Genomic DNA, 57,671 nt, shown 5'->3' with positions numbered 1-57,671 from the left:
AGGCCCCCGACCGGATCGCCGTGACCTGCGGCGCCGAGGAGATCACCTACGGAGACCTGGACGCCCGCGCCGACCGGCTGGCCTGCCTGCTCCAGGCCGCCGGGACCGGCCCCGGCGTGCTCGTGGGGCTGTGCGCGGACCGCGGCATCGACCTGGTGGCCGGGCTGCTCGCGATACTCAAGGCGGGCGGCGCGTACGTGCCGATCGACCCCGGCTACCCGGCGGGGCGGATCGCGTACCTGCTGGAGGACAGCGGGGTCCGGACGGTCGTCACGACGTCCGGGGTGGCCGGCCGGCTCGGCGGCGTCCTGCCCGGCGAGGTCGTGCTCGCCGACGCCGAGCCGCCCGAGGGACGCCCCGCGGCCACGGCCCGCGACGAGGACCTGGCCTACGTCATCTACACCTCGGGCTCGACCGGCGCGCCCAAGGGGGTGCTGGTCGAGCACCGCAACGTCGTGCGCCTGCTGGAGCGGACCGAGCAGTGGTTCGGCTTCGGCGACGACGACGTCTGGACGCTCTTCCACTCCGTCAGCTTCGACTTCTCGGTGTGGGAGCTCTGGGGCGCGCTGCTGTACGGCGGCCGGCTGGTGATCGTCCCGGCGGACGTGGCCAGGTCGCCCGAGTCGCTGCGCCGGCTGCTGGTGGCGGAGGGCGTCACCGTGCTGAACCAGACGCCCTCGGCGTTCCGGCACCTGGTGGCGGCCGACGCCCGGCAGGAGGAGCCGTCGCCGTACCGGCTGCGCCGGATCGTCCTCGGCGGCGAGCGGCTGGACGTCGAGCTGCTGGCCCCCTGGATCGACCGCTACGGCGACGAGCACCCGCAGCTCGTCAACATGTACGGCATCACCGAGACCACCGTCCACGTGACCTACCGCCGCGTCCGCGCGGCCGACCTCGGCCACCCCGAGCTGAGCCCGATCGGCGTGCCCATCCCGGACCTGCGCCTCGACGTGCTCGACGAGCACGGACGCCCGGCGACCACGGGGAACCTGCACGTCTCGGGCCCCGGGCTCGCCCGCGGCTACCTCGACCGGCCCGAGCTGACCGCCGAACGGTTCAGGGTCACGCCGGACGGCCGCCGCTACGACTCCGGCGACGTCGTCACCCGCCTGCCCGGCGGCGAGTACGCCTACCTCGGGCGGTCCGACGACCAGATCAAGGTCCGCGGGTTCCGCCTGGAGCCCAGGGAGATCGAGCTGTGCCTGCTCGGCCATCCGGGGGTCGCCCACGCGGTGGTGGCCCACCGCGACTACGGCGAGGGCGACGTCCGGCTGCTGGCCTTCGTCGTGCCGGACGGCGATCCGCGGCCGGACCTGATCGACCAGCTCACCGAGCGCGCCGCGAGCCGGCTGCCGGCGCACGCCCGCCCGTCCACCTACCACATCGTGTCGGAGATCCCCATGACGCCGCAGGGAAAGGCGGACCGCGCCGCTCTGGCCAGGTCCGCGCAGGCATCGTCGGCCGCCAAGGTCGTGCAGCGCATCGCCGAGGACGTGCTCGAACGCGACGAGGTGCCACCCCGGGTGGACCTGTTCGACCTGGGCGCGACCTCGCTGGCGATGACCCGCATCATCGCCCAGGTGAACGAGCGTTTCGGGCTGGAGCTGACGGGACGCGAGCTGGAGGAGGAGGCGTCGGTCGCCGCCCTGGCCTCCTGCGTCGAGGAACGACTGACCGTGAGGGGATAGACCATGCACGAGACCACCGTCCGGGGCGAGTACTCGATGACCCCCGAGGAGCTGAAGAGCTTCCACACCCAGGGCTACTTCGGCCCGTTCAAGGTCTACGAGATCGACGAGATGCGCCGGAACTGGCGGCGCGAGCGCATGCGTCTCATGGACCGCAGCAACGCCGTCTACCGCGACGACGCCGCCGCCTCCGGCAACACCAACATCTCCAACTACGACCGGCACCTGGACTCGGCCTTCCTGGCCGACCACATCAGCCGGCCGCAGATCGTGGACCGCGTGGTCAGCGTGCTCGGCCCGGACGTGCTCTGCTGGCGCACCGAGTTCTTCCCCAAGTACCCCGGGGACGAGGGCACCGACTGGCACCAGGCCGACACCTTCGCCAACGCCTCCGGCAAGCCGCAGATCGTCTGGCCGCAGGCGGAGGAGTTCGGCGGCACCATCACCGTCTGGACCGCCTTCACCGAGGCGAACGAGGACACCGGGTGCCTGCAGTTCATCCCCGGCACCCACGAGACGATGTTCTACGACGAGACCAAGCGCATGCACTACGACCCCAACAAGATCAACCAGGAGGACAAGGACGGCGTCCGGCGCGGCTTCTTCGGCTACGACTACCGCGACCTGCAGATCGACCCCGACTGGAAGCCCGACGAGTCCCAGGCCGTCTCCATGGTGATGCGGCCGGGTGAGGCCATCCTGTTCTGGTCGACGCTCATGCACGCCTCGCTGCCGCACCGGGGCCTGACCGACGAGATGCGCCTGGGGTTCGCCGCCCGGTATGTCCCGACCAAGGTGGACGTCTACCCGGACACCGACGAGATCGAGGAGTACGGCGGCCGGGTCAGCCTGGACCGGTACGGCGCCGTCCTGGTCGCCGGGCAGAACACCAACCCGCACAACCGGATCGCCACGGCCACCACCACCGGGCACCCCTTCACCACCCGATGAGCCCCGCCGTGACCTCCCGAAGCCCACGGCGCGCGGCGACCCGGTCGCCCGCCCGCCACCCGACCCCTGCCCGCCACCCGACCCCTGCCCGCCCCCGGCGCGCGGCGACCCGCGTGCCTTCCGACGATCCACGGAATGCGGTGATCATCTCGTGGCCGCCGAACTGAGACGTCTGACCCGGGCCGTGCAGGACGCGCGGCCGCTGGTGGACGTCCTGCGGCATCCGGTGCGCCTGGCCGGCCCGCCCGGCCTCGCCTCCCTCCTGGGCCGTGTGACCCGACGGCTGGGCGCACCGGACTTCGCCCTGGCCGACCACGACTCGCTCGACACCTTCGAACGCCTGGTCAGCGACCATCTCGCGCTCCGCGACGGCATGGGCGAGGACCTGCCGCCGGCCGTCGTCGACGAGGTCGTGGACGGCGCGGCGCGGGACGGCTTCGAAGGGTTGTGCACGCGCGAGGAGGTCGTGCCGGCGGACGGCGGCCCGCCGCTGCCCGCCTACGCGGCCGGCGACCCGCAGGCCCCGGCCGTCGTGATCGTGGCTGCCTGCGGCATGCCGGCCCGCCTGTGCGAGCAGTGGATGCGGTTCCTGTCCCGCACCCATCGCGTCCTCACCTGGGAGACCCGCGCGTTGTTCGGGCCGGACCCCTCGGCGGGGCCGCCGGACGCGGGGGTGCCGGCGCAGGCCGGCGACCTCTTCGCGGTCATGGACCATTTCGGCGTCCGGCAGGCGCACCTGATGTGCCTGTGCGGCGGAGCCGTCATCGGCCTGGCCGCCGCGCACCTCGATCCCGGCCGCGTCGGTTCGCTCAGCCTGTGGCACGGCGACTTCGCCGCCGTGAAGGGCGCCGACCGGACCCACCACCAGCAGAACCTGGTGGGGCTCATGGAGATGGCCGCGGCCGGTCCCGACCGGGCCGCCGCCATCCATCCCGTGCTCTGCCAGACGATGCTCTCCTCGGTGCCGCCCGACCTGGCGCACCTGGTGGTCTACCCGTACGCGACGCCCGAGCTGCTGCACCGCTACTGCCGCCTGAACGGCGAGATCATGACGACGAACGTGAGTCCCTGGCTGGCCGGGATCGACCGGCCCGTCCTGGTGGTCTCCAGTCACGACGACGAGACCGCCCACCCGGCGGGGTCGAAGGCGGTGGCGGCGGCGCTGCCGGACGCCGTCCTGCATCTGCGGGCGCACGGCGACCACATATCGCTGTTCAAAGGTGACCCGGAGTTGATGGATATGGCCCGGGACTTTATCGACGCCGCAGCGGCCCGATAACAGCCGAAATCCGCTTCCAGTCAATTCTCCGGACATATCAGAGAATTATGGGGCGACTTGTTAATCAGTCGATTGATGGGTAGGGGCAACAATGCCATGAAATGAACTCCGAGGGGCGGGGTAAATGAAGTCATCGGACGCTGCGCAACTGAGAGCCGGGCTCCGCTCCTTCATCTCCCGGGAAACGTCGGGCGCCTGCTCGATCCGGGTGCCGAAGCGCGCCAACATCTACAACTGCGGCCAGCGCGACAGCAACATCTACGTGATCGAGAGCGGCCAGGTCAAGACCCAGATGTACGCGCGCTGCGGCAAGGAATGCCTGCTCTCGATCTTCACCGCCGGTGACATCTTCGGTGAGTCCTCCCTGCTCGGGGCCGAGCGCAGCGAGACGGCCACCGCCATGCGGACCACCTGGGTCCGCCGCATCCCGGCCGCCCGCTTCCGCGCCGCCATGGCCGAGAACGAACTCATGGACGGATTCATCGACTATCTCGCGCTACGCCTGCGGGAACAGCAGGAAGTGATCGCGACAATGGTCACGATGGACAGCGAGCAGCGCCTGGCCTCCGTTCTCCTGCGCTTATCCAGAAAGATCGGTAAGCGCCGTGCCCCGAATGTGCGGGCCATCGAGGAACGCATCACCCAGGAAGAACTCTCCGGCATGGTCGGCACCACCCGCTCGCGCGTCGGATTCTTCCTCAAACGATTCAAGGACGCCGGCCTGGTCCTGCCCACCTCCGACCCGTTCCTGGTCGTGGACGAAGAGCGCCTGGCCGAGTACGTCGACGAGGTCAACTGACGGTCGGCGAGGTCGGCTGACGGCCGGCGAGCCGCCCCCGGCCCGGTCCGCGCGCGGCGGGCCGGGCCGGGCGGCGTTCAGCAGGAGATCAGCTCGAACGGCACCGCCGGACGGCCGCCGAACCGCTGCCCCGCGGCGTTCACGAACCCCTCCAGCGGCACCCGGGCCCCGCCCGGCGGCACCCCCAGCGCCGACAGGTACGCCGCGTGCGCCTCGACCGAGGCCAGCGCCGCGTCCAGGTGCCCGGTCACGTCCACCGCGTGCGTCGGCCGGACGGAACCGGCGATCGCCACGTACTTGACGCCGCCCCACGGCTCGGCCCCCGCGTCGGGCAGGATCCAGCGGTTGCCCGCGTCGAGGACCGCGTCCAGCACGGCCCGGCCGGTGACGCGGTGGTCGGGGCTGTTCCACTTGCCGGTGAAGGTGAAGTCGTGGTGGTTGAAGGTGATCACCAGCTCGGGCCGGTGCCGGCGCAGCGCCGCCACCAGGTCGTGCCGGAGCCGGGGGGAGTGCTCGATCCCGCCGTCGGGATGGTCGAGGAACTCCACCGACGAGACGCCGACGATGGCGGCGCTCGCCCGCTGCTCCTCCTCCCGCACCTTGCGCGCCTGGTCCGGCGGCATCGAGTCGATGCCCGCCTCGCCGCGGGTGAGCAGGAGGTAGCCGACCTGCTTGCCGGCCCCGGTCCAGGCGGCCACGGCGCCGGCGCTGCCGAACTCCATGTCGTCGGGGTGGGCCACGACGGCCAGTGCTCTCGTCCAGTCATCGGGCATGGGCTGTAAGTCGTCCGTCATGTCGTTTCCCCTGACATGACGGAAGATCGCTAAACCTGATCGTCCGGCCCGTAGCGGCGGGCGATGTCCTGAGAGGAGGGCCAGTGGCTGTAGGCCGGTGAGCGCGGCCAGCCGTCGGGGGAGTCCTGCCACTCCTCCTGCCGCCCGTACGGCAGCAGGTCGATCAGCGCGAAGGTGTGCGTGAGCTGCTCGGTGCCGCGGCCGTCGGTGTGCCAGGTGCGGTACACCGCCTCGCCATCGCGCAGGAACACGTTCACGGCGAAGCCCGCGCCGGGCGGCGCGCCGACGTCGGCCCCGAACGGGCTGCCGGCCGTCGAGTACCAGGGCATCCGGTTGCCGACCCGCCGCCGGTAGGCCAGGGCCTCCTCGATCGGGCCCTGGGTGACGACGACGAACCGCGCGTCGTAGTCGTCCAGGAACTCCAGGCGGGTGAACTGCGCGGTGAATCCCGTGCACCCCGGGCACTGCCACTTCTTGCCGGGGAACCACATGTGGTTGTAGACGATCAGCTGCCGCCTGCCTTCGAAGACGTCCGCCAGCCGGACCGGCCCGTCCTCGCCCTCCAGGACGTAGTCGGGCATCCGCACCATCGGCAGGCGACGGCGCTGGGCGGCGATGGCGTCGAGCTCACGGGTGGCGGCCTTCTCCCTGGCCCGCAGCTCGTCGAGCCGGAGCCGCCAGGTCTCGGCGTCGACGACGGGCGGTAGTGCGTTCGCGCTCATGGTCCCTCACTGATCGGTCGCGGCCTGCGATGCACAGGGACAGACCCGCCGCGGTCGCGAAACTCATCGGCGGGCCCCGCATCCGGCCGAACCCGTCCGCACGGATTCCTGAGCACGTCCGGGCGGTAGCCTTCTACCTCGGGTAGAACCCGGGAGGGGGCGCGGATGCAACTCGGCAATCTCGAACGGTCGGTCATGGAAGCCCTGTGGCGGCATCCTCAGGGCATGTTCGCCCACGACCTCGCGGCCGGCCTGCCCTCCCGGCCCGCCGTCACGACGGTGCTGACCGTGCTGATGCGCCTGGCGAACAAGGGCATGGTCGCCCGCGAGCGCGTCGGCCGGGCCCACCTCTACAAGGCCACCGCGGGCAAGGACGCCTTCGTCGCCGAGGCCATGCGCGCGGCGCTGGCGGAGGCCGGCGACATGGCGGCGGCCGTGCAGCGGTTCGTCGGCACGGTGACCCCCGAGGTGGCCGCGGCGCTGCGCGAGGCGCTGGAGGAGCAGGACGGACCGGCGCGGTGATCGCCTGGTTCCTCTCACGCCCACCGTCGACGGCTGGCCCCGCGCCCTACCGGCCGGGCTCGTCGCCGCCGGGCCGCACGTGCCCGGTGTGCCCGCCGCCCGCCTCGGCCGCGTAGCGCAGCAGGTGGCGGGCGGACGCCTCCAGATCGGCGGCGGCGGTCACGCACGCCGCCAGATGGGCGGTCACCGCCGAGCGCAACCAGGCGGGCGTCCCGTCGCCCGCCTTCAGCCCCGCCTCGACGGCGCGCAGCCGCTCGGCGCAGGCGGCGAGGGCGCGGGCGTCCGCGCGCAGGACTTCGGCGTGCGCGACGATCGCGGCGATCCAGGCGGACATGGCTCCTCCGTCAGCCCGTCGGCACCGGGACGGCGGCGTCCCGGAGCGTCCGGCGGGTGGTGGCCGACAGGCACAGCAGCGGGCGGGCACCGTCGAGGCCCAGCTCGCGCAGCCGGCCGGCCAGCGGGTGGGCCGAGCGCGGCTCGACGGCCAGCCGCAACGACGGCGCCGCGTGCAGCCGGGCCCGCCCGCGGGCGCGTACGTGGGACCGCAGCACCGCGCCGGCCTCCCGGGCGTAGCCGACCAGGCCGGGATCGTTCAGCGGCAGGCCGGGCCCGAGCCGCCCGCGCAGGGTGAGGACCCGGTCGGCGGCGAGCTGCGCGGACCGCGCGCCGAGCCGCAGCTCCAGAGCCGTCAGGTACGTCTCGCCGCCCCACAGCCGCGCGCCCAGGGCCTGGACGGCCGCGCTGTCGACCGCGGAGCCGACGAGGAAGGCTCCGCAGCGGCGCACGTCTGCGGCCCGCAGCAGGTCGGGAGGACGGAGGCGCCACCCCGGCGGGCCGGACCCCGGCGACCGGAACGGCCCCGGCACGACGACGCCGACCTGCAACTCGGCGTAGTCGCCCACGCCGGTGCGCCGGTTCCGGGCGGCGTGCACGACGACCAGCGCCCGCCCCGCCACCCGTACGACGGGACCGAGCCCCGTGCCCTCCAGCAGCCCCGCCACCGCCGCCGGGCTGACGGCGAAGCAGGCCGTGAGCGCCTCGCCGTCGAGGCACCTGATCGGCAGCTCGACGCCCCCCGCGGGCCCGTCGACCGGCACGGCACGGAAGGGCGACCGCTCCGGCGCGGGCGGACGGTCGAACAGCAGGTACGCCTGGGAGCGCACGACCCGCCCCCGGTACGGGGCGAGCCGCCGCTCGATGACGTCGCGGGCCTCGGGCAGGTCGTCGGTGAGGTTGGCGAGGTAGCGCTCGATGCTGTGGCACTGCGGGAACATGTGGGTGGAATCGCTGTAGTCCACCACGTACCAGTCGGGGTGCAGGTCGAAGCAGGTGCCGGCGCCCTGCCCGTCGAGGGTGGGGATGATGTCGTGCTGGTTGGTGACGCTGGCCACCCAGGTGCGCGGGTCGGCGGGGCGCTTGAAGTCGACGGGCGAGCCGACGGCGACGGCGTGCGTGACCGTGTGCCGGGCGCAGAAGGCGGGGTCCTGGGCCAGGTTCATGATCGCCGCCCCGCCCGCGCTGTGCCCGACGAGCGCCAGTTCGGCGCCCGGCGGCGGCCCGTAGTCGGCGACGGCGAGGGCCAGGGCGCGGCTGTAGGGGCTGGCCGCCAGGACGGCGCTGCTGAACGCGCCGAGCAGATCCTGGGGCGACTCGCCGTCGGGACGCCCGAGGCGCATACCCGGCGCGTGCAGGACGTGCCGGATCACGCCGTCCGGCCCCTCGACGCTCTGGAGGAGGGCCCGCCCGGTGGTGCCGATCGTGCTGATGTTGGACAGGAAGCCGAGCAGCGACCCGCGCGCGCACAGCCGGGCCGACTCGGCCGCGCTCAGCTCGACCCGGCGCGCGGCGCCGTCCCCGACGTCGAGGACGGCGATCGCCCTGTTGCTCAGCCCGAGGAGCGGATCGGCGGTGGCGAAGCCTCTTCCGGTCGCGATGAGCCAGGCGGCGGCGTCGTTGAGCGGGTTCTCGTCCAGCAGCGCGCGCAGCGCCAGGACCTCGCCGAAGACCGGGGCGAGCTGGCTCAGCGCGCGCACCGCGCCACGGTCCTTGAGCAGGGCGCGCAGGGCCCGGACGGCCTCCACGTCGCGGTCGGCGGCGGCCGCCTCGATGAGCCGGGCGAGCATGGGGTCCTCGGTCAGCTCGGGATGGGCGACCGCCACCGCCGCCACGCGCAACCGCAACGACGTGGCCAGCACCCGTACGGCCAGGCTCTCGGCCCCCAGCATCGCGCCGGCCTTGGCGGCCGCGGTCGCCAGCCGGCCCCCGGCGAACGAGTAACCGAGGCCGCGGCCGTTCGTCGTGGCCCGCAGCAGCGCGCGGTAGGCGGGCCGGGCCGCCGAGGGGGCACGCGGCACGGCGCGCAGCAGCGCGTCGTCGGTCAGCGCGGCCGTGGCGTGCGACGCCGCGCCGTGGATGGTGACCGCGACGTCCACCAGCTCCCGGGCCAGGGCGCGCAGGGGCCCGGCGGCCGGATCGTCGTCGCCGGTCACGGCCGGGCCCGCCGGGACATGCTGACGAAACGGGGGGCCGGGTCCTCGGGCGTGTTGCGGCGCAGCACGTCCGAGAGCGTGCGCGTGGCCGCGATGACCCGCAGGCCCTGGGGGGAGAACGTGGCGGCGTTGAAGATCCGCGGCGCCAGCAGCGGGTTGGTGAGCGCCTGGGAGAAGGCGTCGATGGCGATGATCTTGGTCAGCAGCGGCGGCAGGATCGCGTCGGGGGAGCCGGGCTCCTCGGCGAACAGCCCGACGTACAGGTCGACGTCGTCGACGTCGCGGTAGAGGTCGCGCAGCGCGCCGCTGACCCGCCGGTCGCCGGTGATCTGCTCGAAGGCGCGCACCCGGGGGAAGCGGCAGTGCTCGCGGTAGCCGTTGTACGGGGCCAGGCCGAGCACCCGGGAGTCGGCGAGGCTGGCCACGTCGATCTCGCGCAGCACCGGGTCGGTGTTGAACAGGCCGATGCGCCCGGCGCGCTGGCGGGAGGCGTCCTCGAACAGCCGCCCGAGGCCGGGCCCGGGGAGCAGCGAGCCGGCGAAGAACGTCTCGGCCATCGGCAGCTCCCGCCCGGCCACCGACAGGCGGGACGGCACCAGGCTGTGCCAGCGGTAGACGAGGTTGAACTCCACGGAGGCCCAGTTCTGCCGGTGCCAGGCCGCGCGGTCGAGCCGCGTGGACAGCCACGGGTCGAGGGCGAACCGGAAGTGGTAGGGGGTGATGTGGTTGATGTACTCCTCGACCACCAGTTTGATCAGCAGCACGATGAGGACGTTGCGGGCGGTCTGGAACAGCCGTTCGTCGTCCCAGCGCGGATTCTCCCGGGCCAGCAGCCGCGCCACCCTGTTGTGCTCGCGCAGGAACAGCACCGTGAGCATGGTGAAGCCGATCTGGCCGTTGCCCCGGTCGCTGCCGGTGGCGAACAGCGTGTCGCGCCGGGCGTCGGAGAGCTGGTCGAAGCGGATGACGCGCAGCGGGGCGAACTCCGGCTTGATCTTGCCGTTCGCGCACAGGTAGGGCGGGAACTCGCCGCCGCCGAGCGACTGGCTCTTGAGCAGCCCGCCGTCGAAGGCGCGCAGCGCGGCCGTCGCCGCCTCGTCGAGGCCGTACACCTGGTTGAGGTCGATGTGGTGGTTGGAGCTGTTCTTGCGCGGGTCGCGCGGGACGTTGACGTCGCCGCGCAGGAAGCCGTCGGTGAACCACTGGGCGAAGTACGCGAAGAGCACCGTGGACCGCGGGCACGGGATCATGGACTCGCCGCGGGCGAACAGGTCGGCCGCCCGCTCCGGCGTGGGCAGCCGATCGTCGGGGACGGCGACCGGAGGCAGGTGCCTGCCGCTGTAGGTGCGGTCGGTCAGGGAGGCCCACGAGGTGTAGTCGGCCATGGTGCTCAGCGGCTCGGGGCGCGGCGGCATCTCGCGGATCGCGTGGTCGATCAGCGAGGCGTTGATTCGGCGCCGCACCGGGCGGCTGCTCTGTAGCAGGTCCCAGAGGGGCCGGCCGTGGGTCAGGGCCAGGAACCTGAGCCGGTTGGACAGGCCGTCCGTGGCGATGCTGCGTGCTCGGCTCGCCATCGTCAGCCTTCCCGCGCGCCGGTGCCGAGCCCGAGCGCGAAGGCGTCGGGGAAGATCCCGAGTGACCGCTCCACCCGGCCCTCCGGCGGCGGCAGCAGCCGCACGCCCGGACGCAGCAGCAGCCGGCGCACGGTCTCGGCGATCACCACTTCGGCCACGTGCACGCCGAGGCAGGCGTGATGGCCCGAGCCGAAGAACAGCCGATGGTGACGGGGACGGTCGAGGCGGAACTCGCCGGGCTCCGGCACCACGGCCGCGTCGAACATGGCCGAGGCCGGCGCCGCGAGCACGAACGTGCCCGCCGGGATCACCGTGCTGCGCGGCGTGCCGGCGGCCAGCACGTGGTCGCGCTCGCACAGCCGGGGAAGCAGCTTGAAGAACGGGCTGAACCGCAGCGCCTCCCAGACGTACGGGTCGAACCGCTCGGGATCGCCGGCGACGGCCGCCGCCTCGGCCAGCACCCGCGGGCGCAGCAGGAGCTGCTCGACCGCCTCGGCCATGGCCCCCGGCGCGCTCTCCACGAAGCCCAGCGGCAGCCCGGCCATGTTGATCACGATGCGGTCGTCGGAGACGGCGGGCAGGGACGCCCGGACCAGGCGGGCGAAGACGTCGTCGGGCAGGTCGCGGCCGGCCCGCAGCGTGGCCCGGTGCTCGGCGAGCAGGTCACGCAGGTACCCGACCAGCTCGGCGCCCGCCTGGACGGACGCCGCCCGGAGCTGCGGGTCGCCGAGGAAGTTGGCGAAGCCGTCGGCGACGATGGCCCGCGTCCAGTGACCCAGGGTCCGCGGGCCGGGGCCGGGAACGCCGAAATACCGCGCGCACACGCCGAGGGCGACCGGGCGGAACAGCCCTTCGACCGCCTCCAGGCGCCCGCCCGGCTCGGCGGCGTCGAGCAGCTCGTCGGCCAGGCGGCCGGTCAGCTCGCGCACGCCGGCCGCGTCCTCCGGGGCGAGCATGAGCTGCATCAGGCCCTTCTCCCGCCAGTTCATCGGCGTGGCGTCCCGGCCCAGCATGAACGGGGCGCCCAGCGCGGCGTCGAGGCGGGGAGCGAAGGCGCGTACGGAGAAGACCTGCTCGTGGGCGAGCACCTCGGTCACGTCGGCGAAGCGGGTCACGACCGTGAAGGCGGGGGTGACGAAGACCGGACGCCGCTCGCGCAGCTCGGCGAACAGGCTCCGCCAGTCGGTCCGCAGCCACTCCCGGACCAGGCCGAACGCCGCTATCGGGTCTTTGGCCAGCGCCTGGTCGTACCTGTCCAGATAGCCGCCCGTGGTCGCCTGATCGACAGCACCCATTCCGTGGACCTTCCGCCTGATATCGGAGCGCACAAGGATGATCACTTTGCGCAATCACAATCTAGGGAGGCGTCACACCCTTTCTTCATGACAAGCGAGTGCATTGTTTTGGTGCCTCACGGTAACTACTCCGTCACTGTCCGGACATTGCCGCAGTCCATGGGCCTGGTCATTGAATAAGGAGCCTGATCGACCTGTACCGCTCATGGGAGGAAACGTGACGTCACCCCTGCCGCAGCCGGGCACGGCGGAGACGGTGACGGTCACCACCGGCCGCCGCACCGCCTACCTGGTCGTCCTGGTCGTCCTGCCCGTGCTGCTGCTGGCCCTCGCGGTGCCGGCGGCCTGGGGCTGGGGCATCGGCCCGCGCGACCTGGCCATCGCGGTCGTGATGTACCTGGTGAGCATCTTCGGCATCGCCATCGGCTACCACCGCCTGTTCACCCACCGCGCCTTCAGGGCCAACCGGGCGCTGCGGATCGCGCTCATGCTGGCCGGCGGCATGGCCGTCGAAGGCCCCCTCACCCTGTGGGCCGCCGAGCACCGCCGCCACCACAAGTACGCCGACCGCGAGGGCGACCCGCACTCGCCGTGGCGCTACGGCGACAGCGGCCCGGCCCTGCTGCGCGGCATGCTGCACGCCCACATCGGCTGGTTCTACACGGCCCGCCGGCGCTCCAGCCGCCGCCACTGGGTGCCCGACCTGCTGGCCGACGCGGACGTGCGCCGCTTCGACGCCGCCTACCCGGCGGTCGTGCTGCTGTCGTTCGCGCTTCCGGCCGCCGCCGGCGGGCTCTGGTCGATGTCGTGGGCGGGCGCGTGGAGCGGGCTCCTGTGGGGCGGCCTGGTCCGCTACGCCGTCGTGCACCACGTCACCTGGTCGGTGAACTCGATCGCCCACACCTTCGGCGACCGCCCGTTCCGCACCAGGGACCGGTCGTCCAACGTGTGGTGGGTGGCGCTGCTGACGCTCGGCGAGGGCTGGCACAACTGGCACCACGTCGACCCCACCTGCGCCCGGCACGGCGTGCTCAAGGGCCAGCTCGACCCCAGCGCGCGGCTGATCCGCTGGTTCGAGCGGGCGGGCTGGGCCCACGCCGTGCGCTGGCCGGCCCCCGACCGCCTCACGTCCCGCCGCGCCGAGCGCGTCCCCGACTCCTCACGCTGACACGAGGGCCGGGATACCGCCACGCGCCACCCCCTTGTGGGACGATGGGGTCAGTCAGGTCGCTTCAGCCTTCCTCCCACGAGCACCACGTCGGAGAGGACGGTCATGGAGATCACGCCGCAGGCGGTCGTCATCCCGAAGGAGACCGGCCACCTGGAGCAGGGCAAGTACGGCCCCGTCTTCCCGCGCAGCCCCGCCTGTTACGGCTTCACCGTCATCGCCCGGGTCAAGCCCGGCCGGGCCGACGCCATCCGCGGCTACGGCGACACGCTCGCCGAGGCGCTGCGGGACGACCCCGGCCTGCTGGCCCCCCTGAAACTGCACTACCTGCGCTGGGTGCTGTTCGACGACGACACCCGCTTCATGTACCAGGGGATCTTCGACACCGACTTCGACAAGTACACCGAGGACGCCATCGCGCTGTTCGCCAGGGCGGGGGTGAACACGGTCTTCGAGAACCTCGAAGGTTTCCCCGAGGACTGGAAGACCAACCCCGAGGCGTTCGTCCGGTTCGTCCGCGAGCATCACTGCCCCAGCTTCATCGAGTACGGCGAGTACCCGTACGTCACCGCCGACGAGATCAAGAAGGCTCTGCGGATCAAGAGCGCTCTGTCGGACATGCTCGACCAGCTGCAGTGACGGCCCCGGACGGCGCAGGAGATCAGATGAGTGAGCCGAAGACGGCGCGCACCTACAACCAGGACCACGTGCCGCGCCCGTACGCCGCCGGCCGGCGGCGGGTGAGCATCTACGTCGCGTGGAGCTATCCGGCCGAGGCGGGCCGGGACGTCACCGGGCTGGACAACCGGTTCTCCACGATGACCGAGGTCCGCCGCGTCCAGTGGCCGGCCTACGAGGACCCGCAGTGGTCCGACCCGCTGCGCTTCCAGCAGGGCATCGCGGGCGGCCTGGAACTGTTCTTCTGGGGCTGGCTGCCCTTCCAGCGGTTCGTCCGCGAGGCCACCGGGTACCCGGTGCCGGTGTACCAGCGCGTCGACCAGGCCGGCTTCCACACCCCGCTGGACGAGCGGGTGCTGGCCGACACCGACACCCTGTTCGTGTGGGGGCTGGACCACATGATCACGGGGCAGGAGGCCACGGCCGCCGAGATCGAGGCGGTGCGCGACTTCCTCACCCGCGAGGGGACCTGCCTGGCCCTCGGGCCGCACCATGACGTCGGCGCGACCGGCGACCTGGCCGTACGCGACGTCGAGTACCACCATCACGGCGACGCGCTCGTGCCCCGCCAGCAGCGGTTCGGCCGGTACACCCGGTCACTGATGGCGGGCCTGGGGGTGCCGGTGGAGAACCGGTACGGGCTGCGTCCCGCGGTGATGGGAACGGGGCAGAACGCCCCGCTGACCATCGCCAGGGACCTGGACACCAGGGGATGGCTGGAAGGGGTGTCCCACTTCAACTTCCACATGCACCTGCCCCACTACGCCGTGACCACCGACGACCCGGACGCCGTCCGGGTGCTGGGCCGGCAGCCGATCGACCTGACCCGGCCGACGCACCCGTTCGTCGAGGCCGGGAACACCGAATTCAACATGTTCCTGTGGCTGCCCCCGCGCGGCGACCGGGCCGGGGACGTGATCCTCGCCGACTCCACCATCTTCAGCTCGCTGTTCGGCGTGGACGAGAGCCTGCGCGCGTTCTGGAACAACCTGGTCAGAGCCACGTGAGCGACGTCCGGTGACCGAACACACTCCGGCCACGCTCGACCTGGAGGACATCCAGCGCGGGGTGCTCAGCGCGCGGCCGACCCCGTACGCGGCGACGTACCTGCTGTTCCGCATCGACGACCGCGCGCACGGCCGGGAGCTGATGCGGCGGATCAGCGCCGTGGTCACCTCCGCCGCCGACCCGGTGAGCCCGCTGGGGGAGACGTGGGTCAGCGTCGCGCTCACCTACCAGGGGCTGAAGGCCCTCGGCGTGCCCCGGCAGTCGCTGGACACGTTCGCGTGGGAGTTCCGGCAGGGCATGGCCGCCCGCGCCGCCGCCCTGGGGGACACCGGGGACAGCGGGCCCGACCGCTGGGAGCGCCCGCTCGGCACACCGGACGTCCACGTGGTGCTGACGGCGCTCGCGCCCGACAACGCGCGCCTGCAGGCCGCGATCGAACGCGCCCGCCCCGCCTACGACGCACTTCCGGGCGTGACGGCCGTCTGGCGGCAGAACTGCCACGCCCTGCCCACCGAGACCGAGCCCTTCGGCTACCGCGACGGCGTCAGCCATCCCGCCGTCGAGGGCAGCGGCATCGCCGGGTCCAACCCGCTGGAGACGCCGCTCAAGGCGGGGGAGTTCGTGCTCGGCCACCCCGACGAGCTGGGCGGCGTCCAGGCCCCCCAGCCCGACGAGCTGGGGCGCAACGGCACCTACGTGGCCATCCGCAAGCTGCACCAGCGGGTCGCGCTGTTCCGGCGCTACCTCAGGGACAACGCCACCGGCCCCCAGGACGAGGAGCTGCTGGCCGCGAAGATCATGGGTCGCTGGCGCAGCGGCGCGCCGCTGGCGCTCAGCCCGCTGCACGACGACCCCGCCCTCGGCGCCGACGCCGCCCGCCGCAACGCCTTCCTGTACCGGCAGGACGACCCCGCCGGCTTCACCACGCCCGGCGGCTGCCACATCCGGCGGGCCAACCCCCGGGACGCGGCGGTGGCCGGCGTCCCGAGGCTGCACCGCATGATCAGGCGCGGCACCGTCTACGGGCCGCCGCTGCCCGACGGCGTCCTGGACGACGACGGCGCCGACCGGGGGCTGATGTTCGCCTTCGTCGGAGCCCATCTCGGGCGGCAGTTCGAGTTCGTGCAGACCGAATGGCTGAACGACGGCGTCTTCTTCGGCGGGGGCCCGGCCAGGGATCCCGTGACCGGCTCCGCCGACGGCTCCGGCGACTTCATCGTCCCCCGGCGTCCCGTGCGGCGGCGCCTGGAGTCCCTGCCCCGGTTCGTCGTCACGCGCGGCGGCGAGTACGGCTTCATGCCGAGCCTGACCGCCCTGCGCTGGCTCGGCGACCTGGCCGGCTGACGTTCACCGGCCCAGGTCGTCCCACTCCTGGAGCAGGTGGGACGTGGCGGCGGCGGGGGCCGTGAAGGACCAGCGGCCCGGCGGCAGGTCGAGGGCGCAGCCGCCGTCGGCCAGCCTGGTGGTCGGCAGTTGCTCGTTCAGGCCCATGAGGAAGGTGCCGTTGACGGTCATCCCGTCCCAGGCGCCGCGTACGGGCAGCACCGCGCGGGCGGTCACGCCCTCCGGGACGGCGAAGGTGAACTGCACCCCGTCGGGCCCGGCCCGCCAGCCCGACTCGACGGCCCCCGACGCGCTCGCGTAGCGGGCGTGCGCCTGCCGCAGCAGCGGGACGGGGCCCGGACGCAGCAGCAGCTCGCCGAACCCGCCGCCGGTCCCGCGCGGGTCGTCGCCCAGGCCGGCCACGTGCCGGAACAGCCAGTCGCCCACGCAGCCGTAGGCGTAGTGGTTGAAGGAGTTCATGGACGGCGTCTGCAGGCCGTACCGGTGGTGCCAGGCGTCCCAGCGTTCCCACATGGTGGTCGCCCCGGCGCGGAGCTGGTAGCGCCACGACGGGTAACCCTCCTGGTTGAAGATCCGGCACGCCAGGTCGTGGTGGCCGTTCTCCGACAGCACGGGCAGCAGCAGGGGGGTGCCGACGAAGCCCGTCATGAGCCGGTGCCCGTCGGCGCGGACCAGGTCGGCCAGCGCCCGCGCCGCCGCGGCGCGGTCCTCCGGCCGGACGAGATCCCAGGCCAGGGCGACGGCGTAGCCGGTCTGCGTCTGCGTGCGCAGCCTCGGGCCGTCGAGGAAGGCCCGGCGGAAGGCGTCCGAGACGCGGGCGGCGGCCTCGTCGTACTCGGGGGCGTGCGGCTCGCCGAGCACGGCGGCCGTGTGCGCGATCAGGCGGAGGCTGCGGGCCAGCGCGGCGGTGGCGATGAGGCTCCTGGGCGTCTCCACCGTGCCGGGGGCCAGCCAGTCGCCCAGCGCCCGGCCCGGCCTGAGGCCGTCGTCGGACTGCGCCAGGCAGTAGGCGGCCCACCGCCGCATCGGGTCGTACGCGCGGCGCAACGTGCGGTCGTCGCCGTAGCGCCGCCACAGCAGCCACGGCACCTCGACCAGCGCGTCGGACCAGACGGGGGAGTCGTAGCCGTACTCGGGCAGCACCGGCGCGACGTGCGGGACGGCGCCGTCGGCCCGCTGCCCGTCGATCAGCGTCGTCACCCAGCCGGACAGGAACGCCTGCGTGTGCCGCAGGAAGCTGAGCGTCGAGCCGAACACCGAGATGTCGGCCGTCCAGCCGGTCCGCTCGTCGCGCTGCGGGCAGTCGGTCGGCACGCTCACCACGTTGCCGTCCGCCGACGCGCCGATGTTGGCGACGAGCTGCCGCACGGCGGGATCGCTCACGGTCAGCGAGCCGGTGACGGCGAGCGCGGACGACAGCAGCACCGCCTCCAGGTCGTCCGGCGTCAGCGCGCCCGGCCAGCCGGTGAGCTCCGCGTAGCGGAACCCGTGCAGGGTGAAGGCGGGCTCCACGACGTGTGATCCGGCGTCGAGGACGAACTCGTCGCGCTGGTCGGCGGTGCGCAGATTGTCGGTGTAGAGCCGCCCGGTCGCGGTCAGCTCCTCCCCGTGCCGGACGACGATCCGCACGGGCCCCGGCGCGTCCACCCGCAGCCGGACGCGCCCGACGACGTTCCGCCCGAAGTCGGCCACCTGCACGCCGGGCGCGGGCTCGGTCACCGACACGGCAGGCACCGTGCCGATCACCCGGACCGGGGGAGCGGGGTCGGCCTCCACCAGGATCTCCGGCGCGGACGTCGTCCCGGCCGGTCCGGTCCCCTCGGCGGGCGGCTGGACGGTCTCGCCCATCACCAGGTCGGCGCGCGGGCGGCCGAGGTCCCGCCGGGTCCAGGCCGCGTCCGTGGCGAACACGCGGCGCGGGCCGTCGTCGTCCCGCACGAGCACCTGGGCGCTGACGGCGGGCCGGTCACCGTAGCGGCGCGGGCCGCCGCCGGCGACGTGACCGGCGTACCAGCCGGGAGCCAGCCACAGCTCCAGCTCGTTCTCGCCGGGCACCAGCAGGTCCGTGAGCTCCAGCAGCCGGTAGCGCGTCCGGTGGCCGTAGTCGGTCCAGCCGGGGGCCAGCTCCTCCTCGCCCAGCCGCGCGCCGTTGAGCAGCGCCCGGTAGACGCCGAGCGCGGTGGCGGCCAGCCAGGCGCGTCCAGGGGCGGGTCGCCAGGTGAACGTCCCGCGCAGGCTTACCGCCGCCTCGGGGTCGCCCGGCAGCCAGGGGGCGTCCCATGCGCCGCCCGCCCGCAGGCCCGTGGTGAACGCGCCCGCCGCCAGCCCCTCCACCTGCCACGTGTACGGCGTCAGCGGCGTCAGCAGCTCGTCCGGCACGTCCACGCTGTGCGATCCGGCGGGCACGCGGGATCGCCACACCTCGCGCCCGTCCGCGGACAGCACCACGGCGGCCTGCGCGGTCGTGCGGGCGTCCCACGACAGGCGGGGCGACGGCTCGTCCACGCCCACCGGGTCCGCCAGACCGCACGTCAGGCCCGCCCGCGCGCCGGGCGGAGCCGGCCGGATGTAGGGCGTCTGCGCGCCCGAGACCTGCACGTCGAGCACCCCCGAGTCCCGGTTCACGCATCGAGCCCGGTGGTGAAGGCGTTGTGCAGGCCGTCGACGTCGACGCCGGACAGGCTCGGCGCCATCACGTTGATCAGCAGCACGAAGCACGCGTCCTGCTCCGGGTACATCCACCACTGGCAGCCCGAGGCGCCGCCGTGCCCGTACAGCCGCCGTTCCAGCAGCCCGGGGGCCGAGTGACGCAGGTTCCAGGTGAGCCCCCAGTCCTGCCCGGCGTTGACCGGGTCGGGCTGCAGCTTGACCAGGCCCGTCGTCTGCGGGGTCGTCATGGCGGCCAGGGTGGTGGGATGGATGAGCGCGCGGTCGCCGCGCAGCAGCGCCCCGCCCAGCGCCAGCAGGTCCTCGGCGCGGGAGAACAGCGCGCCCGCCGGATGGCGCAGCCGGACGAACGCGTCGAAGTCGAAGCCGGGCCCGAGCAGTTCGAGGCCGTGCACCTCGGCCGCCGCGCACGCCGGGTCGAAGGTGATCCGCCCGCCGCCCGGCACCAGCGTGTTCAGGTCGGAGTCGACCAGCTCGGCCACGTCGCGGCCGGTGACGTCGCGGACCATCTCCGCGATCCCGGCGAAGGCCAGGTTGGAGTAGTGGCTGAGGGTGCCCGCCTCGAACAGCGACGGCGCGGTGAGGAGGTGCTCCACCAGGTCGTCGGGGGTCAGCGTCTGCTCGGCGATGCCGCTGGTGTGGGTCAGCAGGTGCCAGAGCGTCACGTCGGGCCGGGCGAAGCTCGGCAGCACGTCCCGCAGCGGGCGGCGCAGCGACAACAGCCCGCGCTCGACCTGGCGCAGGGCCAGCAGGCCCATCAGCGGCTTGGTCACCGAGAACAGCGCGAAGTGGTCGTCGGTCCTGGTCCCGCGGCCGTCGTGGGTGCCGAACGCCTCCAGCACCTGGATCCCGTCTGAGGTCGCGGCGCCGAACACCGCGCACGGCAGCCGCCCCTCCTTGATCTCGCGCCTGACCCAGTCGAGCGCGATGTCGTGCGTGGTCATCCCTTCAGTGCACCTTCCGTGAGGCCGGCCAGGACGCGCTTCTGCGCGACGGCGTACACCGCCACCAGGGGCAGCGTGGTGAGCAGGACGTGGGCGAAGACGAGGTTCCAGTTCAGGCTCTGCAGGGTGCCGGAGGCGAACTGGAACAGGCTCAGCGGCAGCGTGGCGTTCGCGCTGCCCTGGAGCAGGAAGAGGGCGAAGAAGAAGTCGTTCCAGACGTTGATGATCAGGATCACGCCGCCGACGAACAGCACCGGCCGCAGCAGGGGCAGCAGGATGCGCACGAACACCTGCGGACGGGAGGCGCCGTCGATGGCGGCGGCCTGCTCCAGGTCCGGCGGGAACGCCCGGACGAACCCGGTGGCCAGGAAGATCACGACCCCCAGGCGGCAGCCGGTCATCGTCAGCACGTAGCCGAGCGAGCCGCCGTCCAGCGACAGGGCGCGCAGCAGGTAGACGGTCGGGATGATGGACGGCGGCAGCAGGATCGACAGCCCCATCACGAAGTAGGCCGCCTGCAGCCAGCGCGACCGGCTGCGCCCGAACGCCCACGCCGCCGCCGCGCCGAGCAGCACCACCGCGATCACGATCGGCACGGTCACCTTGAGGCTGTTGAGCAGCCCGGTCAGGTAGCCGCCCCGGTCGAGCACGATGCCGTAGTTCTCGGCGATCGCCCACGTCCTGGGCAGGCCGAGGCCCAGCTCGGCGGCCTCGCCCGCGGGCTTGAAGGAGTTGACGACCACCAGCCAGACGGGCACGAGCACCCACGGCACCGCGAAGATCGTCAGCGCCGCGTACTTGAGCGCCGCTCTCATCCCGTCACCTCCCTGCGCCGCAGCCACCACACCAGGGGCACGGCCGTCGCGATCACCAGCAGCGTCACGGTGAAGCCCAGCGCGCTGGCCGAGCCGAAGAAGCCCTGGCCCCACTGCTGGCGCATCACCACGTTCAGGGCCCGGGTGTGGTCGCCGGGGCCGCCGCCGGTGGTGGCGGCGATCACGTCGTACGCGCTGAGCGCGCCCACCAGCGTGACCGCCACGTTGAAGGTCAGCGCGGGGGCGAGCATCGGGAACACCACCCGCCGCAGCCGGGTCCACGGGCCGGCGCCGTCCACGGTCGCCGACTCCAGCAGCGACTTCGGGATGGAGTTGAGGCCCGCGATGTAGACCAGGGTGATCAGCCCGCTCCACTTCCACGCGTCGATGAACGCGACCACCACCAGCGCGGTGGACGGTTCGCCCAGCCACGCCCACTCGATGCCGAGGAAGGAGTTGATCGCCCCGTCGGGGGCCAGCAGCCCGCGCCAGATGTACCCGGCGGCCAGCGGCGAGATGAGCGTCGGCAGGAAGAACGCCGAGCGGAAGACGGTGTTGATCCCGCTGGTCCGCTGGAGGGCCAGGGCCAGCGTGAGGCTGACCGTGTTCTGGATCGCCATGCACAGGATCGCGTACAGCACGGTCACGGTGACCGCGTTGGCCAGCAGGTCCTGGTCGATCAGCGTGCGGACGTTCTCAAGCCCGTTCCAGGTGATCTCGGCCCGGAAGCTCGTCCAGGAGGAGAACGCGAACCGCACGTTGAGCAGGAACGGGGCGACGAAGAAGACCGTGACCAGGACGATCGCGGGCAGCGCCCACGGCAGCCAGGCCGCCCTGTTCCGCATCACCATCCGGGCAGCCCTGCCGCCTTGGCCGCCTGCTCGACCTGGCCCTGGAGCTGGGTCGCCGCCTTCTGCGGGTCCTTCTGGCCGGCGATCAGCTCGGACATGAGCTGGGCCAGCCCGCCCATGCCGGGGATGTCGGAGTTGAAGGCGATGACGGCGCCGGTGTCGTACGCCTTCTTGACGTCCTGCAGCACGGAGGAGACGCCCTGCGGATCGGGCACGTCCTTGAGCACCGGGAAGGTCTTGGACGCGGCGACGTACTCGGCGTAGGCCGGGCCGGTCATGAAGCGCACGAAGTCGAGCGCGGCCTTCTCGCGCGCCGGGTCACCGGTCTTGGGCAGGTAGAACGTGCCGATCGGGCCGGGCGCGTAGGTCACCAGCGGCTTGTCGCTGGACAGGCCGACGAAGCCGACGGACTCGTCCACGGTCTTCTGGTCGCCGCCGGCGGCCGCGAGCAGGGCCGGGAGCATGTCGGAGTGCTGGGCGACCATGGCGGCCTCGCCGGTCACCAGGGCCTTCATCGAGTCCTCGAACTTGGCGGTGACGATGTCCTTGTTGAAGCAGCCGTCGGCCTTCAGCTTGGCGTAGGCGGTCAGTCCGGCGACGAAGGGCGAGCCGGGGTCGGCCAGCGTGCTGCTGTGGCCGGCGATGGCCTTGCCGTAGGCGTTGGCCTGGTTGGCGCCGGCCAGGTAGAGGATGGGCAGGATCTGCACGGGCCAGATCGAGCCGCCCGACTCGAAGACCGGCGTGACGCCGGCGGCCTTGAGCTTGGGGCAGGCGGCGGCCAGCTCGGTGAAGTTCGCCGGCGGGGTCAGCCCGGCCTTGGTGAAGACCTTCTTGTTGTAGTAGAGGCCGAAGACCTGGGGGAAGCCGGTGATGGCGGCGTAGACCTTGCCGCCCACGGCCCCGGCGGCCTGGTAGAGGTCGCCGGACCTGGCGATGTACGCCTCGCCGGTCAGGTCGCGCAGGTTCTCGGCCGGGTTGAGGGCGAGCAGGCCGCTCACCGTCGCGTGGTACTCCAGGACGTCCGGGCGCTCGCCGGTGGCCCACTTGGTCTGGGTGGTGTCCTCGAAACCGTCGGACGGGATGGACACGAGCTCGATCTTGTGGCCGGACTGCTTCTCGAACTTCTTGTACATCTCCAGCAGCGGCGCCGGGTCCGCGCTGTTGTGCCAGAGGGTCAGCTTCACCTGACCGGTCCCCTCGGGGGCGGAGGATCCGCAGCCGGAGAGGGACAGGGCGAGGACGGCGCCTATCGCCGCGCCGAGCGGACGAGATGGTGCTCTCACGCTCGTGCTCCTGTTCATGAGGGGGAGAATGTGTAGAACGTTCTACGGCAAGATCGAAACCTCCGTCAAGGGGTGGACCTGAGGAGTGGTGGCGGGCTAGCCTCTGCTTCCAGCAAAGTGTGTAGTTCGTTCTACGAGAACCCAAAAGGATGGCGTGTGACGAGCGGACGGGTGACGATCGCCGATGTGGCCAGGCGGGCCGGGGTCTCCACGGCCGCCGTGTCGAAGGTGGTGCGCGGCGCGTACGGCGTGAGCGCGGAGATGCAGGCCAAGGTGCGGCAGGCCATCGACGAGCTGGGCTACCGCCCGCACGCCGCGGCCCGCGCCCTGCGCGGACGCACCTACACCCTCGGCGTCATGCTCTCCGACACCCGCAACCCGTTCTTCCCCGACATCATCGAGGGCATCACCGGCCGGCTGGGCGACACCGAGTACCAGGTGCTGCTCGGCCCCGGCGGCATCGAGCCCAAGACGCAGGCCAGGATGACCGACGCCATGATCGACCGGAGCATGGACGGGCTCATCCTGATCTCGCCGGTCATGACGGACGCCGAGCTCGCCGCCATCGCGGCGGCCGTCCCGGTCGTCGTCGTGGGCAGGCACGGCGGCGCCGCGGACCACGACGCGGTCGTCGACGACGACGTGATGGGGGCCCGGCTCGTGGTCGACCACCTGGTCGGGCTCGGGCACACCCGCATCGCGCACATCACCCACCTGGAGCGGGCCCGCGCCCAGGGACTGCCGCACATGGTGCGCGCCGACGGCTACCGCCAGGCGATGCGCGCCCACGGGCTCGCCGACGACGTGCTGGCCACCTCCTTCACCGAGGAGGGCGGCTTCGAGGGCGCGCGGGAACTGCTCGCCCGCGACCACCGGCCCACCGCGATCTTCGCCGGGGCCGACATCGCGGCGCTCGGCGTCCTGCGCGCCGCCGACGAGGCCGGCCTGTCGGTGCCGGAGGACCTCTCCGTCGCCGGTTACGACAACATCGGCATCGCCTCGCTCAAGCGCATCTCGCTCACCAGCGTCGACCAGGACGGACGGGTGATCGGGGCGACCGCCGCGCGCCTGCTCGTCGAGCGCATCGAAGGACGCACGCGGTCGGTGGCGTCGTCGGTGTCGCCCACGCTGATCGTCCGCGGCACCACCGGACCGCCCCGCCTCTGAGAACCCGGCCGCGCCTCGGGGGACTGTCGCGGACCATGCATTAAAACGATTCGATGGAAGGACCCCCCACGTGAGACGACTCGCTCTCCTCGCCCTTCTCCTGCCGCTGGTCGCGCCCGCGCAACCGGCCCTGGCCCAGGCGTCCGCCACGGTCTGCCCGGTCAGGGTGGACCCGGCCGCGTTCGCCTCCGAGGCCCGGCTGAGCGCCCTGGCCACCCGGCAGGGGACGTTCGGGCCCAGGCCGACCGGCTCGGCCGCGCACGCCGGCTACGTCGACTGGCTGGAGGAGGAGATGGCGGCCATCCCCGGCCTCCAGCTCTCCTCCCTGCCCTACGCCATCGACCGCTGGGACAACCTCGGCACCGGGCTGACCGTCGGCGGCACGTCCGTGCAGGTCGCGGCGCCCGTGCCGTTCTCCTCCTCCACCGGCGCGGGCGGCGTCTCGGCGCCGCTCGTCCACCTGGCCGCGGGGACGAACATCACCGCCGCCAACGCCGCCGGGAAGATCGTCGTCCGGGACCTGCCCTGGACCAACGTGCCCAACCTGCTGTTCTATCCGCCGACCCTCGGCTACTCCATGTACGACCCGGGCATGACGATCAACCTGCTCGGCTCGGAGTCGATGGAGGCCCCGGCCGCGGCCGACGCCGACCTCAAGGCGGCCGCCGCCGCGGGCGCGCTCGGCGTGATCGAGGTCAGCCAGCTCCCGCACGCCCAGATCAAGGACATGTACGCCCCCTACGAGGGCCTGCCGTACGGCGTGCCCGGCGCGTACGTCGGCGCCGACCAGGGCAAGCAGATCAAGGACGCGCTGGCCGCCGGGCAGCCGGTCCAGGCGTCGCTGACGGTGAACGCGGCCTGGACGCCGACGACGACCCGCACCCTGCTCGCCACGCTGCCCGGCGGAAGCGCCCAGAAGATCGTCGTGGAGAGCCACACCGACGGCATGAGCCCGGTGTGGGACAACGGCCCGCTCACCATGATCGAGATGGCCCGTTACCTGTCGACGCTGCCGGTGGAGTGCCGTCCGCGTACCGTGCAGTTCGCGTTCGTCACCGGCCACCTCTACCAGCACCTGACCGGTCCCGACGTCCGCGAGGGCGGCGCCGGTCAGCTCGCCGCCCAGCTCGACGCCGAGTACGACCAGGGCAAGGTCTCCTCCGTCGTCGTGCTCGAACACCTCGGCGCCAAGCGCTACGACGCGGTCGCCAGGCCGAACGGCCTGCCGGGCAAGCAGCTCGTCGCCAGCCCCAACCTCACCGAGCTGCTGTGGGTGCCCGTCAGCGAGAGCACGCCGCTGCGCGAGCTGGTCAAGGGCCACATCGAGTACTGGGACGTGCGGCGCACCGCGATCCTCAAGGGCCTGTCGGCGGCCGACCTGGCCACCGTGCCGCACCACTGCAGCTTCGGCGGCGAGGGCACGCCGTACAACCAGCACCTGCTGCCCGTCATCGCGCCCATCGCCGCGCCCAAGACGCTGTTCTCGCCGCAGTTCGGCGCCGAGGCGATCGACCTGCCGGTGATGCGCAAGGCGTCGCTCGCCTTCACCGACGTCGTGCTCGACCTCGGCCCGATGGCCCAGTCGGCCGTCGCGGGCGACGTGACGACCATGCGCCAGCAGCGCGCCTCCGGCACGCCGGGGTGTGCGTGAGCCTGGACAGAAGGGCACTCGTGCGCCGGCACAACGTCGCCGACGCCGGGTGCCCGCTCACCGTCGGCAACGGCGAGTTCGCCTTCACCGCCGACGCCACCGGGCTCCAGACGTTCGCGCCGCTCGGCACGCAGGCGCAGTGGGGCTGGCACACCATGCCCAACCCCAAGGGCCACGTGCTGGAGGACGCGCTCACCGACTACGACGGCGTCGGCTACCCCGACCTCTATCCGGCCACCGAGGCGGGCGGCTGGCTGCACGTCAACCCGCACCGCCTGCACCTCGGCCGGATCGGCCTCGACGCCGGCGAGGACGTCCGGATCGGCCGGCCGGCGCAGACCCTCGACCTGTGGACCGGCACGCTGTCCAGCTCCTTCGAGCTGGACGGCCGGCCGCACGAGGTGGAGACGGTCTGTCATCCCGAGCGCGACCTGCTGGCCGTACGCGTCGTCGGCGGCACGGGCATCAGGATCGCCTTCCCCTACGCCAGCGACGGCTGGCACACCACCGCCGACTGGGACAGCCCCGACCGGCACACCACCACGTGCGCGCGGCGCGGCTCGCGCTGCGACTTCACCCGCGTCCTGGACCAGGACGGCTACCACGTGGCCGCCGAGTGGACGGGGACGGCGCGGTTCACCTCGCCCGCCCCCCACGTGTACCTGATCCATGGCGAGGAGCTGGAGCTCGTCGTCGAGTTCGCCCGGCACCCCGTCGGCGCCGATCTGCCGTCCTTCTCCCAGGTCCGTACGGCCGCCGCCGCCCACTGGGAGCGGTTCTGGACGCGCGGCGGCGCGGTCAGCTTCGAGGGCAGCGCCGACCCGCGAGCGCCCGAGCTCGAACGCCGGGTCGTGCTCTCGCAGTACCTCACCGCGGTCAACTGCGCGGGCACCACCCCGCCGCAGGAGACCGGGCTGGCCGTCAACTCCTGGAGCGGCAAGTTCCACCTGGAGATGCACTGGTGGCACGCCGCCCACTTCGCCCTGTGGGGCCGGCCGGAGCTGCTGGAGCGCAGCCTGCCGTGGTACCGCTCGATCCTGCCGCGGGCCAGGGCCACGGCCGCGCGGCAGGGGTTCCGCGGCGCCCGCTGGCCCAAGCAGGTGGGGCCGGAGGGCAGGGAGAGCCCGAGCGAGATCGGCGCCTTCATCGTCTGGCAGCAGCCGCACCTGATCTCCTTCGCCGAGCTGCTCCGCCGGATCCGTCCGGGGGCGCTGGAGGAGTACCGGGACCTGGTGTTCGAGACGGCCGAGTTCATGGCCTCCTTCGCGGCCGGCGGGCACCTGGGGCCGCCGCTGGTGCCGGCGCAGGAGTCCTACCACGAGTCCAGGAGGTCGGTGCGCGATCCCACGTTCGAGCTGGCCTACTGGTGGTGGGGGCTGGCGACGGCCCAGCGGTGGCGGGAACTGCTCGGCCTCGATCCCGACCCGGAGTGGGCGCGGGTGCTGGACGGCCTGGCCCGGCCGCTGGTGCGCGACGGCGTGTACGCGGCCATCGGCGTGGAGCCGTACACGGTCAGGACCGACCATCCCTCGATGACCGGCGCGCTCGGGTTCGTGCCGCCCACCCCGCTGATCGACCCCGAGACCATGCGGGCCACCCTGCACGACGTGCTCGCCGACTGGGACTGGGACAGCGCGTGGGGCTGGGACTTCCCGATGCTCGCCATGTGCGCGGCCCGGCTCGGCGAGCCCGGCACCGCCGTGGACGCGCTGCTGATGGACGCCCCGAAGAACACCTACCTGCCCAGCGGCCACAACCACCAGTGGCCCGGCCTGCTGCCCCTCTACCTGCCGGGCAACGGCGGCCTGCTGGCCGCCGTCGCCCACATGGCGGCGTCGGGCTGCTTCCCCGAGGGCTGGCGGGTTCAGGCGGAAGGGGTGGTCCCGATGCCGTGATCGGGGCCGGCGAGCAGGGCGACCGCGTAGTGGTAGAGGTCGCCCGCCGACGACGTCAGCCGGGCGGCGCGGCCGGCGCGCACCTCCGAGGCGATGAACTCGGTGGTGCCGTAGACGATCAGCCGGGGGATCGCGGCGCGCAGCGGCGGCAGCGAGGGGTCCTCCAGCCTGGCCCGCGCGGCCAGCGCCGCCAGCATGTCCAGAAAGGGGCGGTAGGCGGTGTCGCGCTGCTCGACGGCCCGCTCGCCCGCCCTCGGCAACTCCACGAAGTACGCCTGCGCGTACTCCGGGCGGTCCTGCCACCACCGCAGGTAGGCGGCCAGGCCCAGCCGCAGCGCCGGGCGCCAGCGGTCGCCCGCCTCCGACGCGGCCGCCCGGATCGAGTCGATCATCTCGGGCAGGTCGCGCTCGCAGCCGGCGAGGAAGCACGCCTCCTTGTCGGCGAACTGGGCGTAGAAGGCGTTGCGCGAGACCCGCGCGGCGGCGATCACGTCGGGCACGCTCGTGGCGGCGTAGCCGCGCCTGGCGACCAGCCGGAGCATGGCCTCCACGAGGCGGTCGCGCTGCGACTCGCGCACCGTGTCGGGGGAGAGCCCGTGCCGCCCCCGGGGAAGCGGCCGAACCGCCGGAACTTCCTTCTGTTCATCTCTTGACATCGCTCACCGATCGTACTTCCCTCTCTTAGGAGACGTTCACGTCTCCAAATATCCCACGAGGTGACCATGGAGAACATCACTCGTCGGCAGGCGTTGCGGGCAGGGGCGCTCGGCCTCGTGTCGGCCGGATTCCTGTCGTGGACCACCGCGGCCGACGCCGCCTCCACCATCGAGACCACCTACAAGGCGACGGGTCCGTGGCCGGTCGCCACCGGCACCTCGGGCGGCCACCGGCTCTACTACCCCTCGAACCTCGGCGCGGGCGGCGTCAGCCACCCGATCGTCACGTGGGGCAACGGCTCGTGGGCCACCCCCGACAACTATCCGGGGCTGCTCAACCACCTGGCCTCCTGGGGCTTCGCGGTGGTCGCCTCCACCGACACCACCACGGGCACCGGCGCCGAGATCCTCGCCGCCGCCCAGCACCTCGTGGGCCTGGACGCCGACCCCGCCAGCGTCTTCCACGGCAAGCTGAACACCGCCCAGGTCGGCGCCGTCGGCCACTCCCAGGGCGCGGGCGGGGTCGTCAACGCGGCCAACCACTCCGCCGGGCTGATCAAGACCGTCGTGCCGATCGCCGTGCCCGCGCAGTGGATGGCCAGCCCCGGGGACGAGTTCTCGGTGGCCGCCCTGACCTGCCCGGTGCTCTTCCTCAGCGGCGCGGACGACTGGCTGATCTCCTCGGCCGCCACCGTGCAGGGCTACTACGACCAGGCCACCGCCGGAGCGGGCCGGGCGCTGCTCAAGGGCGCGGGACACAACGACATCCAGAACACCGGCGGGGCCTTCCTCGGCTACGTGACCGCCTGGCTGAGATACCGGCTCCAGGCCGACGCCCAGGCCCGCGGGGCGTTCGCCGGCAGCGCCCCCGAGCTCCCCACCAACACCGCCTGGCAGAACCAGGCGCTCAAGAACCTCACCTAGGAGAACCACCATGGCGGATCTGACGCGGCGTGGGCTCCTCGCCGCCGGCGCGCTCACCCTGCTCGCCGGATGCGGCAAGGACCAGCCCCGGCAGCAGGCGGCGGCCGCCGGGCCGCACGGCGAGGTCACCGTCTGGCTGCACGGCTCGCAGGACACCGGCCAGCAGTTCCAGGAGCTCGTGCACCGCTACATCGCCGAGTTCAAGGTGGACGTCAAGCTGCTCTACCTGCCCGTGGGCCAGCTCGACGCCAAACTGCTGACCGCCTTCAGCGGCGGCGCCCCGCCCGACGTCTTCAAGATCGGCCACTGGAGCTTCCCCGCCCACGCCAAGAAGCAGCGGCTCGCCCCCGTCGACACCAAGGCCCTGCCCCTGGGGAACTACGAGCCGGGCACGACCACCCCGCTCACCTACCAGGACGTGCCCTACGGCGTGCCCATCGACTTCAACCCCTGCCTGCTCTACTACCGCAAGGACCGGTTCGAGCAGGCCGGGCTCGACCCCGACAAGCCCCCGGCGACCTGGGAGGAGGTCGCCGAGTACAGCGCCAGGCTGACCTCGGCCGACCGGGCGCGGGTCGGCCTGCAGTGGCTCTACGGCGATCCGCAGTGGGCCCTCATGACGCTGACCGCCCTCGTCCGCGGCAAGGGCGGCGAGCTCGTCGCGGCGGGCGGCGGCAAGGCGTCGCTGGCCACCGAGCAGGGCATCGCCGCCCTGACGTACATGTCGGGCATCGGCAACCCCAAGCTCTCCAACCCGCTGGGCGCGCTCGGCCTGTTCTACTCCGGCCAGGCGGCCATGGTCGTCAGCGGCGCCTTCCTCGGCCCCGCGCTGGAGAAGCTGGGCAAGGACAAGCTCACCTTCGGCAAGCAGTACGGCGTCGCCCCCATGCCCACCTGGGACGGCGGGCCGTCCGTCGTCCCCGCCTACACGTGGGGCTGGGGCGTGGCCAAGGACTCGCCCAACCAGTACACCGCCTGGCACCTGGTCAACTACCTCCAGGGCGCCCCGTCGGTGGCCGCCAACCTCGACAACGGCATCATCATCCCGACCAAGGGCTGGCGCGAGGCCGGGCCGCGCGGCAAGTCGGAGATCATGGAGATCGTCGCCGCCGGCCTGCCGCACGTCGACTTCGGCCCGATCATCCCCGGCGCGCTCGAACTGGCCAAGGCCGCGTCCGGCGCCGTGGACTCCGTCGCCCACGGCAAGGCCACCCCGGCCCAGGCCGCGGCGACCTTCGACGCCACCGTGCGACCGATCCTGTGAGCGTGCTCGGCGGAGTCGGAGCCCGTCCGCACGGTCCGGTGAGCGTGCTCGGCAGGGTCAGGGCCCGGCCCCAGGCCACGGCGGGCGTGGCGCTGACCCTGCCGGTGGCCGTCTTCTTCGTGGTGTTCTGGCTGGTCCCGTTCCTGTCCGCGATCTATCTCAGCTTCACCGACTACGAGATGGCCGGGACGCCCAACTGGATCGGCCTGGCCAACTACGAGCGCGTGTTCGCCGACCCCGGCTTCCTCAACTCGGCCTGGATCACCGTCGTCTACACGGTCTGCACGGTCGTCCCGACGATCGTGCTGGCCCTGCTCGTGGCCGTGCCGCTGAGCAGGCCGGGACGGCTCAACCGCTGGCTCAGGGCGCTCGTCATGATCCCGGCCGTGATGCCGCTCGCCGCCACGTCCATGGTCTGGGTGATCATCTACTCCGACCGCGGCCTGGCCAACACCCTCCTCGGCCTGGCCGGGATCCCGCCGCAGTCCTGGCTGACCAGCTCCGGCCTGGCCATCTGGGCCCTGGTCGTGATGGTCATCTGGAAGAGCATGGGGCTGTTCGTGATCATCCTGACCGCCGGCCTGCAGGCGCTGCCCGGCGAGGTGTACGAGGCCGCCGCCATCGACGGCTCGGGGCCGGTCACCACGTTCACCCGCATCACGCTCCCGCTGCTGCGCAGGACGCTGCTGTTCGTCCTGGTCATCTCGGTCGCCGGATCGATGCAGGCGTTCGTGCCCGCCTTCCTGCTCACCGGCGGCGGGCCCGCCGACGCCACCCAGGTGCTGCCGTACTACATCTGGGCCAACGCCTTCCCCTACGAGCACATGGGCTACGCCGCCGCCATGGGCATGGTGCTGCTCGTCGCCATGGTGATCGTCTCGGCGCTGCAGTTCGCGTTCCTGAAGGGCGGCGACGAATGAGGGTGCTGCGCGCCGTCTGGCTGATCGTCGCGGTCGGGTTCATGCTGCTGCCGGTCTACGCCATGGTCGTCGTCGCCTCGGCGCCGGACGACACCGACCTGCGCGGGCTGGTCTTCAACGGCTTCCACCTGCCCGAGAACATCGGCGTGCTGTTCGGCGCCGGCAACCTGCCCACGTACCTGCGCAACAGCCTGATCCTGTGCGTCGGCACCGGCGTCCTGGACGTGCTCTTCTCGGCCGCCGCCGGGCACGCGATGGCCCACCTGTCCTTCCCCGGCCGCCGCGTCCTGTTCGCGCTGGTGGTCGGCACGCTCGCGCTCACCCCGATGGTCATGGTCATCCCGGTCTTCCTCATCGTGAAGGAGCTCGGCTGGGTCAACACGTTCCAGGGCATGATGGTGCCGGGCATGATCAGCGCGTTCGGCGTCTTCCTGGTGCGCCAGTTCGCCCTCGGCATCCCGAAGGAGCTGCTGCTGGCCGCGCGGGTCGACGGCGCGGGGGAGTTCCGCATCTTCGCGCGCATCGCCGTGCCGCTGCTGCGGCCCGCGCTCATCACCCTGTTCCTCGTGCACTTCCTGGCGCAGTGGGACAACCTGCTGTGGCCGCTGATCGTGGCCAACGAGCAGGAGCTGTGGCCGCTGCCGGTGGGGCTGGCCAACTTCCAGAGCGAGGTCGGCGTCACCTACCACCTGACCACCACCGCGGCGCTGGTCACCGCCGTGCCGCCGTTCATTCTCATGGTGGCGCTGCAGCGCTACTACGTGGCGGGGCTCACCTTCGGAGGGCTGAAACGATGATCCCGGACCTGATCCCCGGCGCCGCCCGGATGATGGAGTGGATCGAAACGGTCACCGCGCGCGGCGTCCGGCGGCCCGGCTACCCGGCCGACGACTGGACCGCCGCGTGGGCCGCCGAGCGCCTCGCCGAGTTCGGGCTGCGCGACGTCCGGCTCGCGCCGGTCGAGCTGCCCGTCTGGCGGCCGGTGACGGCGTCCCTGGCGGTGCGGCTGGACGCCGACCCGTCGAGGGTCGTGCGGGTGGCGGCGTCCGCGCTGCCGTACACCACGCCGAAGGCGACCGTGACCGCGCCGGTCAGCCGCGAGGTCGTGCCGGGGGCGATCGTCGTGCCCGAGTACGCCTTCACCGAGCTGCCGCAGTCCTACGTCAGGGACCTGGCGACGGCCGTGCACGACCCCGAGGGCGTCTTCGACGACCTGGTCCAGACGCTGCCGTTCCAGCTCGACTACCTCGACGTGCTCCAGGGCGTGATCGACGGCGGCGCCGCCGCGTTCGCCGGCGCGCTGACCGGGGTGCCGTGGGAGACCCGCGACTACTACGTGCCCTACGACGCCGTGCACCGCGACCTGCCGGCCGTCTGGTTGTCGGGCCGCGACTCGCGGCGGGTGCTCGACCTGGTCGACGCGGGCCCCTGCACGGGCACGCTCACCGTCGAGTCGGAGACCGGCCCGGCCGTCTCGCACAACGTGATCGGCACGCTTCCCGGCCGCTCCGACCAGTGGGTGATCATCGGCTCGCACCACGACGCGCCCTGGGCCTCGGCCGTCGAGGACGCCTCCGGGATCGCGCTGGTGCTGGCCGCCGCCCGGTACTGGGCGGCCGTGCCCGAGCGGGACCGGCCGCACAACCTGCTCTTCCTGCTGACCGCGGGGCACATGGCGCACGCCGCCGGCACCCGGGCCTTCATCGAAGAGCACCGCGGCCTGCTCGGCGACGTCGTGCTCCAGCTCCACCTGGAGCACGCCGCCCGGCGGTGCGTGGCCGTGGACGGCGAGCTGGTCCCCACCGGCGACCCCGAACCCGGCTGGTGGTTCACCACCCGGAAGCCGGAGCTGGAGAGCCTGGTGGCGGCGGCCCTCGTCGCGGAGGACCTGAGACGCTCGTTCGTGCTGCCGCCGGACGCCTTCTCCCCGATGCCGCCCACCGACGGGGCCTTCTTCCACCCCGAAGGGGTGCCGCTGGTGCACTTCCTGTCGGCCCCCATGTACCTGTTCGACTCGGCCGACACCCTCGACAAGGTGCACGAGGACAGCCTCGAACCGCTCACCCGGGCGGCCGTCAGAATCGTCGAAGGGACGGCCGGATGGCGTCGCGCATGATCGTCCGTACCACGTCCGGGCTGGTCGAGGGCAGGGCCGAGGAGGGCGGGCTCGCCTTCCTCGGCGTGCCGTACGCCGCCCCGCCCTTCGGCGAGCACCGCTTCGGCGCACCCGTCCCGCCGCCGCCGTGGGACGGCGTGCGGCCCGCCGTCACGCGCGGCCCCGCCGCCCCGCAGGCGGCCGGCGCGGACATCGGCCTGTACGCGCCCGACGTCTTCGAGACCGGCGACGACTGCCTCAACCTCGACGTGCGCACCCCCGGCGCCGGCGGGACAGGGCTGCCCGTCCTGGTCTGGATCCACGGCGGCGCGTTCTCCATCGGCGGCAACGGGGCGGCCTGGCACCAGGGCCACCGCTTCGCCCGCGACGGCGTGGTCTGCGTGGCCGTCAACTACCGGCTCGGCTTCGAGGGCTTCCTCGCCCTGGACGACGCCCCGCTCAACCGGGGCGTCCTCGACTGGCTGGCCGCGCTGGAGTGGGTGCGCGACAACATCGCGGCCTTCGGCGGCGACCCCGGCAACGTGACGGTCGCCGGGCAGTCGGCGGGCGCCGCGGCCGTCGCGACCCTGCTCACCATGCCGCGCGCCGAAGGGCTGTTCCGGCGCGCGATCGTGATGAGCGGCTCGGCCACCCTGGTCGCCGGCGAGCAGGAGGCCCGCGACCACGCCAGGGCGCTCGCCGCCCGCCTCGGGATCGCCCCCACCAGGTCGTCCTTCGCCGCGCTGCCCCCCGAGGCGCTCGTCGCCGCACAACCGCCGCCGCTGACCGGCGGCTCCGGCGGGCTGAACGACTCGGTGCCGGTCAAGCCGGTCGTCGACGGCGACCTGATCCCGGCCGTCCCGCTGGACGCCCTGCGCGCGGGCGCGGGCGGGCACGTTCCGCTGCTGGTCGGCTGCACCTCCCAGGAGGCCGACGTGTTCGTCAGGGGCATGGCCGCCGGGCTCGACGAGGCCGCCGCGCGGGCGGCGCTCGACCACCTCGGCGTCCAGGTGGACGAACCCGGCCTCACCCCGGCCGAGCGGGTCGGACGCGCCGTCACCCGGCACCTGTTCACCCGCGAGACGTGCTGGATCCGCGAGGCCAGGCCCGCCTACGGCTACGAGTTCCGGTGGGAGTCGCCGGTCGAGAGCCCGGCCGGCGGCGGACGCGTGGGCGCGGTGCACAACCTCGACCTGCCCTTCGTCTTCGACGTGCTGGACGCGCCCGGCGTCGCCCGCACGGCGGGACCGGGCGCGCCGCAGACGCTGGCCGACGCGATGCACGCCGCCTGGGTGCGGTTCGCCCGCACCGGCGACCCCGGCTGGCCGCTCGGCCACACCATGATCTTCGACGATCCCGCACCGTCGGCGTGAGAGTCACCCGGCCGTGAAGTCCGCACGGTGGCCGCCGACCCACTCGGGCCGGGGCCCCATCCGCGGCCTTCCGCGGCCGGGTCATTCCGGCGGCGTCCAGATGCGGCTGCGGAGATCGGTGCCGCGGATCACCTGGACGCGCCAGGGTTCGAGGCGGAGGACGTGCAGCGCGGGGTCGGCGGGCGACCGCCAGAAGGCCCCGAGGTCGTAACCGGCCCCGCGCGGGCTGGTCGCCCGGTAGAGGTCCCAGACGCGGCGCTTGGTCGCCAGGTCGTCGACCCAGGCGGCGGTGGCGTCGATGGCGACCGAGCTGTTGCCGGGCTTCCAGTAGGAGAAGGAGGTGTGCGGGTTGCCCGCGAGGTGGGCCGCCTTGACCGGCGTCCTGTAGGTGGCCAGCCACCCGCGCGGCCGCCCGTCCACGTTCTCCCAGACGGGGATGAGGATGCGGGTGCGGGGACGGTTCCTGGCGTCGACGGTGACCATCGTGGCGTACCGGATGGCACCGACGTAGGCGTTGAACTCGCTCTCGATCTCGGCGAATGACGTGGTCATCGACGGCACTCCTTCGTGATTTCATCCGTCTTCGGTGACCAGGGCATCTTGCGCCGCCGCGCGGACGCCGCGGAAGACGGCACTTCAAAGGCACCGAGTTACCGCCCGGGAACCGCCCCTGACCAGGCAGGACAGCGGCACGTGTCGCACGGTACGGGGGAGGGGCCGGGCGCTGCGGACCGAGCCTTCGGTGGGCGGGGTGTGCACTTCTTACCCCTCAGGTCGCGCGAACTTCACGCAGGTCGCCGGTTCCGTACATCTTGGTGCTCCAGGTTCAAGTCGTTCACTTTGAAGCACGTGTCGCGGCGCCCAGCGCGCCGCGACAAGATCGGGGACCACCACATGCGACATGCCGACTTCACCGTCCGCCGGGAACCGGCTGCCTGGCGCCACATCGCAGCAGTCTCGGTCGGCATCGGCCTGGGGCTCTTCCCGTTGGCACAGAGCGCGTCGGCCGACCCGGGCGGGACGCCGCAGGCCCCGGCCTTCAGCGTCGACGGCGGTCGCTACGAGCAGGCGGTGTCCGTCGAGCTGCGGGCCGGGCAGGGCGAGACGATCCGGTACACCACCGACGGCAGCATTCCCACGAAGAGCAGCCCCACCTTCGCCGGCAAGCCCATCCGCATCACCGAGGACACCAATCTGACGGCACGCGCCTTCAAGGGCAACCAGGCCGGCGCCGTCAAGTCCGAGGGGTACCTCATCCGCGAGGGGGAGCAGCCGATCGCCCGCATGATGATCGTCTCGGACGTGCACATCGGCGACTACGAGGCCGACCGCCACCGCTGGTCGTCCTACTTCGACACCATCGCGTCGGTTCTGGGCACCCCGGACGCCATCCTCTCCAACGGCGACATGATCAACGACAACTGGAACGGCCGCGGCAAGGACCACCAGTTGACCGCCCGCATCTTCAAGGAGAACCTCGCCCGCAAGGGCATGAACGCCACCCAGGTGTTCATGTCGTACGGGAACCACGACGCGACCCTGGCCGAGCTCCGCGCGGGCTACCCCAAGGAGTGGTTCCCCGACTCCGGCGACGGGTACTACCGCACGGACATCAAGGGCATTCCGCTGATCACGGTCAACACCGAGAACTACTCCGCGGCCCAGGCCACCTGGCTGCGGGAACAACTCGGCCAGATCTCCGCGGACCCCGCCTACCGCGACCTGCCGATCATCGTCCAGGGGCACCGGCCGGCTCCGGGCACCGTGATGGACGGCCAGCAGACCAGCAACCCGCGCCTGACCGAGGATCTGTCGAAGTTCCCGCGCGCCGTCTACTTCTCGGGCCATTCGCATCTCAACGTGAACGACCCGCGCTCGATCCACCAGAAGAACTTCACCGCGGTCAACGACGGCAGCTCGTCCTACATCGAGATCGACCACGGATACCAGATGCTCGACGCGGAAGGGCAGCTGGCCAACCGCTTCGAGACGCCCACCGCCCAGGGGCTGGCCGTCGAGGTCTACCGGGGCCGTACCGTCGTCAACCGCGTCAACCTCAACGCCGACCTCCACGACATCTACACCGGCGGGAAGTGGTCGGCGAACTGGAAGCCCCCGTTCCAGAGCGACGGGACGCTGGCCGGCAGGTCCTGGGAGATCAGGACGGCCGGCGCCGACGCCCAGGTCGTGCAGAACTTCACCTACACCGACGCCAACCGCAACCGCACGGCCCCGGCCTGGACGTCCCCGCACCCGCTGACGGCCCGGACCGGCAAGGACGGCCGGCTGGCGCTGCGCATCGACCAGGCCCAGGACGACGAGCTGGTGTACCACTACAAGGTGCGCGTCACCCGCGCCGACAACGGAGCCCAGGTGCTCGACACCAAGGTCGCCAACCGCTTCGACGTGGTGCCCGCCGCCGCCTCCATGGACATTCCGGTCCCGGTGCAGCGCGACGGCGCGAGGTACCGCGCGGAGGTCGTCGCGGTCGACGCGCAGGGCAACCAGTCGCCCGTCGCCGCGGACGTGCTGAAGTAGCACCTTGCCCCGTCATCGACCGGACCCGGCCGATGACGGGGCTTCCCCGGAAAGCCCGATGGCCCGCCGCTCCGGCGCGGAAGCCCTCCGCCACTGCGCCGCCGCCCGTCCGCCCGTGGTCCACCCCTGAGCCCTGCGCCGAGGTCGTGGCGGAAGAGCGCCTGAGCGGGAGTGCATAGACTTGTCCTCATGTTCGACGACAAAACGCAGGAGACCCTGCGGCGCCTGCTGGACCTCGCCGAACACCCCTCCACCCCGGACACCGAGCGGGCGCTGGCATTCGTCCGGATCCGCGCCCTGGTGGCGGTGCCGGCCGACGACACCCGCCGCAGGGCGCCCGTGGCCGGCATGGACGCCCAGCTGCTCACCAAGCTCAAACCGCTGCAGCGGCACGTGGACGAGGACCTGGTCGACGACGTGCACGGCGACCTGCACTCGTTCGGCATCCGCTACCGGCTGGTCTCGGAGGTCGCCGGCGAGCTGGCCCACATCCTCGACCTGCGCTCCCGCCTCGCCCCCGGCAAACGACACCGCCACGACGACGGCGTACGCCAGACGGCCGCCAGGCTGACCTACCTCCTGGAGCGCTCCGACGGCTTCCGCACCTCCCGCTGGCGCACCAGACGCGGCTGACCCGCCCGACCCGGTTCCCGCATGTCGGCAGCAACACCCTCTGAGGAGCGGATGACCAGCGTGGGACGCGCCGGCGGGGTTCTGACGCTCTGGACCGCCGGGTTCTCCGGTCGTAGGGGCGACGTCGCGATCGCGGCGGTCACCACCGCGGCCACCCTCGGTCCGCTGCTGGTGCCGAGTCCGAAGGCGTGGTGGATCGTCTGCCTGGGCGCGCTCGCCTCTGCGCCCGTCTACTGGCGCAGGCGCGCGCCCATGGCCGTGGCGCTGTTCGTCGGCGCCGCGATGACCGTCATGGTCTTGTGGGAGAAGCCGTTCCTCCCGTTCGGCCCCCTGGTCGCCGTCTACACCATCGCCGACCTCAGTCCCACGTGGAAGCGCCTGGCCGCGATCCCGGCGGTCGCCGTCATCGTCGGCGTCTCGCTGGCGCTGCCCGGGGAGGACAGCGAGATCTTCCGCCTGATCGGCACCGCCTTCGTGGCCGCCTACGCGCTGGGCACCAGCGCCCGGGCGAACCGGTCACGTGCGGCGGAACTGGCCGAACGGGCCCGTCGCCGCGAACAGCAGCACATCGCCGCGGTGGCGGAGGAACGGGCGCGGATCGCTCGTGACATGCACGACATCATCACGCACGCCGTCGGGCTGATGGTCGTCCAGGCCGAGGCCGGGCCCGTGGTCGTACGGAGCGACGCGCCCAGGGCCGAGGCCGTCTTCGACGCGATCGCCGACACCGGCAGGGGAGCGCTCACCGAGCTGCGAGGCCTGCTCACCGCGCTGCGCGCCTCGGGCGCCCCGGCGGGGGAGGACGTCGGGCCCGCCCAGCCGAGCCTGGACGGACTCGCCTCACTGGCCGGACGCAGCGGCCTGGACGTGGTCATGACCGTGGAGGGCGAGCGGCGGCCGACATCGGGCAGCCTGGAGGCCGCCGTCTACCGGATCGTCCAGGAGGCCCTCACCAACGTGCGCAAACACGCGGGGGTGCTCAACGTACGGCTGCACCTGCGCTGGACCGCGCGGGAACTGCTGGTCGAGATCGCCGACGAGGGCGGCGGGCCACGTCGCGACGGCGGCGGCTACGGCCTGATCGGCATGCGGGAACGGGCGACCGCGTACGGCGGGACGCTCACCGCGGGACCGGGACAGGACGGGGGATTCCTCGTCAGAGCCGTCTTTCCGCTTGAATAGCGCGCATGCTGCGCGTGCTCATCGCCGACGACCAGGATCTCTTCCGCGCCGGGTTCGGCCTGATCCTCGGCGCCCAGCCGGACATGCTGGTGGTGGGCGAGGCGGCGGACGGCGACGAGGCGATCGCGCTGGCCGGGCGGCTGCGTCCGGACGTGGTCCTGATGGACGTGCGGATGCCGGGCACGAACGGCATCGAGGCCACCAGGGAGATCTGCGCCACGACCGCCGCCAAGGTGCTCGTCCTGACCATGTTCGACCTGGACGAGTACGTCTACGACGCCGTCCGCGCGGGCGCCAGCGGCTTCCTGCTCAAGGACATCCGCCGCGACGAGCTGGCGCACGCGGTGCGCACCGTGGCCGCCGGCGAGGCGTTGCTGGCCCCCGCCGCCACCCGCAGGCTGCTGGAGGACCTGGTCAGACGGCCGGCTCACGGCCCCATGCCGCGGCTGGCTGGACGGCTGGCGACGCTCACCGAGCGGGAACGCGAAACGCTCCGGCTGGTCGCCCGCGGACTGTCCAACGCCGAGATCGCCGCCGCGCTCGTGGTCACCGAGCACACGGTCAAGACGCACGTCAGCCGCATCCTGACCAAGCTGGACCTGCGGGACCGGGTGCAGGCGGCGGTGTTCGCCTACGAATGCGGCCTCGTGGTCGCCGGTGAGAGTGACATCGGAGATCACACTCACGACTGACGCGCCACCAGGGGGCCGCAAGCAGCATCGTCGTCATGAAACGTGTCCTGATCGCGCTCGCCGCGGCCCTCGTCTCGGCTGTCCTGCTGCACGTCGGCACCGGCCCGCACCCCGTGGCCTGGCTGACGTGGCTCGCCACCTTGCCCGTGCTGCTCGCCGCCCCCCGGGTGGGGGGCGGGTCGGCCTTCGCCGCGGGCGCCCTCGCCTGGCTCGGCGGCCAGTTGCAGTGGTGGCCGTACTTCACCGGGACGCTGGAGACGCCTGTCCCGGTGGCGGCCGGCCTGCTCGCCGGGCCGGCGCTGCTGTACGGCCTCGGCGTGCTGCTGCACCGTTCGCTGCTGGCCAGGCGGCGGACGCTGTCGGCCGTGCTCGCCGTACCGGCGTCGTGGGTCGGCGTCGAATACCTGATGGCGCTGGCCGGACCGCACGGCGCCTGGTGGAGCCTGGCCTATACGCAGGCCGACGTGTTACCCGTCCTGCAGACGGCCTCCGTCGCCGGCGTCTGGGGGATCACCTTCCTGCTCCTGCTCGTGCCCGCCGCCGTGGCCGCGCTTCTCGCACCGGGCGCGACCCGCCGGCTCCCCGTCGCGGTGACGGCGGGCGCGATGGCGGCGCTGGCCCTGGCGTACGGCTTCGCGCGGCTCGGCACCGGCCAGGACGGCGGGCAGCACCGCGCGGTCGCGCTGATCTCCACCGACAACCCGGACGACACCGTGGCACTGGACTCCCCGCAGGGGCGCGACCTGCTCCGGCGCTACCGCCAGGCGGTCGACGCGGCCGCCGCCCGCGGCGCCGAGATCGCGCTGCTGCCGGAGAAGACGTTCGACGCGGCCACCGCCCGCCTGCCGCTGGCCAGGCCGGGAGTGGCGGTCGTCGCCGGCGTCGCGCTCGGCGCCGGCGCGACGCGCACCAACAGCGCGCTGGCCTACCCGTCCGGGGCCCGCTACGACAAACACCACATGATTCCCGGGCTGGAGTCGGAGTTCACGCCCGGACGCACGCTGACCCTGCTCGGCCCGACCACGACGGGCCTGATCGTCTGCAAGGACCTGGACTTCCCCTGGCTGGTACGGCAGTACCGCCAGGCCGGCGCGACGACGCTGCTCGCCCCCGCCTGGGACTTCGACGACGACGCCTGGCTGCACAGCCGCATGGCGATCGTCCGCGGGGTGGAGAGCGGGTTGTCGGTGGCGCGCGCGGCCCGCCAGGGCCTTCTCACGGTGAGCGACACCCGGGGACGGGTGCTGGCCGAAGGCCGCAGCGGCAGGCCCGGCGTGACCACGGTGTTCGCGGCGCTGCCGCAGCAGGGCGCCTCGACCCTCTACGCCGCCCTGGGCGACTGGGCCGCCTGGTGCTCGGTCGCGACGCTGCTCCTCGCACTCGCCGGCCTCCGCAACGGCCGCCCCGCCGCCCGTACGGCCGGGCCGCCCACGGGCGGGCCGGCTCCCGGTGCGCCCGCGCGATCGACGCTGCGGCGCTCGGCTTCCGGTCACCGGCATCCCACTGCCCCGCGCACCACCGCCGGCTAGTTCACGGTGAAGGAGTAGCTCCGTGCCGAGCTCAGGTAGCCGCGCGCGTCCACGCTCCACACCCACAGTGTGTGAGGGCCGGCGGTGTCCGGCGTGATGGTCGCGGTTGACGTGCCGGCGGGGAGCTGGAGCGTTTCGCCGGAGTCCAGGCGGTAGGTGTACCCGACGATGTCCTGTCCGCCATTGGGCGAGAAGGCGAACTCGCCGGCTACGCCGGCGCCGCCGCCGGAGGCGTTCTCGGGGTAGACGGCCGAGGTGACCGACGGCGCCGGGTTCCGCCGGGGGGTGAAGGCGTAGGAGCGCTCCGGCCCGATGTTGCCGGCCCGGTCGATCGCCTTGACGTAGAGCGTGTGACGGAAGGAGGTCGTCGGCGTGAAGGTCATGGCGGCCTTCCCCTCGCTGTCGGCCGTGACCCGCTGGAGCGGGGGACCGCTCGGTGCGATGCGGTAGCTGTAGGAGACGACGTCGGTGGACTCGCCGGGGGAGAAGGTGAACACCCCGGGGGTGCCGACGAGCGCGCCCATCGTGTTCTGCGGATAGGCCTCGGAGGCGATCACCGGCAGCGCGGGCCTGGTGACGTCCACCGTGAACTCCTGCCAGGCCGTCCAGTCGCTGGCATCGCTGAGCATCTCCAGCGTCTCCGGCTCCTGGTAGTGATCCTCGGCACGCACCCGCCAGCGGTAGGTCTGCCCGTCGGCGAGCAGCCCTTCGGGGATCTCGGCGCAGTGCCTGCCCTCGGAGCCGGGAAGGGTGCTCGCCGAGCCCAGGACCGTGCCGGAGGTGTCGGCCCATTCGAAGCGCGCCGACACCTCGTCGCGTTGCCCGTGGTCGCCGTCGACGATCTCGGCGCCGAGGGTCGGGGTCGTGGTGTGGACGAAGCCGGTCGCCGGACGGGGCTCCGGCCCGCAGAGATCGTTGAGGTTCACGGCCGGATCGGTGGGCACGTCGGGCACCGTGTTGTACCAGAAGCTCAGCAGCGGGACGTGGATGCGGCCGAAGTACGGGTCGTCGGCCTGATCGGACTCGAAGACGCGCAGGTTACGCTGTCCGACCTCGCTCGTCGCACGCAGTCCGAGGGTCAGGTGCCGGTCGCCGCGTGCGGCGGCTTCCCGTACGGCGTCGGCGATGCGCCAGTTGAAGAAGCAGGCGCCGTAGTCGTCGGCGGCTTTCCCGGTGCCGAGGTTCCGCTTCCAGTCGGGCTGGTTGAGCCAGGTGGTCTCCGGCCCGATCTCTCCGGTCACCCAGAGCTCGACACCGGTGTCGCAGGCGCCGCTGTTGAGGTAGCCCTTGAAGACGGCGTGGAGCAGCTTCTTGCCCTGCATCGGGCTGATGTCCATGCGGAAGAAGGAGCGAAAGACGCCGGCGGGCTTGACGCCGGTCCCCACGAGCGCGTCGTCCGCGCTGTTCCAGTGGGAGACCTTGGGTTCGGCGAGGTTGACGTAGGTCCAGGCGAGCTTGAGGGTGCCGGTGGACGGTGACGCCTGCGCCTGTCCGGGCGGCATCATGACGAACGTGATGACGGAGGCGCATAACAGCGCCAGGACGCGTTTCACTGTGGTTCTCCCCGTTGCAGGTGTGACCCCCTGAGCGATCATCGTCGTTCCGGAAGGCAACGCGACAGGGGCCAGTCCGGTGACGAACGGGTAACTCTGAGTGCTTCGCGTGGCCGGAGCCGGCGACCTTGGCCGTCCGCCGCCAGCACGCCGCGCATGTGGCCGACGCGCTCGACGTCGCCTCGATCCGGATCTGGCTTCGGGCCCCAGTCACATGGTCGCGGGACACGTCCTAGGATGAGCGGAACTCAGGTCTGACGGAGCTTCACTGGTGGTCGCGCGCTTACTGTCGACCCCAGCCGTGGTCGGGCGGGACTCCGAGCTCCAGGCCCTGACCGACGCCCTGGCGGGCACCCCGTCGCTGATCCTGGTCGAGGGTGAGGCGGGCATCGGCAAGAGCCGCCTCCTGCGCGAGTACCTGGCCACCGCGGACCAGCGGGTCCTGGTCGCCGCCTGTCCGCCGTTCCTGGAACCGCCCCCGCTCGAACCGCTTGAAGAGGCAGCGCAGGCGGTCATCTGTTCCCGCGCCATGCTCGGCGGCGGCCGGGTGCCTGGCCTCCAGCGTCTGCACCACCCAGGCGTGCTGGGCGCGCACCGAGGCTGCATCGGGCTGGTCTGACAGAGCGGGAACGCCGCAGCGCTTCCTCGTCGTCGTCATCGAGCTACGTACTCGGGACCAGGTGTTGGTCGGGGAGGTGGACGGCGTTCGTACCGGCCTGGGGGACGGTCAAGCGGCGACGAACCCAGGGGAATCACGCAGCGGGGACGAAGGCGGGAGGGCACTGTTGCGGGGACGGCGGGCCAGGGGCGCGAAGGAGATGAACAGCACGATGGCGCCGAGGGGGATCAGATCCTTGTCGATGAACGGCATCATCAGGTCCGTCATCACCAGGACCGGCGTCCACGCCTTGACGCGGCGCATGACGGCGAGCTGGATGATGAGCGCGAGCTGGCCGAGGTAGAACAGGTAGGGTCCGACGTCGTAGATGGCCAGCGAGATCACGGGAACGCTGTGGACCTCTTTGGTGATCATGCTCATGGCATAGTGATCGTCGGCCGCGAATCCCGCCACGATGTCGACGGTGAACTGCCCCGTCAGTGCCAGAGCGCCGGTGACGGCCACCCACATGAGCACAGTGGACAACAGGTTTCCGCCGGCCAGTCTTCGTAGCTGGACGAAGACGGAGACGAACATCGCCATCGCGGCGATGAAGGCCAGGTGGCCGGTGGTCCATGCCGGGCCGGGCCCTCTGGTGCCGTCCAGGCCGTCGAGGATCCGGATCACGCCGTAGGTGAAGGTGAGCAGCGGTGCTGCGAGGAAGGCGAAGCGGTAGGGGGAAGTCATGAGGGAACACTACGAACGCCGGCGCGCGGCCGGAATCGGGTGACCGTCTAATCCGTGGCGCAGCAGGTCCTAGTCACTTGTCCGATACCGGAGGGATGACCGGCCTCTCTACCGTTCGTGGCAGATATCGCTGCTGATGGGACGGACAGGACCACTGTGAAACTGATGGAACGCCTTGAGACCTCCGTCGAGCTGACGTCGGTGAGCAGACACTACGCACACGGTGTCGTCGCGCTCAACGACGTGAGCGTCGGCTTCCGCCAGGCCACTTTCACCGCCGTGATGGGTCCGTCCGGCTCTGGGAAGTCGACATTGCTGCAGTGCGCGGCCGGGCTGGACAGACCCACCTCGGGCCAGGTCATGGTGGACGGCAGGGACCTGACGAAGATGAGCGAGCGGAAGCTGACTCTGCTGCGCCGCGACCGGATCGGGTTCGTCTTCCAGTCGTTCAACCTGCTGCCGTCGCTCACCGCCGCCCAGAACGTGGCGTTGCCGCTGCGGCTGACCGGCCGTCGTCCCGATCCTGAGCTGGTCAGGCACAGCCTGGACGCGGTCGGGCTCGCCGACCGCGCGGGACACCGCCCCGCCGAACTGTCCGGCGGGCAGCAACAGCGGGTGGCCGTCGCGCGGGCGCTGGTGACCAGGCCGGCCGTGCTGTTCGCGGACGAGCCGACCGGCGCCCTGGACACCAACACCAGCAGGGACGTGCTGCGCCTGCTGCGCGGCCTGGTCGACCTGCACGCGCAGACGATCGTGATGGTGACCCACGACCCCGTGGCCGCCGCGTACGCCGACCGAGTGCTGTTCCTGGCCGACGGCAGGATCTGCGGAGAGCTTCCCGACCCCACCGCCGAGGTCGTGGCCGCCCGGATGCTCCTGCTGGAGGAGGCATGCTGACCATTGCCTTCAGCACCCTGCGTACCCGCATGGTGTCCTTCGCCGGCACGTTCCTGGCCTTGGCCCTCGGCGCGGCGCTGATGGCCGCGATGGGGCAGGTCCTTGCCACTACGGTCGGCTCGCCGGAAAGGGGGCCGCAGCGCTATGCCTCGGCCCCCGTGGTGGTGGTGCCCGACGACCGGCTGAGAGTCGAGGGCCACCTGGGCGAGACCAGCGCCCCGCTGGCCGAGCCGCGCGGACTGCCGGCGAGCCTGGCCGGACGCTTCCCCGACGCGGTCGCCGACCGGGTTTTCGCCGCGCAGCTCGCCGGTGGCCCCGCCGCCGTCGGGCGTCCCTGGTCCGCCTCACGCACCGCGCCCCAGCGGCTTGTCGAAGGCGGCGCGCCGGCGGGGCCACGGGAAATCGTCGTGAGTGGGGGAGCCCGGGTCGGCGACCTGGTGCGGGTGGTGACGGCCCAGGGCGCGAAACCGTACACAGTCGTGGGGGTGACGACCGCGCCGGGCACCGTGTTCTTCAGCGACGCGGAGGCGGCCAGGCTCTCGTCGCGGATCGACGCGCTGGCGCTGTGGCTCCCGCCGCAGGAGGTGCGCGCCGCGGTCGGGAGCACCGCCAGGGTGCTGACCGGGCAGGATCGAGCTCTCCTCGACCCCACCAGGGACAGCGACGAGCAGGCGAGGAACAACGCCGGCACGATTGTCGGCATCGCCGCCGGGTTCGCCGTGTTCATCGCGATCTTCGTGGTGTCCTCGACGTTCGCCTTCGCGGTCGTGCAGCGCCGGCGCGAGTTCGCGCTGCTGCGCACCGTCGGCGCCACCGCGGGTCAGGTACGCAGGATGTTGTACGGCGAGGCCGGAATCGTCGCTGTGATCGCGGCGGCGACCGGCGCCGTCATCGGCCGCTTCCTGGCAGGTCCGATCCTGGACTGGCTGGTCGGGTTGGGGATGGCACCGAGCTGGCTGGTGCCGAGCACGGACATATGGCCGTCCGTCGTGGCCTTCACGACCGGCGTGGTGGTCGCACTTGCCGGGGTGGCGCTCGCGGCCGGGCGGGCGGGGCGGGTGCGTCCGGCCGACGCCATGCGCGAGGTGGCCGTCGAGCCGCGAGCGATGACGTGGGGCCGCTGGGTGGTGGGCGCGGCCGTCGTCGGGACGGCGCTGGTCAGCATGGCTGTGAGCGCCATCGGCGACCCGGCAGGAGCGACGAACAACAAGTCGTTCATGCCGATCGTGATGCTGCTGGTCGCCGGTGCGGGGATACTCGCCCCCGCCCTGGTGCGGCCGGTCACCCGGCTCCTGGCCGCCCCGATGGACCACCTGCGCGGCGCGGGCGGAACCCTGGTGCCCGCCGCCGCCGTCGCCTCCGCCCGGCAGACCGCCGCGATCGCCGCTCCCGTGCTCATCGCCGTCGGCCTGGCCGCCGCGCTGCTCGGCGGCGCCGCGATGACCGACACCGTCAAGGCCGCGGCGCAGGCGGCTCCGGTGCGCGCCGACTACCTGGTTCTCCCCACCGGTGGCGCAGGACTGGACCGCCAGCTCGTCGAACGCCTGCGCGCACTTCCCGGCGTGGATGTCGCGGTCACGGCGCCGACCAGCCTCTACACCCTCGAAGGCGACGCCGTGCTCATCCAACGCCCGGCCGAGGCCGTCGACCCGGCCCGGCTGCCCGCCGTACTGGATGTGGCGCTGACGGCGGGATCGTTCGCCGATCTGGACGACGACGGCATCATCGTCTCCGAGACCTGGGAGATGAGGCTCGGTGCGACCGCGAAGGTGTGGCGCGCGGACGGCAGCAAAGCCGCACTCAAGGTCGTCGGACTGCTCGGCGCCGACGCACCGGCCGATTCCTACATCACCCGAGCGCACGCTCGCTCCGCGCCGACGGCCGTCGCCTACCTCAAGCTCCGTCCGGGAACGTCACCGGCTGCCGTCCGGGCGGCATTGGAGGGCGCCGTCTCCGGACACAACGCGCGAGCCGTCACCAAGGCGAACTGGGTGGCGGAGGCCGGCGATCGGCGTGGCTCGGCCAGCAGGCTCGGGCTGCTCGTCGTTCTCGGCATCATCCTGGCCTATGCTGCGATCGCGCTGGTCAACACGCTGCTGATGGCGGCCTCCGGCCGCACGGCCGAGCGTGGCACGTTGCGCCTGCTCGGCGCCACCCACGGCCAGGTGCTGCGCTACGCCGCGGGTGAGGCTCTGCTGGTCGTCGCCATCGGCGTCGTCCTGGCCGCGGGTGTGGCGGCGGTCAGCCTCGCCGGGCTGTGGGCTTCCCTGGTGCAGCTCGCGGGGCCGGTCTCGATCAGCCTGCCGTGGTCCTCGGTCGCCGCTGTGGCGGGAGGATGCGCGTTCCTCGGCGTACTCGCCTCGATCGTGCCCGCCCTGCGCTGCCCTCGCTAGTTCTCACCGAGGTCGAGTCGGGCCAGCTCCACCCTGGAGGAGACGCCCAGCTTGGGAAAGGCGCGATAGAGGTGGTAGCTGACGGTCTTGGGGCTGATGAACAGGCGAGCACCGATCTCCCTGTTGGTCAGCCCCGTCACGGCCAGCCGGACGATCTGCAGCTCCTGGGGCGACAGATCGTCGCGCCTGTCGGCGTGGACGGGCACGGCGCCGCTGTCGCCGGCCGCGCGCAGCTCCCCGGCCGCCCGCTCGGCCCACGGCTGCGCGCCCAGCCGCTGGAAGATCTCCACCGCGGCCCGCAGGTGCGTGCGGGCATCCCTGTTGCGGCGCTCGCGGCGCAGCCACTCGCCGTAGAGCAGCTCCGTCCTGGCCCGCTCCATGGGACGTTCGCGCGGCCCGTGCAGCCGCAGAGCCGTGACGAAGTGCTGCTCCTGCCCCGACATCAGGGCCCTGCAGCGCGCCAGCACGGCATCGGCCCAATTCATCCTGGCGGCGGCCGCCCACTCGGCGAACCGGGCCAGCGGTTCCGCCGCCCGTCCGGGCTCACCGGTCCGCACAGCGGCCTCCACCTGGTCGGCGGCGAAGTAGACGGCCTGGTTCTGGTGGCGTACGGGCCCGGCCTGAGCCTCCTCCAGCCGGTCGAGCACCAGCGCGTGCCGGCCGCGGCTCAGGTCGAGCATGGCCAGCGCCCACTCACCCCAGGCCATTCCGTGCACGATCCCGGTCAGCGCGAACTGATCCCGGCACCGGACGGCCAGCTCCGCACACCGCGCGTCGTCGCCCTGCACGGCGGCCAGCCAGGCCAGGACACCCTCCAGATAGCCGGTCCGGTGGGGCTGGCCGCTGTCCAGCGCGATCCGCAACCCCTCCTCGGCATCGGACATGGCGCTGCGAAACCTGTTCAGGTGCAGCTCGGCGGAGGCCAGCGTCGCGTACGCGATCGGCAACCACCCGGTCGTGCCCAGCGAGCGGCACTCCTCGACGAGGGCGGCGCAGATCTCCTGCTGCGCCGGGAAGTCGCCGACGAGCCCCGCGACGAACGCCGCGTTGAGGCGCAGCGTGTACGCCCCCCGACCGATGCGGCGCGCGTCGGCCACCAGCGGCCGCATGGCGGGCAGCGCCCTGGCCGGGCCCCGGGTGAGCGACTCCGAGCGCGCGGCGACAGCCGCCACGGCGGAGTCCAGCCCGTGCTCCGGACCCAGACGGAGCTCGGTCAGCCGCTCCGAGGCTTCTTCGAGCAGCGCGGGGTCGCCGAGCTGGGAGGCGTTGCGCGCCGCGTCCACCAGCATGAGCCCGGCCGCCCCCGGATCCAGCTCGGCGATCCGCGCGGCCCCCGAGAGCAGCAGGTCGTGCGCGGTGTGGACGGCGTCCCGCTCGAACGCGATCCTGGCCCGCAGCTCGGCTAGCCGGGCGGCGGGACGAGGGGCGTCGACCAGGCGGGCCGCGCGTTCGGACAGCTCCTGAGCCCGTTCGAGCGAGCCGGCGTCGGCCGCGGCCACGGCCGCCTCGGTCAGCCGCCTGGCGAGCTGGACCCGGTCGGCGGTCAGCTCAGCGGCCCGTTCGAGCGCGGCGGCGGCCGCCGCGTGCCCCTGCCGTTCCCTGGCCCGTTCCGCCGTGCGCTCCAGCGCGGCGGCCGCCTGCTCGTCGGGGCCGAGCGCCGCCGCGGCCAGATGCCAGGCCTGCCGGTCCTCCTGGTCGCGCAGCGCCTCGGCCAGCGCCCGATGGACGGAGAGCCGCTCGTCCAGGGAGCCCGTGTGGAGGGCGGCGGTCCGCATCAGCGGGTGCGCGAAGGTCACCGTGCCGCCGTCGACCGCGACCAGTCCCTCGGCGCCGCCGAACGCCCCCGCGTCGAGGCCCAGCACCTCGGCCGCGCGCAGGACGGCGCCCAGGTCCCCGGTGCCCTCGACGGCGGCGACCAGGATCATCAACCGCGTCCGCCGGGGCAGCGCCTCGATGCGGGCCCCGTACGTTTCCTGGATGCGGCGCGGCAGGGGCGCGGGCGCGAGCCGGTCCCCGGTGCGGGGCAGTTCGATCAACGCGAGCGGGTTGCCGCCGCTCTCCGCGAGAACCCTGGCCCTCACCGCGTCGGCCAGGTCAGGGTCGCAGTCGCGCAGAAGCGCGGCGGCAGCCTCAGGGGCCAACGGCCGCAGGCGCCGTTCCGGCAGGCCGGGCGCGCGGAAGCCGTCGCGCGAAGCGAGGATGAACGCGATGCCCTCGGCGTCCAGCCGCCTCGCCGCGAACAGCAACGCGTCGGCGGACGCCCGGTCCAGCCAGTGGGCGTCGTCCACCAGGCAGACCAGCGGGCCCTCCTCGGCGAGCTCCGACAGCAGGGAGAGCGTCGCCAGGCCGATCACGAAGCGGTCCTCACCCCCGCCCGCGCCAAGACCCAGCGCACCACGCAGGGCCGCGGCCTGCGGCTCGGGCAGGGAGTCCACCCGCGCCAGAGCGGGACGCAGGAGCTGGTGCAGGGCAGCGAACGGCAACTCGGCCTCGGTCTCCACCCCGGCGCACCGCAGGACCCGCGCGTCGGCGGCCCGGCTCGTCACATGGGAGAGCAGCGCGGTCTTGCCGATCCCCGGGTCTCCATAGATCACCAGGACCCCGCTTCGCCCAGCCCGCGCGCCCTCGAGTACCTCGTCGACAGCACGCTGATCGTCATCCCGCCCCCGCAGCATGGAAAGACTGTAACGGACGACTACCGAGCAGCTTGTCGCGAGATATGCGCATATCGGCAGGCTGGAGAGGGGGCGGCGTCGCTGATCCGCCGGACTAACCGATCTTGGGATCGTGTCGGCAGCGGTCAGGCAGGTGCCCGCCGCCCTGGGTGGGCGGCGGGCACGGAATCGGGTCCAGGTGTCAGCGCAGGGGGAAGGCGCGGGTGGTGGTCTGCTCGACCTTGTTGCCTTCGGTGTCCCAGGCTTCGGCCTTGAGGGTTACGGCGCCCTTCGTAGCCGCGAGGGCGGGATAGGTGAGTGTGGTGGTGTAGACGCCGGTACCCACCCGGCGGACCTTGGCGTCCTTCCAGGTCTGGCCGTCGTCGGTGCTGTAGGCCAGCTTCAGCCCCGCGACGGCCGGCATCGGCTCGGCCGACGGGGAGTGGGTCACGTCGATCTGGAACGTGTGCCGGCCACCGGCCCGTACGGAGGTGTCCAGGGCCTGGGTGTCACGCAGGTCGTACCCGACGAACACCAGCGGCTGCGGGTTGCACGAACCGGACGAGCCCATGATCGGGTGGCAGTCGGTCGTGGGCGGGACGGTGTCCTCGTCACGGGCCCTGGAGTGGAAGGTCCAGGCGTTGACGGAGCCCGAGCCGCTCTGTTCGAGCCGGTAGACGCTCTCCTCCTTGGTCAGCGTGAACATCGGGAACGCGGCGCCGGCGACGCGCGGGATCTCCTTGCCGTCCCTGAACAGCTTCGCGTTGGTGTTGACGCTGCCGCCGGGCATGGCCAGCCGCCCGTCGCCGGTCACGAAGGTGTAGGCGGGCAGGAACGTGTCGCCGCGCCGGCACATCGCGCACAACACCTTGTACTCGACGCCGGGGACCTCCGGGATCACCATGCCGCCCGGGGTGGCCGGGCCGGTGCCCCAGCGCCTGGTCTCCCTGCCGGGCTTCTCGATCGTCGTCTCCAGCCCCCAGGTCTTCGTGCCGGTGCCGCTGACGGTCCCCTCGCGCAGCGTGTCCGCGCCGGACAGACTGAAGTACTCGATCCGCCTGGAGGGGGCGGCGAAGTGGAAGGCCGTCGAGAACGTGACCCGCTCCAGCGGCTTGCGGCTGTGCCAGATCTCCATCTGGTCGTCGAGGCTCAACGGCGAGTGGTACGCGGTGTCCACCGCCCGCAGGCGGCTGTCGGTGAAGCGGTAGTCGGGGTCGGGGACCCTGCCGTCCTCGTACTCCAGGAGCTGGTAGGTGTAGTCGATGATCGGGTGGCTGGCGATCTCCAGCGTGACCGGGCCGGCCGCGAGCTGGGCGCGGAGCTGGTCGCCGACGGCCTTGAAGATCTGGATCACCGGCAGTTCCGGCTTTTCGTCCCCGCTGGGCCAGGCGGGGATCGAGCAGCCGGGGTACACGCGGTTGGCGAAGAGCACGACCCCGGCGGCGCCCGCGGCCTTCAGCGCCTGGAGACGCTTGAGCTCGATGACGCAGGTGTCATCGGGGTCGATCGTCATCAGCGCGAGCTTGCCGCGCAGGCCGCCCTGCGGGTTCTCGCCACCGCCGACGTACGCGAGGTCGTAGCGGCGGGTGCCGGCCGGGAACGGGATGTCCCAGCCGAGGTCGAAGCTCAGCCCACGGTCGAAGTACTCATAGGTTCTGGCGTCGATCGCGTACTTCCGCGGGGACACGGCGCGCACGGCCAGTTGCGGGTTGGCGGCCGTGGCCTGCACCGAGAACAGCAGCTTCCCCTTGGTGACCTTCTTGGTGGGGCTGATGTACCAGTCGTTCATGCCGAGGGCGCCCATGCTCCCGGACGACAGCGAGGTGCCGTCCCAGGCCGTGCGCACGAAGGAGAGGGTGCCTCTGGCGTGCCGCCAGTCGATCGGCTTGGGCGTCGTCATGCGCAGCAGCACGGCCTTGCGGGCGTCGAGGGTGATCTCGGCTCCGCCCTCTGGCACGACCACCTCGGGGTCGTACAACTGGGCGACCGGGGGAGGCCCGCTGTCGGTCGTGTTGTGCTGGACGCCGGCCTGGACGTTGTAGGTGCCCGGCTCGACCATGTAGCGGTAGACGCCGTCGCTGACGAACTCGCCCGAGCTGACGCCATAGGTGTCGGGGACGTCGACCGCGCTCGCGGCCACCCAGCTCACCATCGGCGAGGGCGGGTTGCCGTACCTGTCGATGAGGTGCACGGTCAGCGGCACCTTCTTGGGCCCGCGGCGCAGCCCCACCGGGGTCGTGACGTGCGTACCGGACGGGCCTGCGGCGACCACGGCGCCGGTGTAGCCGCCCTTGGGCAGGCCGTCCGGGCGCAGGGTGACGGTGACGGACGCGGTGCCGCCCGCCGGGACGGTCACCGACGGGGCGCTGAACGTCAGCGCGTCCTTGGCCTCACTCAGGGTGGCGGCGAGGGTCAGCGTCACCTCGGCGGCGCCGTCGTTGGCGTAGGTGACGGTCTTGTCCACGGTGTCGTTCACGTCCACGGGGATGACGCCGTAGTCCAGGTTCGGCGTGGTGGAGACGACGGCCTGGGAGACGGCCCTGGCCACGTCGACGCGGCCGGCGCCCTGCTCGTAGGCGGAGTGTCCGGCGTCCTTGGCGGTCGACATCAGCGCCGCCTTGAGCCGCCGGCCGTCCCAGGACGGATGTTGCTGGGCCAGCAGCGCGGCCGCGCCCGCGACGTGCGGGGTCGCCATCGAGGTGCCGTTCAGGCTGGTGTAGAGGGCGTCGACCGGACCGCCCAGCGAGGTTCCGGCGGCGCGGGCGGCGACGATGCCCACGCCTGGGGCGGCGATGTCCGGCTTGAGCGCGCCGTCCACGGCCCTCGGCCCGCGGCTGGAGAAGCTCGCGAGCCGGTCGGACTTGTCGGTGGCGGCGACCGTCAGCGCGGACGCGGCGGCGCCGGGCGCGCCGATCGTCTCCTTGGCGGGGCCGTCGTTGCCCGCGGCGACCACGAACAGCGCGCCCGTCGAGGCGCTCAGGTCGTTGACGGACTGGGACAGCGGGTCGGTGCCGTCGGTGGGGTTGCCGCCGAGGCTCATCGAGACGATCTTCGCCTTCTCCTCGGTGGCGGCCCACTCCATGCCGGCGATGATGTCGGAGGTGTCGCCCGAGCCCGAGTCGCCCAGCACCTTGCCGATGACGAGCCTGGCGCCGGGGGCGACGCCCTTGCGCGTGCCGTCCGAGCCCGCGCCCGAGCCCCCCACGGTCGCGGCGACGTGGGTGCCGTGGCCGTGGTGGTCGGTCACCTCCTGGCCCTCGACGAAGCTGCGGCTGTCGGCGATCCGGCCGGCGAGGTCGGGGTGGGTGGCGTCGACGCCGGTGTCCAGCACGGCGACCGTCGTGCCCGAGCCGTCGAAGCCGGCCTTCCACGCCTCGGGCGCGCCGATCAGCGGCACGCTCTCGGCCAGGTCGGCCTTGACCTTGGCGTCCAGCCAGACCTTGCCGACGCCGCCGGCCAGTCTCGTCCGGCCATTGGCCGATTCGCGCAGGGTGGCCCAGAACTCGTCCGCCTTCGTCTTGTCGACCGTGAGGGCGGCGCCGTGGATGCTCGGCAGCGACCGGATGGCGGTGCTGTCGGGCAGGGCGCGGGCGGTGCTCTTCCGGGTGCCCTGGTACTGGACGATCAGCGGCAGGCGGTCGGCCGTGCCGTCGGCGTAGCCGTTCTCGGCCAGGTAGCGGACGTCGAACAGCTTGAGGTCCAGGAGGCCCGCGTCGAGGGCGGGCTGGGCGTCGTCCGGGATCACGAAGATCCCCTCCGGGCCGGCCTCGCTGCGGAACAACGGGGTGTGACCGTCGGGGCGGCGGACGGCCTCGGGGGTCGCGGTGTAGTGTCCGTCGCCGTCCCTGGCGAGGCGGACGGTGTCGCCGGTGATCAGGGTGAGGCTCCATTCGCCGCCGGCGGCGCCGGGGAGCGTGACGACGCCGGTGTCGCCCTCGTCGGGCGCGGCGAGGGCCGTCGCCGGGGTGAGCAGGCCCGCGGCCAGTGCCGCTACGGCCGCGCCCGCTGACACGCGCGGCCACGGCCGCCTTCTGGTGGGTGGCATCGGGGGATCTGCCTCTCTCCTCATGCGTCGACCCAGCCCTCTTCGAGTTCGGCCTCGGGTTCGGCCTCGGGCTCGGGTGTGTCCTGCTCGTCCTTCGGATCGGGCTCTTCAGGCATGCGCTTAGCGTCACAGGAGCGACAGATGGCTACCTATGGGGCAAACACCCCAATAGTCAGGCGTCGAGGCGGTGCGCCAGCCCCGCGCGGGAGCGCAGGCCCAGCTTGCGCATGGCCGACCCCAGGTGCTTGTCCACGGTCTTGGCCGACAGGAACAGCTCCTTGGCGATCTCCTTGTTGGTCAGGCCGGTGGCGGCCAGCCTGGCCACCGCGTCCTCCCTGGGGGAGAGCGCGGACCCGTAACCGCGCGGGCCGCCGCGATGCCGGGCCGGTACGGGCAGGCCCCAGCGCCTGCCCAGCCGGCCCGCCCGGTCGAGGTCCCAGGCGGCGCCGAGCCCGCCGTACGCGTGCAGGGCGGCCTCCAGCATCGACGCCCCCCGCTCGTCACCGGCGCTCAGCAGCAGCCCGGCCGCGTGCTCGCGCGCCTGCGCCGCCTCGTACGGCGCCCCCAGCCGGTCGTACGACGCCGCCGCGTCCATGAAGCGCACGGCGTCGGCGGACAGGAAGCCCCGCGCATGGCCGAGCGCCGCCCGCGCGAGCGGCGCGTCCAGCGCGGCGAGCTCGCCTTCGAGACGTGACACCAGCTCCCCGGCCTCCTCGACCCTGCCCAGCCCCACCAGGGCTTCGACCAGCGCGGGAACCGCCCGAACACCCACCGGCCACAACCCCTTGGCCGCCCACAACGCGAACGCCTCGCCGGTACGCGCCACGGCCTCCCCGGCCCGGTCCTGTGCGACGGCCAGCCGCAGCAGCGCGCTCACCGGCAGCGCGAGCACGTCGGCCGCGCCCGTCTCCAGGTTCGCGCGCACCAGGTCGTCGAGCCGCGCGGCGTCGGCCCGCCCGCGCGCGAGGGCCAGGCAGCCGGACACGGTGTCCGCGGTGAGGCGGAAACTGGGCAGGTCGGCGAAACGCACCCGCAACGCTGCGAGCTCGTCCGCCACGCCGTCCCAGGAACCCCGGCAGTACGCCAGAGTCGCCAGGTTCAACCGGCACCTGGACTCGATCAGGCCGGTGACGTCGTGCTCGGCCGCCTCGGCCAGCGCGGCGTCCAGCAGGCGGTACGCGGTGTCGTGCTGCCCGGCCAGGCAGGCGACCTCGCCGATCGAGTCGTAGGCCACCACCTCCCACCGGTTCGTCGGACGGCCGCCGGTCCGCGCCACGACCTGCCCGGTCAGGCTCGCCCCGCGCGGGTCGCCGACGAGGGTCAGCACCATGGCGACCTTGCCGAGCACGGAGATGCGCCGCTCGGGCTCCGCGATCTCGGGCAGCCGTTCGAGCGCCAGGTCGAGCCAGCGCAGGTGCTCGGCGAGCGGGACACCGGGCGTTCTCGGCATGCCCAGGCCCACCATCGCGTACGCGGCCAGCACCGGGCGGTCGGCGAGATCGGCGACCGCCTCGATCATGGCCCCGCGGGTGAGCTCCGGCGCGGCGCCCCCGGCCTCCAGCTTCAGCCCGATGAGGTAGTTCAGCTCGCCGCGCACCGGTCCGGGCGGCTGGCGGGCGACGGCGGCGCGCAGCAGGCCGATGAGCTCGTCGGCGCCCAGCGCGTAACCGCCCGCCCAGCCCAGTTTCGCCGCGAGCCTGCCCTCGCGTTCCGGGTCGAGGGGCGCGTGCCGCAGGACCGCCTCCAGCAGGCGTTCGGCCTCCGCGTCGTTGGCGAGGGCCACGGCCTGGTCGGCCGCCTGCTCCGCGGCGTCCACCCAGGCGTCGTGCCGGCCCGCGTGACGGTGGTGGTGGGCGATCTGGCCGAGCGGCGTGGGATTCTGCCGCGCCACCGCCTTGGCCGCGCGGACGTGCAGGTCCTGGCGCCTGGGCAGCGGGATGCTCCCGTACACCGCCTGGACGGCCAGCGCGTGCCTGAAGCCCGCCGTGCCGGCGTGCTCGGCGAACAGGCCGCGGTCGAGGAGCTCGTCCAGGCCCTCATGGGCGTCCTGCTCCGGGACGCGGCAGGTGGCCACGAGATCGGGCACCGGCACGGCCACCCGCAGCACCGCCGCGGCCTCCGCCACCGCCTGCGCGTTCGCGCTCAGGCCGCGCACCCGTTCCAGTACGGAGTCGCGCACCCCGGCCGGTACGCCCAGCTCGTCGAGCGTCTTGCGCGCCCACCTGGTACCGCGCTGGACCAGGACGCCGCGGGCCCGCAGCAGCGCGACCAGCTCCTGGATGGCGTACGGCAGGCCCGACGTACGCTCGCACAGGTAGGCGGCGAACTCGTCCGACACCTGTGCGGTGCCCAGGATCGAGGCCGTCAGCTCGTTCGTCCGGGCGGCGTCCAGCGGGGGCAGCACGAGGTGGGCATGGGCGAGCTCAGGACGTAACCGCGCGGTGAGCGCCCGCAGCCCGGGACCAGCCTCCTCACCGCGGAACGTGAGCACGAGGACGAGCCCGGGCGGCGGGTCGGCGAGCAGGTAGCCGAGGAACTCCACCGTCTGCTCGTCGGCCCAGTGCAGATCCTCCAGCACCAGGACGGCCCGGCCGAGCGCGGCGAGCAGCTCCGCGAGCCCGCGGAACACGCGATGCCGCAGCCCGGAGGGGTCCTCCAGCGGGCCGGGCTCGGCCGGGAGGACGGCGGCGAGCTCGGGCAGCAGCGGGCGCAGCGCGCCGGTCACCGGCGACAGGCCGCCCTCGGGCAACCTCCCGGCCGCGCCGCGCAACGCCTCGATGACGGGCCCGAGCGGGAACGGCTCCCGGATCTGCGGGCACCCACCGACGAGCGGCGGCCGATCAGACGGCTCGGCAGCGGGCGGCGGGCGGTCACGCAGCTCGGCGGCCAGTTCGCTGACCAGCCGCGTCTTGCCGATGCCGGCCTCGCCCTCGATCATGACGACGGCCGGGGGACGCCGCACCGCCGCCCGCAGCCGCCCCAGCTCCGCGTCCCGGCCGACGAGGACGGGCGAGATCACCCGCTCCGCCGCGATTTCGGCATCGTCCATAATCGAGCCATTGAAGCGCCGCCCGCATGAAATGTCACATCTGTCTTACCTGGCGGCTGACCCATTGGGTGGTCGTGTTTCACGCCATGGCCGGTCTCGCTCGGGGTCTCGGCCTCGATCCTTCCAAGATCGAGGCGGGAGCGCAGGAGCGACGGGAGTCCGACCGGTGAGCGCGTCATGACTGAACGGCGGCCTCTCCTGGCCGATCGGGGTGGCGCGGTGCGCGGATGGGGTCGGCGTCGGCGGGGGCCATGCACAGCACGACGGCACGTGTGCTAGATTGAGATCAGTTGCAGTTGTGGTACCCATAAAGACTTGTGTGCACCTGACGGTATGTAGCCTCAG

The 57,671-nt window shown here is 72.7% G+C and carries 43 protein-coding genes and 1 pseudogene (1 of these 44 running past the window's edge); 26 read left to right on the top strand and 18 right to left on the bottom strand.

Translation table 11 applies throughout. From position 1 onward, the window contains the following. The 4 genes from ABT158_RS46460 to ABT158_RS46445 form a co-directional block, all read left to right on the top strand. Positions 1-1,688 carry the 3' portion of an amino acid adenylation domain-containing protein gene (locus ABT158_RS46460; RefSeq protein ID WP_352365069.1) on the top strand. Its footprint begins 46 nt before the window's first position, so the window shows 1,688 of its 1,734 coding nt (coding positions 47-1,734); the start codon falls outside the window, past its left edge; the stop codon is at positions 1,686-1,688. Between the two features lie 3 nt (positions 1,689-1,691). Then, complete coding sequence (locus ABT158_RS46455; protein ID WP_352365067.1) at positions 1,692-2,639, top strand: chlorinating enzyme; 948 nt, start codon at positions 1,692-1,694, stop codon at positions 2,637-2,639. A gap of 151 nt (positions 2,640-2,790) precedes the next feature. Further along, complete coding sequence (locus ABT158_RS46450; protein WP_352365065.1) at positions 2,791-3,918, top strand: alpha/beta fold hydrolase; 1,128 nt, start codon at positions 2,791-2,793, stop codon at positions 3,916-3,918. A 124-nt stretch (positions 3,919-4,042) separates the two neighbouring features. Beyond that, positions 4,043-4,717 carry a Crp/Fnr family transcriptional regulator gene (locus tag ABT158_RS46445; protein WP_352365063.1) on the top strand — a complete coding sequence of 225 codons (675 nt, stop codon included), beginning with the start codon at positions 4,043-4,045 and terminating at the stop codon, positions 4,715-4,717. Positions 4,718-4,794: 77 nt separating this feature from the next. On the opposite strand, the gene ABT158_RS46440 is transcribed toward ABT158_RS46445, so the two are convergent. Continuing rightward, positions 4,795-5,511 carry a PIG-L deacetylase family protein gene (locus ABT158_RS46440; protein ID WP_352365061.1) on the bottom strand — a complete coding sequence of 239 codons (717 nt, stop codon included), beginning with the start codon at positions 5,509-5,511 and terminating at the stop codon, positions 4,795-4,797. Positions 5,512-5,540: 29 nt separating this feature from the next. Beyond that, entirely contained in the window at positions 5,541-6,233 is a 693-nt protein-coding gene (locus tag ABT158_RS46435; protein WP_352365059.1) for a DUF899 domain-containing protein, read from the bottom strand. A gap of 165 nt (positions 6,234-6,398) precedes the next feature. Between ABT158_RS46435 and ABT158_RS46430 the strand changes: the two genes are divergently transcribed. Next, the gene (locus ABT158_RS46430) at positions 6,399-6,755 is read left to right on the top strand and encodes a BlaI/MecI/CopY family transcriptional regulator (protein ID WP_352365057.1); all 357 of its coding nucleotides are present in this window, start codon (positions 6,399-6,401) and stop codon (positions 6,753-6,755) included. 46 nt (positions 6,756-6,801) lie between these two features. Here ABT158_RS46430 and ABT158_RS46425 read toward each other — a convergent pair whose 3' ends face one another. The 4 genes from ABT158_RS46425 to ABT158_RS46410 are packed head-to-tail and all read right to left on the bottom strand — an operon-like array spanning position 6,802 to position 12,113. Then, complete coding sequence (locus ABT158_RS46425; RefSeq protein WP_352365055.1) at positions 6,802-7,089, bottom strand: hypothetical protein; 288 nt, start codon at positions 7,087-7,089, stop codon at positions 6,802-6,804. A gap of 10 nt (positions 7,090-7,099) precedes the next feature. Then, positions 7,100-9,244: a thioesterase domain-containing protein gene (locus ABT158_RS46420; RefSeq protein ID WP_352365053.1), complete on the bottom strand. Its 2,145-nt coding sequence runs from the start codon at positions 9,242-9,244 to the stop codon at positions 7,100-7,102. Then, a complete protein-coding gene (locus ABT158_RS46415) occupies positions 9,241-10,818 on the bottom strand; it encodes a peroxidase family protein (RefSeq protein ID WP_352365051.1) in 1,578 nt (525 codons plus the stop codon). The genes ABT158_RS46420 and ABT158_RS46415 overlap by 4 nt, the downstream gene beginning before the upstream one ends. A gap of 2 nt (positions 10,819-10,820) precedes the next feature. After that, complete coding sequence (locus ABT158_RS46410; protein WP_352365049.1) at positions 10,821-12,113, bottom strand: cytochrome P450; 1,293 nt, start codon at positions 12,111-12,113, stop codon at positions 10,821-10,823. Between the two features lie 217 nt (positions 12,114-12,330). Here ABT158_RS46410 and ABT158_RS46405 point away from each other — a divergent pair, with 217 nt between their 5' ends. The 4 genes from ABT158_RS46405 to ABT158_RS46390 all read left to right on the top strand — a co-directional run bounded on the left by ABT158_RS46405 (position 12,331) and on the right by ABT158_RS46390 (position 16,311). Next, complete coding sequence (locus ABT158_RS46405; RefSeq protein ID WP_352365047.1) at positions 12,331-13,281, top strand: acyl-CoA desaturase; 951 nt, start codon at positions 12,331-12,333, stop codon at positions 13,279-13,281. 105 nt (positions 13,282-13,386) lie between these two features. After that, positions 13,387-13,920 carry a hypothetical protein gene (locus ABT158_RS46400; protein ID WP_352365045.1) on the top strand — a complete coding sequence of 178 codons (534 nt, stop codon included), beginning with the start codon at positions 13,387-13,389 and terminating at the stop codon, positions 13,918-13,920. 26 nt (positions 13,921-13,946) lie between these two features. Continuing rightward, complete coding sequence (locus tag ABT158_RS46395; protein ID WP_352365044.1) at positions 13,947-14,966, top strand: hypothetical protein; 1,020 nt, start codon at positions 13,947-13,949, stop codon at positions 14,964-14,966. 10 nt (positions 14,967-14,976) lie between these two features. Continuing rightward, a complete protein-coding gene (locus ABT158_RS46390; protein ID WP_352365042.1) occupies positions 14,977-16,311 on the top strand; it encodes a Dyp-type peroxidase in 1,335 nt (444 codons plus the stop codon). A gap of 3 nt (positions 16,312-16,314) precedes the next feature. On the opposite strand, the gene ABT158_RS46385 is transcribed toward ABT158_RS46390, so the two are convergent. Genes ABT158_RS46385 through ABT158_RS46365 form a run of 5 tightly spaced genes read right to left on the bottom strand, consistent with a single transcriptional unit; the run spans position 16,315 to position 22,871 of the window. Then, positions 16,315-18,936, bottom strand: coding sequence for a family 78 glycoside hydrolase catalytic domain (locus ABT158_RS46385; protein WP_352365040.1), 2,622 nt, complete (start codon positions 18,934-18,936; stop codon positions 16,315-16,317). Then, entirely contained in the window at positions 18,933-19,922 is a 990-nt protein-coding gene (locus ABT158_RS46380; RefSeq protein ID WP_352365038.1) for a serine hydrolase domain-containing protein, read from the bottom strand. The genes ABT158_RS46385 and ABT158_RS46380 overlap by 4 nt, the downstream gene beginning before the upstream one ends. After that, complete coding sequence (locus ABT158_RS46375) at positions 19,919-20,737, bottom strand: carbohydrate ABC transporter permease (protein WP_352365036.1); 819 nt, start codon at positions 20,735-20,737, stop codon at positions 19,919-19,921. The genes ABT158_RS46380 and ABT158_RS46375 overlap by 4 nt, the downstream gene beginning before the upstream one ends. Beyond that, positions 20,734-21,588, bottom strand: coding sequence for a carbohydrate ABC transporter permease (locus ABT158_RS46370; protein WP_352365034.1), 855 nt, complete (start codon positions 21,586-21,588; stop codon positions 20,734-20,736). The genes ABT158_RS46375 and ABT158_RS46370 overlap by 4 nt, the downstream gene beginning before the upstream one ends. Next, positions 21,582-22,871 (bottom strand): ABC transporter substrate-binding protein, encoded by a 1,290-nt coding sequence (locus ABT158_RS46365; RefSeq protein ID WP_352365032.1) that lies wholly within the window; start codon positions 22,869-22,871, stop codon positions 21,582-21,584. Before ABT158_RS46365 ends, ABT158_RS46370 begins: the two co-directional genes overlap by 7 nt. A gap of 156 nt (positions 22,872-23,027) precedes the next feature. Between ABT158_RS46365 and ABT158_RS46360 the strand changes: the two genes are divergently transcribed. The 3 genes from ABT158_RS46360 to ABT158_RS46350 all read left to right on the top strand — a co-directional run bounded on the left by ABT158_RS46360 (position 23,028) and on the right by ABT158_RS46350 (position 27,584). Then, the gene (locus ABT158_RS46360) at positions 23,028-24,038 is read left to right on the top strand and encodes a LacI family DNA-binding transcriptional regulator (RefSeq protein WP_352365030.1); all 1,011 of its coding nucleotides are present in this window, start codon (positions 23,028-23,030) and stop codon (positions 24,036-24,038) included. 70 nt (positions 24,039-24,108) lie between these two features. After that, positions 24,109-25,689 (top strand): zinc-binding metallopeptidase family protein, encoded by a 1,581-nt coding sequence (locus ABT158_RS46355; RefSeq protein ID WP_352365028.1) that lies wholly within the window; start codon positions 24,109-24,111, stop codon positions 25,687-25,689. Next, complete coding sequence (locus tag ABT158_RS46350) at positions 25,686-27,584, top strand: hypothetical protein (RefSeq protein WP_352365026.1); 1,899 nt, start codon at positions 25,686-25,688, stop codon at positions 27,582-27,584. Before ABT158_RS46355 ends, ABT158_RS46350 begins: the two co-directional genes overlap by 4 nt. Here ABT158_RS46350 and ABT158_RS46345 read toward each other — a convergent pair. Then, positions 27,554-28,240, bottom strand: coding sequence for a TetR/AcrR family transcriptional regulator (locus ABT158_RS46345; protein WP_352365024.1), 687 nt, complete (start codon positions 28,238-28,240; stop codon positions 27,554-27,556). The genes ABT158_RS46350 and ABT158_RS46345 overlap by 31 nt on opposite strands. Before the next feature lie 66 nt (positions 28,241-28,306). On the opposite strand from ABT158_RS46345, the gene ABT158_RS46340 reads away from it, so the two are divergent. Genes ABT158_RS46340 through ABT158_RS46315 form a run of 6 tightly spaced genes read left to right on the top strand, consistent with a single transcriptional unit; the run spans position 28,307 to position 34,816 of the window. Continuing rightward, positions 28,307-29,164, top strand: a complete 858-nt coding sequence (locus ABT158_RS46340) for a poly(ethylene terephthalate) hydrolase family protein (protein WP_352365023.1) — start codon at positions 28,307-28,309, stop codon at positions 29,162-29,164. 10 nt (positions 29,165-29,174) lie between these two features. After that, a complete protein-coding gene (locus tag ABT158_RS46335; protein ID WP_352365021.1) occupies positions 29,175-30,428 on the top strand; it encodes an ABC transporter substrate-binding protein in 1,254 nt (417 codons plus the stop codon). A gap of 2 nt (positions 30,429-30,430) precedes the next feature. Then, complete coding sequence (locus tag ABT158_RS46330) at positions 30,431-31,348, top strand: carbohydrate ABC transporter permease (protein ID WP_352365019.1); 918 nt, start codon at positions 30,431-30,433, stop codon at positions 31,346-31,348. Beyond that, a complete protein-coding gene (locus ABT158_RS46325) occupies positions 31,345-32,145 on the top strand; it encodes a carbohydrate ABC transporter permease (RefSeq protein WP_352365017.1) in 801 nt (266 codons plus the stop codon). The genes ABT158_RS46330 and ABT158_RS46325 overlap by 4 nt, the downstream gene beginning before the upstream one ends. Continuing rightward, the gene (locus ABT158_RS46320) at positions 32,142-33,464 is read left to right on the top strand and encodes a M28 family metallopeptidase (protein WP_352365015.1); all 1,323 of its coding nucleotides are present in this window, start codon (positions 32,142-32,144) and stop codon (positions 33,462-33,464) included. Before ABT158_RS46325 ends, ABT158_RS46320 begins: the two co-directional genes overlap by 4 nt. After that, entirely contained in the window at positions 33,449-34,816 is a 1,368-nt protein-coding gene (locus ABT158_RS46315) for a carboxylesterase/lipase family protein (protein WP_352365013.1), read from the top strand. The genes ABT158_RS46320 and ABT158_RS46315 overlap by 16 nt, the downstream gene beginning before the upstream one ends. A gap of 81 nt (positions 34,817-34,897) precedes the next feature. Here ABT158_RS46315 and ABT158_RS46310 read toward each other — a convergent pair whose 3' ends face one another. Continuing rightward, entirely contained in the window at positions 34,898-35,368 is a 471-nt protein-coding gene (locus tag ABT158_RS46310) for a pyridoxamine 5'-phosphate oxidase family protein (RefSeq protein ID WP_352365011.1), read from the bottom strand. A 342-nt stretch (positions 35,369-35,710) separates the two neighbouring features. On the opposite strand from ABT158_RS46310, the gene ABT158_RS46305 reads away from it, so the two are divergent. The 5 genes from ABT158_RS46305 to ABT158_RS46285 all read left to right on the top strand — a co-directional run bounded on the left by ABT158_RS46305 (position 35,711) and on the right by ABT158_RS46285 (position 41,390). Beyond that, entirely contained in the window at positions 35,711-37,354 is a 1,644-nt protein-coding gene (locus ABT158_RS46305) for a chitobiase/beta-hexosaminidase C-terminal domain-containing protein (protein WP_352365010.1), read from the top strand. 189 nt (positions 37,355-37,543) lie between these two features. After that, on the top strand, positions 37,544-37,987 hold the full coding sequence (locus tag ABT158_RS46300) for a hypothetical protein (protein ID WP_352365008.1): 444 nt from the start codon (positions 37,544-37,546) through the stop codon (positions 37,985-37,987). Between the two features lie 51 nt (positions 37,988-38,038). Beyond that, the gene (locus ABT158_RS46295) at positions 38,039-39,169 is read left to right on the top strand and encodes a sensor histidine kinase (RefSeq protein ID WP_352365006.1); all 1,131 of its coding nucleotides are present in this window, start codon (positions 38,039-38,041) and stop codon (positions 39,167-39,169) included. 5 nt (positions 39,170-39,174) lie between these two features. Then, a complete protein-coding gene (locus tag ABT158_RS46290) occupies positions 39,175-39,861 on the top strand; it encodes a response regulator (protein ID WP_352365004.1) in 687 nt (228 codons plus the stop codon). A gap of 35 nt (positions 39,862-39,896) precedes the next feature. Further along, complete coding sequence (locus tag ABT158_RS46285) at positions 39,897-41,390, top strand: hypothetical protein (RefSeq protein ID WP_352365002.1); 1,494 nt, start codon at positions 39,897-39,899, stop codon at positions 41,388-41,390. Here the strand turns inward: ABT158_RS46285 and ABT158_RS46280 are convergent. Further along, the gene (locus ABT158_RS46280) at positions 41,387-42,943 is read right to left on the bottom strand and encodes a hypothetical protein (RefSeq protein ID WP_352365000.1); all 1,557 of its coding nucleotides are present in this window, start codon (positions 42,941-42,943) and stop codon (positions 41,387-41,389) included. The genes ABT158_RS46285 and ABT158_RS46280 overlap by 4 nt on opposite strands. 271 nt (positions 42,944-43,214) lie before the next feature. On the opposite strand from ABT158_RS46280, the pseudogene ABT158_RS51375 reads away from it, so the two are divergent. After that, positions 43,215-43,436, top strand: a pseudogene (locus ABT158_RS51375) (ATP-binding protein); the annotation flags it as partial. A 234-nt stretch (positions 43,437-43,670) separates the two neighbouring features. On the opposite strand, the gene ABT158_RS46270 reads toward ABT158_RS51375, so the two are convergent. Beyond that, positions 43,671-44,288: a hypothetical protein gene (locus ABT158_RS46270; RefSeq protein ID WP_352364996.1), complete on the bottom strand. Its 618-nt coding sequence runs from the start codon at positions 44,286-44,288 to the stop codon at positions 43,671-43,673. 165 nt (positions 44,289-44,453) lie between these two features. On the opposite strand from ABT158_RS46270, the gene ABT158_RS46265 reads away from it, so the two are divergent. Together ABT158_RS46265 and ABT158_RS46260 are read left to right on the top strand one after the other, a co-directional pair. Beyond that, positions 44,454-45,185, top strand: coding sequence for an ABC transporter ATP-binding protein (locus tag ABT158_RS46265; RefSeq protein ID WP_352364994.1), 732 nt, complete (start codon positions 44,454-44,456; stop codon positions 45,183-45,185). After that, complete coding sequence (locus ABT158_RS46260) at positions 45,179-47,578, top strand: ABC transporter permease (protein WP_352364992.1); 2,400 nt, start codon at positions 45,179-45,181, stop codon at positions 47,576-47,578. The genes ABT158_RS46265 and ABT158_RS46260 overlap by 7 nt, the downstream gene beginning before the upstream one ends. Here the strand turns inward: ABT158_RS46260 and ABT158_RS46255 are convergent. From ABT158_RS46255 to ABT158_RS46245, 3 genes are all read right to left on the bottom strand, one after another. After that, positions 47,575-50,253 carry an ATP-binding protein gene (locus ABT158_RS46255; protein ID WP_352364990.1) on the bottom strand — a complete coding sequence of 893 codons (2,679 nt, stop codon included), beginning with the start codon at positions 50,251-50,253 and terminating at the stop codon, positions 47,575-47,577. The genes ABT158_RS46260 and ABT158_RS46255 overlap by 4 nt on opposite strands. A 181-nt stretch (positions 50,254-50,434) precedes the next feature. After that, positions 50,435-54,244: a S8 family peptidase gene (locus ABT158_RS46250; protein WP_352364988.1), complete on the bottom strand. Its 3,810-nt coding sequence runs from the start codon at positions 54,242-54,244 to the stop codon at positions 50,435-50,437. A 205-nt stretch (positions 54,245-54,449) separates the two neighbouring features. Then, positions 54,450-57,326, bottom strand: coding sequence for an ATP-binding protein (locus tag ABT158_RS46245; RefSeq protein ID WP_352364986.1), 2,877 nt, complete (start codon positions 57,324-57,326; stop codon positions 54,450-54,452). Positions 57,327-57,671: the final 345 nt, after the last annotated feature.

Source organism: Nonomuraea sp. NPDC001636, assembly GCF_040298265.1.
Classification (GTDB): Bacteria; Actinomycetota; Actinomycetes; order Streptosporangiales; family Streptosporangiaceae; genus Nonomuraea.
The sequence above is the reverse complement of the archived record's forward strand: the minus strand, read 5'-3'. Positions and strand labels throughout refer to the sequence as shown.

Excerpts from the sequence above, each read along its gene's own strand:
- ABT158_RS46455 (WP_352365067.1), top strand. The coding sequence starts at position 1,692 with ATGCACGAGACCACCGTCCGGGGCGAGTACTCGATGACCCCCGAGGAG.
- ABT158_RS46445 (WP_352365063.1), top strand. The coding sequence starts at position 4,043 with ATGAAGTCATCGGACGCTGCGCAACTGAGAGCCGGGCTCCGCTCCTTC.
- ABT158_RS46440 (WP_352365061.1), bottom strand. The coding sequence starts at position 5,511 with ATGACGGACGACTTACAGCCCATGCCCGATGACTGGACGAGAGCACTG.
- ABT158_RS46435 (WP_352365059.1), bottom strand. The coding sequence starts at position 6,233 with ATGAGCGCGAACGCACTACCGCCCGTCGTCGACGCCGAGACCTGGCGG.
- ABT158_RS46430 (WP_352365057.1), top strand. The coding sequence starts at position 6,399 with ATGCAACTCGGCAATCTCGAACGGTCGGTCATGGAAGCCCTGTGGCGG.
- ABT158_RS46425 (WP_352365055.1), bottom strand. The coding sequence starts at position 7,089 with ATGTCCGCCTGGATCGCCGCGATCGTCGCGCACGCCGAAGTCCTGCGC.
- ABT158_RS46415 (WP_352365051.1), bottom strand. The coding sequence starts at position 10,818 with ATGGCGAGCCGAGCACGCAGCATCGCCACGGACGGCCTGTCCAACCGG.
- ABT158_RS46410 (WP_352365049.1), bottom strand. The coding sequence starts at position 12,113 with ATGGGTGCTGTCGATCAGGCGACCACGGGCGGCTATCTGGACAGGTAC.
- ABT158_RS46400 (WP_352365045.1), top strand. The coding sequence starts at position 13,387 with ATGGAGATCACGCCGCAGGCGGTCGTCATCCCGAAGGAGACCGGCCAC.
- ABT158_RS46395 (WP_352365044.1), top strand. The coding sequence starts at position 13,947 with ATGAGTGAGCCGAAGACGGCGCGCACCTACAACCAGGACCACGTGCCG.
- ABT158_RS46380 (WP_352365038.1), bottom strand. The coding sequence starts at position 19,922 with ATGACCACGCACGACATCGCGCTCGACTGGGTCAGGCGCGAGATCAAG.
- ABT158_RS46375 (WP_352365036.1), bottom strand. The coding sequence starts at position 20,737 with ATGAGAGCGGCGCTCAAGTACGCGGCGCTGACGATCTTCGCGGTGCCG.
- ABT158_RS46370 (WP_352365034.1), bottom strand. The coding sequence starts at position 21,588 with ATGGTGATGCGGAACAGGGCGGCCTGGCTGCCGTGGGCGCTGCCCGCG.
- ABT158_RS46345 (WP_352365024.1), bottom strand. The coding sequence starts at position 28,240 with ATGTCAAGAGATGAACAGAAGGAAGTTCCGGCGGTTCGGCCGCTTCCC.
- ABT158_RS46340 (WP_352365023.1), top strand. The coding sequence starts at position 28,307 with ATGGAGAACATCACTCGTCGGCAGGCGTTGCGGGCAGGGGCGCTCGGC.
- ABT158_RS46335 (WP_352365021.1), top strand. The coding sequence starts at position 29,175 with ATGGCGGATCTGACGCGGCGTGGGCTCCTCGCCGCCGGCGCGCTCACC.
- ABT158_RS46325 (WP_352365017.1), top strand. The coding sequence starts at position 31,345 with ATGAGGGTGCTGCGCGCCGTCTGGCTGATCGTCGCGGTCGGGTTCATG.
- ABT158_RS46320 (WP_352365015.1), top strand. The coding sequence starts at position 32,142 with ATGATCCCGGACCTGATCCCCGGCGCCGCCCGGATGATGGAGTGGATC.
- ABT158_RS46315 (WP_352365013.1), top strand. The coding sequence starts at position 33,449 with ATGGCGTCGCGCATGATCGTCCGTACCACGTCCGGGCTGGTCGAGGGC.
- ABT158_RS46310 (WP_352365011.1), bottom strand. The coding sequence starts at position 35,368 with ATGACCACGTCATTCGCCGAGATCGAGAGCGAGTTCAACGCCTACGTC.
- ABT158_RS46305 (WP_352365010.1), top strand. The coding sequence starts at position 35,711 with ATGCGACATGCCGACTTCACCGTCCGCCGGGAACCGGCTGCCTGGCGC.
- ABT158_RS46300 (WP_352365008.1), top strand. The coding sequence starts at position 37,544 with ATGTTCGACGACAAAACGCAGGAGACCCTGCGGCGCCTGCTGGACCTC.
- ABT158_RS46295 (WP_352365006.1), top strand. The coding sequence starts at position 38,039 with ATGACCAGCGTGGGACGCGCCGGCGGGGTTCTGACGCTCTGGACCGCC.
- ABT158_RS46290 (WP_352365004.1), top strand. The coding sequence starts at position 39,175 with ATGCTGCGCGTGCTCATCGCCGACGACCAGGATCTCTTCCGCGCCGGG.
- ABT158_RS46285 (WP_352365002.1), top strand. The coding sequence starts at position 39,897 with ATGAAACGTGTCCTGATCGCGCTCGCCGCGGCCCTCGTCTCGGCTGTC.
- ABT158_RS46270 (WP_352364996.1), bottom strand. The coding sequence starts at position 44,288 with ATGACTTCCCCCTACCGCTTCGCCTTCCTCGCAGCACCGCTGCTCACC.
- ABT158_RS46265 (WP_352364994.1), top strand. The coding sequence starts at position 44,454 with ATGGAACGCCTTGAGACCTCCGTCGAGCTGACGTCGGTGAGCAGACAC.
- ABT158_RS46260 (WP_352364992.1), top strand. The coding sequence starts at position 45,179 with ATGCTGACCATTGCCTTCAGCACCCTGCGTACCCGCATGGTGTCCTTC.
- ABT158_RS46255 (WP_352364990.1), bottom strand. The coding sequence starts at position 50,253 with ATGCTGCGGGGGCGGGATGACGATCAGCGTGCTGTCGACGAGGTACTC.
- ABT158_RS46245 (WP_352364986.1), bottom strand. The coding sequence starts at position 57,326 with ATGGACGATGCCGAAATCGCGGCGGAGCGGGTGATCTCGCCCGTCCTC.